A 50,966-nucleotide genomic window follows, 5' to 3' on the forward strand; every position below is an offset into this window, starting at 1 on the left:
TAACATATCAAATCCACTCCACTATTTTAGCCTCCACCCGGGTCGGACCCCACCACCCCCCCCCCGCGTCCCCACCAGTTGGGGGGGGGGGCGGGCCCCCCCGGGGCGCGCCCGCCGACGGTCCCGTTTTGGGCATGACCGCCCGTCCCCAGTTCCACCCCAAGATCCCCCGTGCTACCTAGTCGTCATGCTCTCAACTAACTGAGAGTGTCTGAGGTAGAGAGTCGGAACGCAAGATGTAGCAATCAGTTAGTTTTTAACGTCAATCTCACCGTGAGTGCATGATCACTGCGGGAAGCGCTCACCCAACGTGGCGGCGCGATTGGATCACGCGGAAGCGGCTCGCGACGTACGCGCCGTCGGTGTAGGTCGCGTTGGCGGCCGGGTTCGCGCCGGTGCCGTGGAAGTCGCTGAACGCGGCCGACTGGTTGACGAAGACTGCGCCGGTGAGGTTCTCGGACAGGGCGACGCCCGCGTCGAGGGCCGCGTCCCGAGCCTCGTCGAGGATCTTGGTGTCGGTCGAGTAGATCCCGGCGGTCATCGCGCCGTCCTCGGTGACCGTCTTGCGGAACAGCTCGATCGACTGGGCGGTGTCCGCGGTCTTGACGAGGAAGGAGACCGGACCGAAGCACTCCCGCCCGTACACGTCGGCGTCCTCGGCGTCGATCGCGACCAGCAGCGGCGTCCGTACGACGGCGTCCGGGAAGGCCGGGTGCTCGATCGCGCGGGACTGCAGCACCACGTCGCCGTACTCCGGAGCGAGCTCGAGGCGGCTGATCACCGCCTGGTTCACGATCCCGCCGAGGATCTCGACCGCGCGAGCGTCGTCGCCGAGCAGCTTGCTGATCGCGCCGGCGATGGCCGCGCCGACCTCGTCGAACGACTTGTGGCCCTCGTCGGTCTCGATCCCGCCGGCGGGGATGAACAGGTTCTGGGTGGTGGTGCACATCTGGCCGGAGTAGAGGCTCAGGGTGAAGGCGAGGTTGTTGGAGAGCGCCTTGAAGGAGTCGGTCGAGTCGATGATGACCGCGTTCACGCCGGCCTTCTCGGTGAAGACCGTCGCCTGGGTCGCGTTCTGCTCGAGCCACTCGCCGAACTCGCTGCCGCCGGTGAAGTCGATGAGCTTCACCTCGGGCCGCTGAGCGAGCGGCTTGGCCAGTCCGTCGCCGGCCCGCTCGGTGGCAAGGGTGACCAGGTTCGGGTCGAAGCCGGCCTCGGCGAGCACCTCGCGGCAGACGTCGACGGTGATCGCCAGCGGCAGGACCGCGAGCGGGTGCGGCTTCACGACGACGGCATTGCCGGTGACGAGGGAGGCGAACAGACCGGGCCAGGAGTTCCAGGTCGGGAACGTGTTGCAGCCGATCACCAGCGCGACGCCACGGCCGGTGACGGTGAACGTCTTCTCCATCCGGATCGGGTCGCCCTTGGCGGGCTTCTCCCAGGTCGCGGTGGCCGGGTAGCGGTTCATCTCCTCGTACGCGTAGGCGACTGCCTCGAGCGCCCGGTCCAGCGCGTGCGCGCCGCCGGCCTGGAACGCCATCACGAACGCCTGACCACTGGTGTGCTGGACCGCGTTGGCCAGCTCGAACACCCGCTTGTGCAGCCGGTCGAGGATCTCCAGCACGACGCCGGTCCGCCCGTCGATCCCGGCCCGGCGCCAGTCCGCGAGACCTTGCTGGGCCGCGGTGAGCAGTTCGTCCAGGCCCTCCTCGACGACGCGTGGGTAGGAGACGTCCATCGGGATCCCGAACGGCGATTGCTCGCTGACGACCGTTCCGCGTGCGCCGGGGATGTCGAGGGCGTACGTCGTACCGAGGTGGGCCTCGAACGCTGCCTTGCCGTCGGCCGCCGCGGTCTCGCCGTACACCCGTGGGCTCGGGGACTCGGGGAACGCGGAGTGGTAGCCGCGGCTGTGGATCGCCGCCAGTGCGCCGTCCAGGCGCTCGCGATGGGTGGAGAGCAGGTCGGTCGTCATGAAGGCGATGTTACAGTCTTTGGCGCAAGCGGTACTAGAGTGTCACAAGCCGTCTTCTCGATTGGGCAAGGCTATGGACTTGGCAGCCAAGGTGGCCGCGGCGATGTGGGCGGAGGACACCGCCAGCGCCGGGCTGGGCATGCGGCTGGTCGCGGTCGGCGAGGGTACGGCGCGGCTCGAGATGACCGTGCGCGACGACATGGTCAACGGGCACGGGATCGCGCATGGTGGATTCGTGTTCTGTCTGGCCGACTCCGCGTTCGCGTTCGCGTGCAACTCGCGCAACCAGGTGACGGTCGCGCAGGCCTGCGACGTGGTGTTCGTCGCCCCGGCCCGCACCGGCGACCTGCTGGTCGCCGAGGCCTCCGAGCGGACCACCTTCGGCCGGAACGCGATCTACGACGTGACTGTCACCCGTGGCGACGAGGTGATCGCCGAGTTCCGCGGCCGCAGCCGCCAACTGTCCGGAACCATTGTTGAGGAGCAGTCATGAGTCGCGAAGCGTTCCTGGTCGACGGCGTCCGGACCCCGATCGGGCGGTACGGCGGGGCGCTGGCCGCCGTACGACCCGACGACCTCGCGGCGAACGTGATCTCGTCCCTCCTGAACCGCACCGCGCTCGACCCGGCGCTGATCGACGACGTGATCCTCGGCTGCGCGAACCAGGCCGGCGAGGACAACCGGAACGTGGCGCGGATGGCCGTGCTGCTTTCAGGTCTGCCGGACTCGGTGCCCGGTACGACGATCAACCGGCTGTGCGGATCGGGGCTGGACGCGGTCGCTTATGCGGCGCGGTCGATCATTGCCGGGGACAACGACATTGTCGTCGCCGGCGGGGTCGAGTCGATGTCGCGGGCACCGTTTGTGATGCCCAAGGCAACGACTGCGTTCTCGCGGCAGGCGGAGATCTTCGACACCACGATCGGCTGGCGGTTCGTCAATCCTGCGCTGAAGGAGCAGTACGGGATCGACTCGATGCCGGAGACGGCAGAGAACGTCGCGGCGGAGTTCTCGATCTCGCGGGAGGACCAGGACCTGTTCGCGTTGCGGTCCCAGCAGCGAGCCGCGAAGGCGCAGGCGAACGGGCGGTTGGCCGAGGAGATCGTTGCCGTTGACGTACCGGGCAAGCGCGGGGCGGTGACCGTGGTCGATACCGACGAGCATCCGCGGGAGACATCGCTCGAGGCTCTTGCCGGTCTGAAGACACCTTTCCGGTCGCCGGGGACGGTCACCGCCGGGAACGCGTCGGGGGTGAATGACGGCGCCGCCGCGCTGCTCGTGATGAGCGGGGAGGCGGTGGAACGCTTCGGTATGAACCCGCTGGCACGGGTCGTGGGGACAGCCGCGGCCGGCGTACCGCCTCGGATCATGGGGATCGGGCCGGCGCCCGCTACGCGGAAGCTGCTTGACCGCACTGGCGTCGCGCTGTCCGACATCGACGTGATCGAGTTGAACGAGGCGTTCGCCTCCCAGTCTCTCGCCGTACTGCGGCAACTCGGCCTTCCCGACGACGCCGAGCATGTCAACCCGAACGGCGGCGCCATCGCCCTCGGCCACCCGCTGGGGATGTCCGGCGCCCGCCTCGCTCTCACCGCGGCCCTGGAGCTTCGCCACCGCGACGCCCGGTACGCGCTGGCCACCATGTGTATCGGTGTCGGGCAGGGCATCGCGACCCTGCTCACTCGTCCTTAGGGGTTTCTTTATGCTCGGTGAGGCTTACCCTTCAGAGTTGCGTGACGCGGGCGAACGGCTGTCCGTCGACGAGCTCCGGGCGCGACAGCTGTCGTTGCTACAGGCAACCGTGCGGCGGGCTTATGAGAATGTGCCGCACTATCGGGCGGCGTTGGACGGAGTCGGTTTCAAGCCTGGGGATCTGCAGTCGCTGGAGGATCTGAGCCGGCTGCCGTTCACGGCGAAGAAGGATCTGCGGGACAACTACCCGTTCGGGATGTTCGCCGTACCGCGGACCGAGGTGGCGCGGGTGCATGCGTCGTCCGGTACGACGGGGCGGCCGACCGTGGTCGGTTACACGAAGCGGGATCTGGACAACTGGGCCGATCTGATGGCGCGGTCGATCCGTGCTGCCGGTGGGCGTGCGGGTGATGTGTGCCATGTTGCCTACGGCTACGGTCTGTTCACCGGCGGGCTCGGCGCGCACTACGGGGCCGAGCGGCTCGGGTGCACCGTCGTACCCGTCTCGGGTGGGATGACGGAGCGCCAGGTGGATCTCATCCGCGACTTCGGTGCGCGGATCATCATGGTCACGCCGTCGTACTTCCTGTCGATCGTCGACGAGATGGCTGCGCGTGGGCTGGATCCGCGTGAGACCTCGCTGCGGATCGGCATCTTCGGGGCCGAGCCGTGGACCGAGGCGATGCGCACCGAGGTCGAGGAGCGTACCGGGATCCACGCGGTCGACATCTACGGTCTGTCGGAGGTGATGGGCCCGGGGGTCGCGCAGGAATGCGTCGAAACCAAGGACGGCCTGCACATCTGGGAAGACCACTTCCTCCCCGAAATCATCGACCCGGTCACCGGCGAGGTCCTCCCCGACGGCTCCGAAGGCGAACTCGTCTTCACCACCCTCACCAAGGAAGCCTTCCCGGTCCTCCGCTACCGCACCCGCGACCTGACCCGCCTACTCCCCGGCACCGCCCGCCCGAGCATGCGCCGCATGCAAAAGATCACCGGCCGCACCGACGACATGATGATCGTCCGCGGAGTAAACGTCTTCCCCACCCAGATCGAAGAACAAATCCTCCTGGTCGAAGGCCTGACTCCCCACTACCTCTGCGTCCTGACCCGCCCCGGCCGCCTGGACGAACTAACCGTCCAGGTAGAAGCCGCCCCCGACCTGGCCGACTACACCCCCGCCGCATCCGCCCTGTCCCGCCGCATCAAGGACCGAGTAGGCGTAACCGCCGCGGTAGAGGTAGTCCCTCCCCACGCCCTGGAACGCTCCCTCGGCAAGGCCAAACGCATCAAAGACAACCGCTGAGGGTTGCTAACCCCTCGGCCAGCTACAAGAGGGAGTCGGGTTGGGTTTGGAGGTGGCGGGGTTTGCGGTGGGCGGGGGGTCGGATGTGGGGGCGGACGAGGGCTTCTACCTCGAAGTCCTCCAGGTTGAATTTGGCGGCGATCTCGCGGTACGACGCCCCGGTGCGGACCTCGTCGATCACGTCCTCCACGAACACGTCGTCGACCATCGGGCGGCCGTACGACCGTGACGGGTCCACGATGACGTCGATGTCGTGGTAGATCACCAGTCGCAACGTCCCGGCATACCCGTCGTCCGCCCATCCGATCGCCGCCGACCCGCGCCGCAGTACGCCGGGGAAGCCGCCCTGGCTGTCGCGGATCCGCTCCCAACCCGCCTCGCGTCCCTCGGCAGCGATCTCGACCAGCAGGTCACGTCCGTCATGAGCAAGCCCGGACCAAGCCAACGGATAGTGCCGCCCCGCCCGCGACCGGAGCGCGACCGCGGCCTCGCCGATCGCTTGCAGCGACAACCCGGTACGGCGCAGGTGCCGCAGCATATGCGTCTCAACCAGCCCGGCGAATGTGATCGTCGGCTCGCCCCGGCCACCGCTCCCCGCCTCCAGCGCCCCCGACCGCAACCAGTCCCCGAGCGTCGTCGCCGGCAGCCCGAGCTGGAGGGCTACATCAGCGCGGGTGTAGAGCGGCAGGTCGAACCGTGGATCCACGTGTCACCTCGATGCGCGGTGCGGGCGCTTGTCACAACTAGAGTGCCAGAAATCAGGTTTCCTCCCCGGCGCCCGATCGGATACGGTCCTCCTGCCGGGGGGTTCGACACCTCCGGCGGCGAGAGGAGGTGAGCGCGATGTCGAGTCCGATTGTCGTGCTGCCCGTTCGCCGTACCTGCGGCTGACCGGGTGGCTCCGTTCCACCAAGGAGTTAGTCGCATGACCGAAGTACAACGTCCGTCCCTGACCGCCGGAGAGCGCGCTCAGTTGATCGGATGGCTCGACCTGCAGCGTTCCTTCGTCCGGATGAAGTGCACCGGGCTCAGCGAGGAAGATGCCCACCGCAAGGTTCTGCCGACGTCACCGTTGATGACCGCCGCCGGTCTCGTCGCCCACCTGCGCTGGGTCGAGTACTCGTGGTTCCAGCTGGGCATCGCCGGTGTCCCCGACACCGGTCAGACGCCGTGGATCGAGGGCGCCCATGTCGACGCCGAGATGTTCGTCGACGACGTACCGCTCAAGCAACTCCTCGACGAGTACGACGAGGAGTGCCGCCGGTCGAACGCGACCATCGCCGAGCTCCCGCTCGAGGTCGTCGAGAAGGGCCAGCCGGCGGAGAAGGCGGCCTCGTTGCGGTACGTCCTGTGCCACATGATCGAGGAGACCGCGCGGCACGTCGGCCACCTCGACATCATCCGCGAGCTGCTCGACGGAGTGACGGGGTACACGAAGCCGAACTGACCAGGAGGTAACCCGGTTACACCTGCGCCGAGCGGTGGATAGGATGTCCGGCATCTGGCACGGGGTAGCGACAAGAGGTGTGATGAGGGAACCCTCCGTACGCCGTTATTCCGGGCGGTCAGTCGAGGAGTGGAAGGCCGCGCGCCGGGAACGGTTGCTGGCCGCTGCGCTCGAACTCTTCGGGACCGAAGGATATCCGGCGACATCCGTGGAACGCCTGTGTACACAGGCGAAAGTGTCCACCCGGCACTTCTACCACGAGTTCCAGAACAAGGAAGCCGTGCTGCTCGCAGTCCATGCGCAGGTGATCGAGCTGGCGGTCCGGAGCACCGGAGACGCGCTCCGCCGGACCGCCGACCGACCGGTCCGGGAGCGGATCACCGCGGCCGTCGACTCGTACCTGCGCACGATCATGGCCGACCTCCGCCGGGCGCGGATCTCGTTCGTCGAGGTGGTCGGCACCAGCCCGGCGGTCGAGGAGCAGCGGATCGCGTTCCGGGAGTTGTTGATCGGTAATGTCCGCGATCTCGGCGATACCGCGGTGGAGCGCGGTGAGATCAAGCGCAAGGACTTCCGGTTCCTCGCGCTGGCGTTCTTCGGCGCGGTGAACACCGTCGTCTACGACTGGATGCTGGCCGAGCCGCGGCCGCCGGAGCAGAAGGTGCAGAAGTCACTGCGAGACCTTGCGGTGCAGCTGATCACCGCTTAGTCCGAGCTGAACCGTTTGCGAAGCTCGGCGATCGCTTCGTCGCGCGTGAGGGCGGCGCCGGCCGCGAAGGCGGCGTCGTACCTTTCGTTGCCCAAGGCATCACGTAGCCGATCGACAGACCGTTGTACGTCGCCGTCCGGGACCGACCGCATTCCCCGCAGTACGGTCGCCATCCCGAGCGTCCGCGCCGCCTGCTCGGTCTCGCCGACCGCCACGTCCACATCGACCGAGGTCTCGACGACGGATGCGACGAGCGGCATGTCCTCGGTGGTGATCGCCAACCGCACGGACTCCCGGTTGCGTTGTTGCGCCAGCTCGATATCGCCCGTGGCCGCGTTCGTCCGGCTGAGCTGCGCGAGCATGCTTGCCTGTCCGTGCGGCGCGACCCGCTCGGCCTCGAGGTCGAGCATCCCGTACGCGCGCTCGGCCAGGTCCCGCGACTCGTCCAACGCGCCGGCCCGGTACGCGATCCGCGCGAGACCCATGTACGCCATCGCCTGACCGCCGCGGGATCCCGTCTCTTCGGACAGCCGCAATGCGCGCTCGAGGTCCGCCCGGGCGCCATCGATGTCGCCCAACTCGATCCGGCTCATCGCGGCCCCACCGAGCAACTGCGCGACGCCTTCCGTCGTACCGAGTTCCTCGATCAGCTGCAGCGCCTCGATCAACGACTCCAGCGCCTGGGCATGATCACCGGTGCTGGCCTGGTAGCTCGCGAGGCCGCGCAGCGCCATCGACGTACCGAAGCGATCGCCGAGCTGGCGGAAACCGTCGAGCGCGACCGTGAGGTTGGCCGCCATCTGATCGACTTCGCCCTCGTTCTCGCGGAACATCGCGCCCATCATCACGCCCATGTTCCGGACCCACGGGTCGTGATGCTCGCCCGCGGCCTCGAGCTCGCGGAAGCAGGTGGCCTTGTCCCGCCGGATCGCCGCCCATACCGCGTTGGTGAACAGCCCGATCCCCGCGTCGATGAGAACCTGGTGCCGCCGGGTCATCCAGCGAACCGTCGCCAGTCCGCGGATCATCTGCTGGAACGACTTGGCCGGATCCTCGCCGCTCGACATCTGTCCGAGCGCGAGCAGGTACAGCGCCTCGGCCTTGTCCAGCGGCGCACTCTTCCCCGGTACGGCGAGGGCCGCCCGCATCCAGTTGACCGCCTCGGCCGGACGACCGCTCATCGTCCAGTACTCGCCCAGCACGGCAACCATCTGTACGGCGATCCGCGCCGAGCCGATGTCGATCGCCGTACGGAGCGCGTCGAGCAGGTTCTCGTTGTCGGCGGTCAGCCGGGCGATCCACTGGATCTGCTCACCGGTCCGCAGCTTCGGTCGCGCCCGACGCAACATCCGGCTGAAGTACGCCGTGTGCTTGCGCCGGAAGTGGTCGTACTCGCCGGAGGCGTTCAGCTGCTCGGCGCCGTACGCCCGGACCGTCTCCAGCATCCGGTACCGCACAGACCGCTCGTCGGCCGCGGCCTCCACGAGGGACTTGTCCACAAGCGACGCGAGGACACCGAGCACGGACTCGGGCGGGATGCGGTCGTCGCTGCAGATCTGCTCGGCAGCATCGAGCGTGGCCCCACCGGAGAACAGTGAGAGCCGTCGGGCGACCGCCTGCTCGTCCGGGTCGAGCAGGTCCCAGCTCCACTCCACGACTGCCCGCAGGGTCTGGTGCCGGGGCAGTGCGGTCCTCGAGCCGCTGGTCAGCAGCCGGAACCTGTCCGTGAGCCGGTCCACGATCTGCGGCGGCGTGAGCGCCCGCAACCGGGCCGCCGCCAGCTCGATCGCCAGCGGCATCCCGTCCAGCCGACGGCAGATCTCTGCGACCGCGTCCCGGTTCTTGTCGATCAGCGCGAAGTCCGGGCGTACGGCGCGGGCACGGTCGACGAACAGCTGCATCGCGGGGTAGTCGTCGTCGGTGGGCTCGTCCTCGGGCGGCATGCCCAGCGGGCCGACCGGATGCAGATGCTCACCCGGGATGCTCAGCGGTTCGCGGCTCGTTGTCAGCACTCGCAGCCGTGGGCAGGAGGCGAGCAGCGAGTCGACGAGTCCCGCGACCTCCAGGATCAGGTGCTCGCAGTTGTCGAGGACGAGAAGGATGCGCCGGTCACCGATGACCTCGACGAGCCGGAGCGTCGCGGCGCGGCTGGTCGGGATGTGCTTGGGCGCAAAGCTCGCCGGCTGCAGGTCGACGTACTCGCTGGCGCCGAGGGTGGACAGGACGGCTGGTGCCACGTCGGCGGCGTCACCGAGCGGTGCGAGCTCTACGAACCAGATGCCGTCGCCGCTCTGCTCCACCAGCGTTCTGCCGGCCTCGGTGGCCAGTCTGGTCTTGCCGGCACCGCCAGGGCCGACCATGGTGACCAGTCGGGTCCCGTTGCTCATCAGACGGGTCAGCTCGGCCACGTCCTCGCGGCGGCCGACGAAGCTGGTCATCGGCGCACGCAGGTTGCTGCGCGGCATAGACGGCGCAGGAGTTGGTACGGACGTTTTGGCAGTCGGGTCGACGTTGTCGCCTCGCAGTACCGAGACGTGGAGGTCGCGGAGCCGCATGCCGGGGTCGGCGCCCAGCTCGTCGGCCAGCGTGGTCCGGACCCGTTCGTACGCCGCGAGGGCCTCCGCCTGGCGACCGTCGGCGTACAGGGCTCGGATGAGGAGCTCGTGCACTCGCTCACGGAGCGGGTGGGTGACGGCGAGCTGTTCCAGGTCGGTGATCAGGTCGCGGGCCTGGCCGCAGGTGACGGCGGCTTCGGCCAGGTCCTCCGCGGCGGCGAGGCGCAGCTCGGCCAGGCGGTCCGCCTCGACTGCGGCGAACGGAAGGTCGCGGAGGTCGGTGAGGGCTTCACCGCGCCATAGCTTGTCGGCCTGGGTCAGGAGGGCGTGGGCCTGCTCCGGCTCGGTGGTCAGTAGGGCGCGGCCGCGGCGTACCAGATCTTCGAACTGGAGGGCGTCCACGCAGTCCGGACCGATGGTCAGGGTGTAGCCGGCCGGGCCGGACTGGACCGAGATGCTCGACTCGGTCGCGGGGAGACCGGCCCGGAGGCGGGACACCAGGGACTGCAGAGCGTTCGCACTCGGGGCCTCGCTGCCCCAGAGTCCGTCGACCAGCGTCTCGACGCTGACCGGTCGCCCGGCGGACAGCGCAAGGCGCGCGAGCAGCCCGCGCAGGCGGACGCCGCGGATGTCGAGCGGGGTCCCGTCAGCCGCCCACATCGCGAGAGGCCCAAGCACCGCTATGCGCACCCCTCAAGCCTCGCACATCGCCCCGACCAAACACCCTGCCTTTTGTCACTTCCCTGCCTTAAGGTCGGAACTCGTGACAGATATCGCCGAGCAGACGCAGAACGCACTCACCCGTATCGTCGCCGAGCGGCAGTCGAAGGGCCGGGTTCCGGGAGTTGTGGGCGCCGTCGCCCGCGCCGGGAAGCTGGCCTGGTCGACCGGTGCCGGATCGGCCGACCTGGAGAGTCCGGGCGTACCGCCGACCGCGGACTCGCAGTTCCTGATCGCGTCCCAGAGCAAGACGCTGACCGCGGTCACGATCATGGCGTTGCGCGACGAGGGCAAGCTCAACCTGGACGACACGGTCGACAAGCTGATCCCGGGCAGCAAGCACGAAGGCATCACCGTCCGGCAGATGCTCAGCCATGCCAGCGGCATGCAGCGCGAGCCGGTCGGCGACGTGTGGGACCTGATGAAGTTCCCGTCCCGCGACGAGCTGGTCGACGGGTGGAACGACGCGGAACGGATCGGCAAGCCGCACCACCGGTTCCACTACTCGAACCTGGTGTTCGCGCTGCTCGGTGAGATCGTCGCGCGGATCGACGGCCGGTCCTGGTACGAGTCGGTCAAGGCACGGATCCTCGACCCGCTGGAGATGCGCCGTACGACGGTCGGCATGGACGGCGGACCGGCGCAGACCGGGTACTACGTGCCGCCGTGGACCGACGTACCGGTGCGCGAGCCGCTGCTCGACATCGGTGCGATGGACGCCTGCGGCGGGCTCGCGTCGACGGCCGAGGACCTGGCGAAGTGGGCGATGTTCGTCGCGAACCCGGTCGACGAGGTGCTGTCGAAGGACACCATCGACGAGATGTGCCAGGTGCAGATCATGGCCGATGTGGACCGCTGGCAGCTCGCGTTCGGGCTCGGGTTCATGCTGCTGCGCCGCGGCGACCGGCTGTTCGTCGGGCACGACGGCGGGATGCCGGGTCACATCACGTCGACGTTCGTCCACCGCGACTCCGGTACGGCGGGTATCGCGCTCTTCGGCTCCACGTCCTCGCCCGCGCCGAGCGCGCTCGCGACCGACCTGGTCATCAAGGTCCTCGAGGACGACCCGCTCCCGGCCGACCCGTGGGTCCCCGGCGTCGACGTCCCGGCCGAGCTGGCCGGCGTACTCGGCACCTGGTTCACCGAGGGCAGCCCGTTCGACTTCACGGTCAAGAACGGCGTACTCCAGGCCAAGTCCCCCGCGGCCGCCGAGTGGCAGTCCCCCGCCGTCTTCGAGAAGATCGCCGAAGACACCTACCGAACCGTCTCCGGCCGCGAAACCGGCGAACTCCTCCACATCACCCGCACCCCCTCCGGCACCCCCGAAAAGTTGCACTGGGCAACCTACCTCTGCACCCGCCAACCCCTCGCCTTCAGCGAGATCAACCCCGGATGATCCGTGTTGCCCGGAAGAGGATCGTCAGCTAGCCTCTGACTATTCCCCCAGTTGCCTCGGTGGCTGGGTGCGAGGCCCCACTTCGGTGGGGCTTCTGCTTTTTCACCACTCCCCAGGTTTCCTGATCACAGCGCCGGCATCGTCGATCACCCGCTGAGGGAATTGGCTGGCCCCCAGCACTCCTTCCCGGATCTGCCGGGTGAAGGTCGGCTGGCAGGTCAGCAGCCGTTGACTCGGCACCTTCTGTGGGTTGAGCAAGCCGACCACCTTGCCGAGTTCGTGCCGAACGATCCGGATCGGCTCGGTCAGATCCGAGTCGTTGCTCACCACCGCGAAGGCCTCCGCATCGTCCCGGAAGGCGTCGACGAGCAGGTACGTCGCCAGGTTGACGTCCGAGCCCTTCTCCTCGGTCTTGATCACCTCGACCGTCCGTGGACCCACGACCGGAGGAGTGGCGAGCAGCATCCGGGTCGGCTTTGTGAGGAAGCTGCCGAGGTGTACCTCGACGCTCGGCAATGTGCCGAGGGCCCGTAGGTACGCCTGCTGCCGAACCGGGGCATGCAAATTGTCCGGGCGCTCCTTGACCAAGGCTGTGAAGTACCGGATCCGGTTGACTTCGAACCTGCGGAGCAACAGTTCGCACATCTTCTCCAGATTCAGCCACTTGTACGGTCGGCCCTTCAGGCACCCGTAGTAGAGGTTGAAGCCGTCGACGTACACGTTGATCCGCACCACGTCAGGCTAGTGGGCGACGGAGTGGATTCGGGGCGCCCTGAACAGCCTTGTGGACAACGAGATCAATCTGCCCCGGGATGCCCCTGGATACCCCGTCAGACGACGCAGAAGTCGTTGCCTTCGGGGTCCTGCATCCATAGGTGGTCCAGGGTGGTGGAGTTTTCGGCGGGGACTTCGCGGACGAGGGTGGCGCCGGCGGTGATGAGGGTGGTGGCGGTGGCTCGGATGCGTTGTTCGCGGAGGGGCTGGGGCTCGGCGCGGCCGCCGGCTACCTGGAGGTCCAGGTGGAGGCGGTTCTTGGTGGTGCGTGGCTCGGGGACCTTGAGGAAGGAGATGGCGGGGAGTACGCCGTTCGGGTCGGAGATCGAGGCGCCGTCGTTCCACTCGTTCTCGGGGACGTTCATCGCGGTCAGCCAGTCCTCCCAGGTGTCCCAGCCCGCGGGCGGATCCGACTCGGTGTAGCCAAGCGCCGTACACCAGAAGCGCGCGACCACGGCCGGGTCCACGCAGTCGATGGTGAGCGTCCAGTTCGTGGTCATACGACCACTCTGACGCTCACCACCGACAGATTTCAGGTACGGCGGCGGTAGGCGCGGATCGCCAGCGGGGCGAACACCGCGACCAGACCGACCATCCAGGCCAGCGTGATCAGCAACGGCTTCTGCAGCGGACCGCCGCCCATCAGGGCGCGTTCGGTGTCGACCAGGTACGTGATCGGACTGACCTTGGTGAAGGCCTGCAGGAATCCCGGCAGCGTGCTGGTCGGGACGAAGATGTTGCTACCGAAGGTCAGCGGGAACATCACCAGGAAGGCGACGCCCTGCACGCCTTGGGCGGTCTTCATGACCAGCCCGAGCCAGACCCAGATCCAGCACATCGACAGCGCGAACAGCAACACGATCAGCATGCCCAACAGACCGTTGCCGACGCCGTTCTCGAAGCGGAAGCCGAGCACGAACCCGCTCGTCATCAGGATCACGATCGACAGCGAGTACCGGACCGCGTCCCCGAGGACCGCACCGATCAGCGGCGAGATCCGCGCGATCGGCAGGCTGCGGAACCGGTCGAAGACACCCTTCGCGAAGTCGTCGTTCAGACCGACCCCGGTGCCCATCGTCGCGAACACCACGGTCTGCACCAGCAGCCCGGGCAGCAGCGTCGGCAGGTACCCACGCCAGCCGCCGCCCCCGGCGATCGCGCCGCCGAAGACGAACAGGAACAGCGCCAGGAAGATGATCGGCTGGAACGTCACGTCCGCCAGGGCTTCCGGGTTCTGCCGGATCCGGACGATGTTGCGCCAGGCCAGCGTCAGGCTCTGCGGCACCCAGGCGAACGGCCGCGACCGGTGGCCCAGGTGGGCAGCTGGTTCGAGTGTTGCGGTGGTCATCGGCCTACTCCTTCCAGTACGGCGTCGGACTTCTTCTCTTCGGCGGCGTGACCGGTCAGGGCGAGGAAGACCTCGTCCAGGCTGGGCAGTCGCAGCGACAGCTCGGTGACCGCGATCCCGGCCTCGTCCAGCCGCCGTACGACGACCGGCATCGACGACCCGTCGCTCACCGGGACACTGACGAGGGTGTTGACCACATCGACACTGGGACGCGTCCCGGTCGACTCCGCGACGATCGCGGCAACCCGCTCGAGGTGCGCCGGCTCGGCCGGGCGGACGTCCAGCGACTGCTTGCCCGCCTGCGCCTTCAGCTCGGCCGGCCGCCCGGAAGCGACCACGGAGCCCTTGTCGAACACGACGATCGAGTCGGCCAGCGCATCGGCCTCCTCCAGGTACTGCGTGGTGAGCAGGACCGTGGTGCCGTCGAGGACGAGGTTGCGCACCGTCTCCCAGACGCCGTTGCGGGCGTGCGGGTCCAGACCGGTGGTGGGCTCGTCGAGGTACAGGATGCTCGGGTTGCCGACCAGGCTCGCGGCCAGGTCGAGCCGGCGGCGCATACCGCCGGAGTACGTCTTCGCGATCCGCTCACCCGCGTCGGTCAGCTCGAACCGCTCCAGCAGCTGGTCCGCGCGGGCCCGGGACTGCGCTCGCGAGAACCCGAGCAGCCGGCCGATCATGATCAGGTTGCGGCGACCGGACATGTCCTCGTCGACCGAGGCGTACTGTCCGGTCAGCCCGATGATGCTGCGGACCTTGCCGGCGTCGCGTACGACGTCGTACCCGCCGACTGTGGCGTGGCCGGCGTCGGGCCGGAGCAGGGTGCCGAGAATGCGGACCGCGGTCGTCTTGCCGGCGCCGTTCGGGCCGAGGACCCCGAGAACCGTGCCGGTGGGCACGCTCAGATCGACGCCGGCAAGCGCCGTGGTGTTGCCATATTTTTTGACCAGACCGGTTGCCTCGATGGCGACCTGGTTCGTTGTGGTCATCGGTTCCTCCCAGTGAACTTACTTACTGGGACTACCGTGCCCTGCCTCCCTGGCACCGCTCTGGCTTCACCCTGACACCCCGTGCCAGCGTGCTGTCTCAGCCCTTCAGCGGGACGATCTGGTTGGCCAGCAGCGCTTCGTACGCCTCCGGGTTGTAGCGGGCCAGGTGGCCGCGCGCCTTACGCCGGTACTTGAGGATCTGCCGGGTGCCGATCGCCCACAGCACGTACTGGAACGCCAGCGCGAACTTGAAGTCCTCGATCGTCTGCGGCGCCCCGCCGGACGAGGTGTCGAGCAGGATGCCGACCATGCCGATACACAGCAGCGTCGCGATGAACCCACCGGTGTTGACCATCCCGTTGGCAGCACCGAAGCGGGTCGACGGGTTGAACGTCCGCGCGTAGTCCAGTCCGAGCATCGACCCCGGACCACCAGCAGCCTGTACGACGATCAGTAGCAGAAGCACCGGCATCGGCGCCTGACCGGGCCACAGCAGTACGACGGTCCACATCAGCACCGAGCCCGCGATCACCGCCAGCACGATCCAGGACCGGTAGAACGGGAACCTGGCGGCGTACCGCCCGACCAGCGGGCCGTAACAGAGCCCAGCAAGCACAGGGAGGATCAGCATCGCCGCAGCGGTCGTCGGGGCGAGGCCCTGGCCCTGCACGAGGAACGGGTAGCCCCAGAGCAGTCCGAACGTGCTGCCGGAGAAGCTGGTCGTGAAGTGCGTCCACAGGCCCAGCCGCGTGCCCGGCTCCTTCCAGGCGCGACGCAGGTTCTTCTTGACCTCGTGGAGCGGCTGCTTGGCGCGGCGGAGCGGTTCGTCGTACGGCGTGTCCTTGATGAGGAACAGCACCAGTACGCCGGCCACCAGGCTCAGCACGCTCGCGCCGGCGAACGTCGGCGTCCAGCCGAAGGCATGGAACGCAGCAGCCATCGGAACGGTCGACATGATCGCTCCGAGACCACCGAGCATTCCGGTCGCTTGTGACATCACCGGCTGCCGCAGTGCGGGGAACCAGGACATAACCACGCGCAGCACGCTGATGAAGACCAGTGCGTCGCCAACACCCAGTACTGCGCGTGCAGCGAGCGCGGCGGGGTACGAATCGACCAGGCTGAACGCTGACTGCGCTACGAACAGCAGTCCGGACGCAGCGATCAGCAGCCGCTTGGAGCCGTACCGGTCGAGCAAGATACCGACGGGCACCTGCATGGCGGCGTACACAGTGAGCTGTACGACGGTGAAGCTGGCCAGTGCGGATGCGGAGATGTGGAAGCGCTCAGCGGCTTGCAGGCCGGCCACGCTCATCGAACCGCGGTGCAGCACCGTGACGAGGTAGGTCAGGACAGCAGTGGTCCACACCGCCCAGGCTCGCCGACCGCCCAGGGGGAAGAGGAGTTCGGTCACCGAGTGCCCCGCAGATCATTGGCGGCTTCGGCAATGTGCGCGACGACGAGCTCACGGAACCTCTTGACGCTGTTTCCGCCGAGCGCGTCGATCATCTCCTGGTGTGCGGTGATCGACTTGTCCATCCTGGCCGGCTGCACCTCGATACCGGGTACGCCCATCCGGACCTGGCGATCACGCAGGCTGTTGTAGAGCTTGGCGAGGATTTCGTTGCCAGCGGCACCGACAATGGCCTCGTGGAAGGCCCGGTCGGCCTCGAGGAAGCTCTTCGCGTCACCTGCCTTGCGGTGCGCGCGCATCTCGTCGACACGCTGGCTGAGCCGCTCGATCAGTTGCTTGCGCCGCGGCCACACCTTGGCGGCGGCGTGCGTCTCGAGCAGCTCGCGGGCCTCGAGGACGTCCTCGATCTCCTGCGGCAGCACGGGAAGGACAAGCGCGCCCTTCTTCGGGTACAGCTTGACCAGTCCGGATTCCTCGAGGCGGAGCAGGGCTTCGCGGACCGGCGTACGGGAGACTCCGACGGCCGTGGCGAGCTCGCCCTCGGTCAGGAGCTCGCCGCCTGGGTAGGCGCGATCGAGGATCGCGGCCTTCACGTACGCGTAGACGCGCTCGGCCGCGGGGATCTTCTCCACGCCCGGCGCAGCCTCGACCACCACTCGGGCGATCTCTGCGGTCTCGTCTCCCAGGATCAATGCATCACTCGCCGGCTCCGGCGCCCCGCTCACCACTGAACTCCCCAACCCATACGACTGGTATCTCTGTTGTATCTATCTTACACACACAGCTAATCCACTGGCGGCGCCGGTTATTCCCCAGCTTGTCCACGAGTTATCCACAGGCGAATCCACAGCATGTGGGCAACTGAGCGTGAACTGATGGACGCTAAGTAGTGACGAATGCAGGGTTTCCCCTGCGTTGTGGATGAAGAACTCCGCCGGTCCGGAAACCGCTCTAGAGTCTCGGGATACGGCCCGGGCCCGTCCGCCCAGGCCCAGCCATGAGGAGGCAGCGTGTTCCGAACTTCCCGTCCCCGCCGGCTGTCCGCAAGCCTGGCCGCGGCCACGCTGGCGCTGACGTCCCTCAGCGCCGCGACGGCGTACGCCGCACCGGCCGCCGACCCCACGCCCGGTCCCCTGATGAACTACGTGATCAACACGAAGGCATCGCCGGGGCACGTCCGCAAGGTCGAGGACGCGGTCAAGCGCGCCGGCGGGACAGTGCTCTCGTCGTACCGGGACTTCGGGGTCGTCGTCGCCCAGTCGACGAACGCGAACTTCAAGGTGGACGTGCGCGCCGGACGCAACGGCCGCGAGGTGCAGTCCGTTGGTGCGACTCGTACTGCGGCGGTCTCCGAAGGCGCTCAGACCGGGTTGAACTCGGTGGACGAGACCGCGGCGACGCCGGTGCTCGACCCGCGCGAGAGCGAGCAGTGGGACATGGTCCAGATCAAGGCGGACCAGGCCCACAACGTCACCGACGGCTCGCGGCGCGTGCTGGTCGGCATCAACGACAGCGGTGTCGACGACACGCATCCTGACCTCGCGCCGAACTTCGACGCGCGCGACTCCGTCAGCTGCGTGAAGAACGGCGTACCGGACCAGACGCCGGGCATCTGGCGGCCGACGACCAGCCCGCACGGCACGCACGTCGCAGGCACCGTCGCCGCCGCGCGGAACGGGATCGGCATCGTCGGCGTCGCGCCGGGCGTGCGGATCGCGTCGGTCAAGGTCGTGAACGACGACGGCTTCATCTACCCGGAGTACTCGATCTGCGGGATCGTCTGGGCCGCGGAGCACCACATGGACGTGACGAACCACAGCTACTTCATCGACCCGTTCCAGTTCTGGTGCAAGGACAACGGCGACCAGGGCGCGGTGCAGGAAGCGGTACGACGCGCGTACGCGTGGGCCACTGACCGCGGGACGCTGTCCGTCGCCGCGGCCGGCAACTCGAACTACGACCTGTCAAACAAGACCACGGACACCACCAGCCCCAACGACTCGACCCCGGTCAGCCGGACGATCAACAACAACTGCCTCGACATGCCGACCGAGCTCCCCGGCGTGATCACCGTCGCCAGCACCACGCAGGCCCGGGTCAAGAGCAGCTTCTCGAACTTCGGCCTGAACAAGATCGACGTCGCGGCCCCTGGTAGCTCGATCCTGTCGACGCTGCCCGGCGGCGGCTACGGCCTGATGAGCGGTACGTCGATGGCGTCGCCGCACGTCACCGGCATCGCCGCCCTACTCAAGTCCACCCACCCGTGGTGGGGCCCGCGCGACCTCGAGCGAGCCCTCCAGCGCGAGGCCGACGACACCGCCTGCCCTGCAACTCCCGATGCCCGCTGCACCGGCACCACCGCCAACAACGCCTTCTACGGCGAAGGCATCGCCGACGCCCTCGACGCCGTCCACCGCTAAAGCCGAGTGGGGGTCCACCGCCCGGGACCCCCACTCATTCATCAGTTGGGTAAGCCCATCGCGGTGCTACGCGCGACTCCTTCGTCGCCGTGCTACGCGCCGCCCCACCCACCCCCGGCTCATCGCCGTGCACTCCTTTCCGGCTGCCGCCGGGCCCTTCCGGCTGTCGCCGGGCCCTTCCGGCTGTCGCCGGGCCCTTCCGGCTGTCGCCGGGCCCTTCCGGCTGTCGCCGGGCCCTTCCGGCTGTCGCCGGGTTCTGCTCGCTACCGCTCGCAGGTGACTGCTGGGCCGGTGCCGGCGGTGCGGGTGAACTGTCGCCGGCGTGCATGCGAGCTGGGCTCCTGGCCCACTGCTTGCGCCGGAGCAGCTCCTGCTGGTGCCAGATCCGCGCTGGGCATTCAGCCAGCGAGTCCGGCGAGTCTCCTCACCGCTGCCAGACCATCGGGCGTTCCAGGCCAGTGCTTCTCCAGCGCTTCCGGCCCAGCCCGCCGAGTGACCGACCTCAACGCGAGGGCGACGATCACCGCGTCGTCGGCGTACCCGATCACCGGAATGAAGTCCGGCACGAGATCGATCGGCAGCGCCAGGTACGCAAGCAGCAACCACAGCCTCAACCGAACCCCGCCCGAAAGCGTCTTGTCCCCCGCAAGCCGCCGAAGCATACGAACCAGATCAGGCAGCAGCCGCATCGCATCCCTGACAGTCAGCTCGTCCGGCTTCCCGATCCACAACGCCACAATCAGCGCCATCCAAAGCAGCAACACACCACCCGCGACGCCGATCAGCACGGACCACCATGTGAAGCTCACGTCGCCCAGTCTGCTGCACTCACCACGCGGCCAGACAGCGTGGCTTACCGGACGGAGAACGTCCGCAATCAGGGTTAGATTGCCAGCATGTCCAGCTTCACGATCAAAGCGCTGACGTCAGAGACGTTCGACGACTTCGCGGCTCTCGTCGAGCGGAACAAGGGCATGTTCGCAAGCTGCTGGTGCACGAAGTTCCATCCCGACTGCGCGGAGAAGGGCCAGAGCGCCGAGGGAAACCGGGCACTCAAGCAACGCCTGGTGGCGGATGGGATCGCGCACGCGGCACTGGTCTACGACGGCGACCGTGCCGTCGCGTGGGCGGAGTACGGATCATCCGAGGAGCTGCCCGACATCCAGCACCGGAAGGAGTACCTCGCCACCGTCGAGCGCCTGCCCGACTACCGCGTCACCTGCATCCTGGTCGAACGCGCCTTCCGCGGTCAGGGCCTGGCGGCGATCGCCCTCCGCGGAGCCGTCGAACTGATAGCGCAGGCCGGCGGTGGCGTGGTCGAGGGCTACCCGCACGACACCGGCGGGGTCCGGAAGAGGAACTCGTCGTTCCTCTACAACGGCACCCGCACGATGTACGAGCGCGAGGGCTTCACCTACGACCGCCCCAAAGGCCTGGGCAACTGCGTGATGGTGCGCGAGGTGGCACCGAGTACCCGCTAGGGCACGGGGAACTCGCGTGGCGGACCCTCGCCGGTGGCACCGTCGAACGCTTCGCGCAACAAGTCGGCATGGCCGGTGTGGCGCGCGTACTCCTCGATCATGTCGCTGATGAGCCGCCGCAGACTCATCCCGCCTTCGGGAGCGTAATCAAGACCCGACTCGGACAGGATGCCGGCGACCGTGGCGCGAGAACGATGTACCGCCCGCACCCAAAGATCGCGGAGCGCCTCGGGTTCGTCATCCTTGGCCGAGTCCCAAGCCCAGGTCTCCCACGTGGCCTCGTGATCGACGTCCCGGAACTCAGGTAGGACCGGCGCACCGGCCAGATCGCTCTGAAACTTCAACTCCTCGCAGAGCGCCAGGTGCTTGAGAAGCCCACCAAGAGTCACCGCAGACCGCCCCACCTGCAACTGCAGGCCGTCCGAGTCCACATCCCAACATTTCCAGGCGAACGTACGACGATTGCGCTCGAGCGTAATGAGCGCGGTCTGGATCTCATCGCCATGCATGAAAATCTCGACGTCCCACTCGGGAGGTCGCCCAGCCGTGAACCCGGGCGCACTCGTCAGCGGCAACGCCGGAGCAGAGTTCGTATCCATGCTGGCAGCGTAAAACCACAACCGGACGATCTACTTCCGGAACTACGCTCGTCTGCTCAGCCGCCGGTGATCAGCAGGAGTATTCCGGAGATGACGAGACCGGCCTCGACCAGGATGACGAAGACGGAGACGGGTAGCCGGTCGACAACCTTCTTGCCGGCCCAGGCGCCGCCGGCTGCTGCCGGAGCGAGTCCAAGGCCGATCAATCCGGTACGCCAGGTGAGAACGGCGGCGGCGCCGAACACAATCAGCTTCGTGAAATGCATGACAACAGCCGAGGCTGCTTCGGTGCCGATATACGCGCCGCGTACCAAGCCGCGCGCGAGGAAGAACGGCGCCACCATCGGCCCCACACTGCCAACCAGCGCAGAACCGACCCCGGACGCCGCACCGATGGCAGCGAACCCACGATCGCTCACCCGGGCCGTGTGCGGCCGGACGCGACGCCAGATGACTATGGCGAGCAGGAACGCCCCGACGATCCGCGTCAAAGCCGGCAGTGGCGCACTGGTCAACAGCAACGCCCCAGCCACCGCAGCAGGCACCGCACCGATGGCGAAGATCGCGACGAGTCGCCGATCGACCTCATGGCGGTTGAACCAGACCCGACTGCCGTTGCTCGCCAACTGCGCAACAGTCAGCACAGCCACCGCGTCACGCGCACCGAACACCGCAACAAACACCGGCAACAACAACACCCCACCACCGAAGCCCGCGACTGCAGACAACAGCGCGGTCCCGAACGATGCAACAAGCAGAGCCACACCCAGCCACACGTCGTGCGCCATGACGTGAGCCTTCCAGATATCGCCGATCGGGGGCTGACACCCCTTCCCCTGGCGAGCGTCGAGGCATGTTGCGCCGCAGCACGGCGCGTAGCCCGCGATGAGCCGCCCGCAGCCAGCCCAACCGATACGAACCCGCGGCACCACGCGGCGGTCGCACGCGCCATAGCCCGCAGCCACCTCGACGAGTACGACCCGCACCACCGCGGAGCCTGCCCCAGCCACCTCGACGAGTACGAACCCGCCGCACCACCGCGGAGCCTGCAGCGGCCACCTCGACAGATACGAACCAGCCGCACGCGAGGCCGTCACCGCGCGGCAGCGCGCACGAGTCCAGGCGACAGCCCGCAACTCCGGCGCCAGCCGGAAGACCCCGGCGATAGCCGGAAAGGATGCTCCGGGCGATAAGCCCGGGGGTGGGCGGGTGCGGCGCGTAGCACGGCGACGAAGGAGCCGCGCGTAGCCCCGCGATGGGCTGACCGCCGTACGGACTAGGCGAGGGTGATGAGGACGATGCCTGTGACGACTACGGCGGCGGCTGCGGCTCGTTTGGGGCCGAAGCGTTCGTTGAAGAAGAGGGTGCCGATGAGGGCTCCGAAGATGATGCTGGTTTCGCGGAGGGCGGCGATGGCGGCGAGGGTGCCTCGGGTTTGGGCCCAGAGGACGAGACCGTACGCCGCCATCGAAACGACCCCGCCGAACAGGCCCGAGAAGATCGCAGGCTTCGGCAGGTTGAAGGCCTGGGGACCGCGCCACAGCACAACAGCGAGCGGGACCGCGAAGCCCTGCAGCATGAAGACCCAGCCCATGTAGGTAGCGACCGGCATCTTGTGGACGGCGACCCCGTCGACGACCGTGTACGACGCAATCATCAACCCGGTCCCGAACGCAGCAAGCAGCGCCGGCAACTGACGACGACCGGGTCGGCCGATGAACACCAGTCCGATCAGCCCAGCAGAGATCAGCAGTACTCCGGCCAGCTCGATCACAGCAAGGTGCTGGTGCAGTACGACGATCGACACCACCGCCACCACCCACGGCGACGTACCGCGGGCCAGCGGATACATCTGGCTGAACTGACCCAGCTGGTACGACGCCAGCAACCCACCCAGATAGGCAAGGTGCAGCAGCGCCGACGCGACGATGTACCCCCACGTGCCGGCGGGCGGCAGACCCGTCAGCAGGATGGCGACGAGCCCGATCACCCCGGCCGCGAGCTCGAACAATGCCAGCCCGGCAACACGATCCGGGGCACCGTGGGCCATCGCGTTCCACGTCGCATGCAGAACCGCGGCCCCCAGCACCACAAAGATCACCAGCACTGCCCCACCCTCTCACCGCCGATCCGAGAAGGCAGCCGGATTATGCCAGCCGCAGACCGGTGACTGAGTAGGTTCGGCGCATGCGACTTGTGCGGCAGGAGGAGTTCGGCGGACCTGAGGTACTGCGGGTGATCGAGGTGGAGCGCCCAGTACCCGGCCCGACAGAGGTGCTCGTCGAGGTGCACGCCGCGGGAGTCAATCCGGTGGACTGGTACAGCCGCGCGGAGGAGGCGTACCTCGGCTCACCGCCGTACACAGTCGGTTGGGACGTAGCCGGAGTCGTGGTCGAGGCCGGGCTCGGAGCAAGCGGGGTAGCAGTCGGCGACGAGGTACTAGGTATGCCGTGGTTCCCGCGGGAGGCCGCGGCGTACGCCGAGTATGTGACGGCGCCCTCACGCCAGTTCGTACGCAAGCCGACCAGCATGTCGTACGCCGAAGCAGCCGGACTCCCCCTGGCCGGGCTGACCGCGTGGCAAGCGCTCGTCGACGTCGCCGACGTACAGCCCGGACAGCGGGTGCTCATCGACGCAGCAGCCGGCGGAGTCGGCCACCTGGCGGTTCAGATCGCGAAGGCCCGCGGCGCGTACGTCGTCGGCACGTCGAGCGCCGGCAAACACGACTTCCTGCGATCCCTTGGCGTCGACCAGCCGCTCGACTACCGGGACCCGGCCGCCGACCCAGGCACCCTCGACGCGGTCATCGGCCTGGCAGGCGACGACAGCGACCGCCGCTGGCTGGAGTTCATCAACCCCGGCGGCATCCTGGTCGGCGTACTGAGCGGTGTGCCCGACGACTTGGAGCAGGCGGCCAAAGACCGCGGCGTGCGCTCCGGCCGTCTGCTTGTGGAGCCGGATCGAATCGGCCTCCAAGGGCTAACCGACCTCGTCGAGACCGGCAAGCTGCGGGTGCACGTCGAGCAGACGTTCCCACTCGAGCACGCACCCGAAGCCCATCGCCTCGGCGAAACCGGCCGAGTCACCGGAAAGCTGGTGCTCACAGTCCGCTGACCGTCGATGATGATCCCGTGGACTACTCCGTCGAGCAGCGCTTCTACGACGCCGCAGCGCGCCATACGCCCGGCGCGACCGACTTGATCGACGTGGCCACCCGGTTCCTCGCCGAGGGCCTCGACTCCCCGACCCTGCGTGAGTTGGCCGGCGCGCCTCGATCGACCCGTTCCAAGGACCTGCGCACGCTCATGCGGAGCTCGCTTGAGGAGCTCTCGATCCCCCGTCCCGTCCGCGATTCGCCCGGTCAGAAGGTGACTGAGGACGGCACGACCTACGCCCGGCTCCCCACCGACGAGGTGCGCTTCGAGATCGTCCAGGCGCGCGAACTCGAACGGTCCTTCGAGATTCTCGTGTACGTCAACGGCTTCGAGATCACCGAGGCCGGCGCCGGGATGGGCATGCACCCGTTCGACCTGATCGTCCCGACGAATCAGCTCGTCGCGACGGTGGAGCCACGGCGGGTTTTAGTTGCCCGATGCACCTGTGGCGAGCCGGGCTGCGGGTCGACCGAGGCGCTGGTCACCCGCGACGGCGGTGTGGTTCATTGGGATTGGTACGCCGATGTGCCGTTCGATCACGGGGTTTCGTTCGGAGCTGCGGCGTACGACGTCGCGATCGAGCAGCTCGCGGCGGATCAGAGTTGGCAGCGGCCGGTCGACACGGTGTCGCGGCTGGTACTGGAGGGCGTGGATCGCGATTCGCTCAGCCGTGTCGGGCTCGAGCTGAGCTGGGCCGCGGCGGATCATCGGGATCCGGACAAGTTCCTGGTGGCGTTGTTCGCCCCGGCGGAGAAGTTCCAGGTGTTCCTGCGGTTCCCGCTGCGCGGGCGATCACCGGAAGAAGTGGCCGACGAGGTGATGCGTAGGCTTCGGACACCACCACGGAGTTGGTCCGTAACGTTCCATTCGATGGTCGTCGGTCAGCGGGGCCGGCCCTCGATGGCCGGGTGGCGGTGGCGCTCAGAGGACGCCTGGCACTAAGCCGAGCTCGCGGAGGCTTTCGGCGGTTTCGAGGATGGTCGTTTTGAGGTCGCGAGGTTGCCAGGCGAGTTCGATGCGGGCTCGGTCGTTGTGGATAATCGGGCGAGGTAGGTCGGGGCCGGGGGCTTCTTCGGTGGGCGCAGGTGGGCCCAGGAGTTGAGCTATTTCCAGAAAACTGGTGGTCGGATCGTTGGCGACGGCAAGGAAACGTTTGCCTGCGGCATCGGGTGTGGCCATGGTGCGAATGTGGAGGTCGGCGACATCGCGTACGTCGACCACGCCGAAGCGGGCTCGTGGCGCGACCTTCATCGTGCCGTCGAGCATCGACTTGATCAGCTGGGTCGACGAACGGAGGTTGGTGGTGAGGGTCGGGCCGAAGATGCCGGTCGGGTTCACGACCACGAGTTCGGTGTCGGCGTCGCGCATCAGGTCCCAGGCGGCGCGCTCGGCGATCGCCTTCGAGCGTGGGTACGGCGCGAGGCCGGGCGTATCGGGATCCGTCCAGTCGTCCTCGGTGAACTCGGCGGTGGGCTTCGGCGTGTAGCCGACGGCCGCGAACGACGACGTGAGTACGACGCGCCGCGCGCCGGCGTCACGCGCTGCCCGCAGTACCCGCAGCGTGCCTTCGCGTGCCGGGACGATCAGCTCGTCGGGATCCTCCGGCTGGGTGAACGGGATCGGCGAGGCGACGTGATGAACCTCATCGCAGCCCGCGACCGCGGCGGGCCAGCCTTCATCGGACATGAGGTCCGCAACCACGATCTCCAGGCCCGCATCGTCCGCGCCACCTCGGCGTACGGCGGCACGCAGTTCGGCGTTGCGGCTCGTCGAGCGGACCGTCGTACGGACCTGATGGTCGTTGCGGAGGAGAAGAGCGATCAAGTGGGTGGCGAGGTAGCCGGAGCCGCCGGTGACCAGGATCATCGGAGTACCTCCACGACGCCGATCAGGCGCTGGATCGACTCGGCCTCGGCGGTGTCGTCGCCGCGGTCGCGGGCGTCCCAGAGCGCGGCCTTCTCGCGGAGGTACTCGAGCCGCACGCGCTGCGCGGCGATCTCGGCCTCGATCCGCTCGGCGTGGCGCAGGAGCAGGTCGCGTTGTTCGGCCGCGGCCTGGCGACCGCGGGTCCGGTTGGCGAGGTACGTGCGCATATCGCTGATGCCGACGCCGACCGCGCGGAGGCAGGCCAGCGCTTCGAGGGTGTCGACGTCCGCGTCGCGGTAGCGGCGGTGACCGCTCTGCGCGTCGCGGTCGATCGGGCCGATGAGGCCGGCGTCCTCGTAGTACCGCAGCGTCGGCTCGCTCAGGCCGCTCCGTCGGGAGACTTCCTGAATGGTGAAAACCGTCATGCCGCCACGGTCACACACCTCAAGCGCTTGAGGTCAAACAGAAGGGCCCGGGGGTTACCCGGGCCCTTCTTTCGGACTATCAGAACATCAGCGCGCGGGCCGGGTCCTCGAGGATGCCGGCGACGTCGGAGAGGAAGATCGAGCCCTTCTCGCCGTCGATCAGGCGGTGGTCGAAGGACAGCGCGAGCGTGGTGATCCAGCGCGGGACGATCTCGTCGTCCACCACCCACGGCTGCTTGCGGACCGCGCCGAACGCGAGGATGGCGGCCTCGCCCGGGTTGATGATCGGCGTACCGGCATCGACGCCGAACACGCCGACGTTGGTGATCGTGAACGAGCCGCCGGCCTGGTCGGCCGGTTGGGTCTTGCCCTCGCGGGCGGTGGCGACCAGGTCGTTCAGCGCCTTGCACAGGTCGGGCAGGGTGAGCGAGTCGGCGCCCTTGATGTTCGGGACGATCAACCCGCGCGGGGTGGCCGCGGCGATGCCGAGGTTGACCGCACCCTTGTACACGATCTCCTGCGCCTGCTCGTCCCAGGCCGCGTTGATGATCGGCGTACGACGGGCTGCCAGCGTGACTGCCTTCGCGACGATGAGGAGCGGGGAGACGCGGAGGTCGCGGAACGCCTTGTCGGCCTTCAACCGCTCGACGAGCTCCATCGTGGCGCTGACGTCGACGGTGATCCACTCGGTCACATGCGGCGCGGTGAACGCACTGGCAACCATCGCCTGCGCCATCACCTTCTGCACACCCTTCACCGGCACGCGGGTGTCACCCTGCGCACTCACAACCGGCGCGGGCTCGTACTCAACCGCAGCCGGAGCGGCGACGTGCCCTTCGACGTCCGCGCGCGTGATCACACCACCCGGCCCGGTAGCAGTCACCGAAGCCAGATCAATCCCCAGATCCTTCGCCAACTTCCGCACGGGCGGCTTAGCCAGCACATGCACCGCAGCACCGTTGCCCTCAGCAACAACTGGTTCAGGTGTGGGTGCTGGGGTTGCAATCGGCGGTGCAGCAACAGGTGCAGCAACAGGTGCAGCAACAGGTGCAGGACCAGCCGACTTGCGGGCTCGGCGTTTGGCTTCGGTGGTTTTGGGGCCGTAGCCGACCAGGACTGCGGTGCGGCCGCCGGACTCTTCTGGCTCGGGGATCGTTGGTACGAGGTCCTCGGGAGAGCCGTCGGCGGAGTCGGTCTGGACCGAGATGATCGGCGTACCGACGGGAACTGTCTCGCCTTCGGGCACCAACAACTCGCTGATGACCCCGGCGAACGGGACCGGTAGCTCGACCAGCGACTTCGCGGTTTCGATCTCGACGATGGTGTCGTTGAGCTTGACCGTGTCGCCGGGCTTGACCTTCCAGCTGACGATCTCGGCCTCGACCAGCCCCTCACCGACGTCGGGGAGGCGGAACTGCTGGATGCCCATCAGTACTCCATCACCCGGTCGACGCCGTCCAGCACCCGGTCCAGGTCAGGCAGGTAGTCGTCCTCCATCCGCGACGGCGGATAAGGCGTGTCGTACCCGGTCACCCGCAGTACGGGAGCCTCGAGATGATAGAAGCACTCCTCGGTCACCCGCGCCGCGATCTCAGATCCCGTCCCGAGCGACAGCGGCGCCTCGTGCACCACCAGCGCCCGCCGCGTCTTCTTCACCGACGCGAAGATCGTCGCGAGGTCCAGCGGCGCGATCGTCCGCAGGTCCACGACCTCGAGGTTGCGCCCGTCCTCGACCGCGGCCTCGGCCGCCTGCAGGCAGGTCTTCACCATCGGGCCGTAGCAGAAAAGCGTCGCGTCGGTGCCCTCGCGGACCACCTTCGCCTGGTGCAGAGGCTGCACGGGCGGCACGGACTCGTCCAGCTCCGCCTTCTCGTGGTACCGGCGCTTCGGCTCGAAGAACACGACCGGGTCGTCCGACGAGATCGCCTGCTGGATCATCCAGTACGCGTCCACCGGATCGCCACACGAGACCACCTTCAGCCCCGGGACATGCGCGAACAGCGTCTCCGGCGACTCCGAGTGGTGCTCGACGGCGCCGATGCCACCGCCGTACGGGATCCGGATGACAACCGGCATCTTGATCCGGCCCGCGGAGCGGTAGTGCATCTTCGCGACCTGGTTGATGATCTGGTCGTACGCCGGGAACACGAACCCGTCGAACTGGATCTCGCAGACCGGCCGGTACCCGCGCAGCGCCAGGCCGACCGCGGTGCCGATGATGCCGGACTCGGCCAGCGGGGTGTCGATGACGCGGTCCTCGCCGAAGTCCTTCTGCAGGCCCTCGGTGACGCGGAAGACTCCGCCGAGCTTGCCGATGTCCTCGCCCATGACGACGACCTTCGGGTCCTTCTCCATCGCGGCCCGCAGGCCCGCGTTGATGGCCTTGCCGAGAGTGATCTTGGTCATCGCTCAGCCCTCGCCTTCGAACGACGCAGCGTACGCGGCGTACTGGTCACGCTGCTCGGCCAGCTGCGGCGTCTCCTCGACGTACACGTGCTGGAAGAAGTCGGTGAGCACCGGCTCCGGCAGCGCGAGGCAGCCGGCCCGCAGCTCGGCGGCGATCTTGTCCGCCTCGGCCTCGACCTCGTCGAAGAAGTCGTGGTCGATCCCGGCGTGCCGGGCCAGGTACGCGTGCACGCGCTCGATCGGGTCCTTGAGCTTCCAGTGCTCGAGGTCCTCGTTCAGCCGGTACTTCGTCGGGTCGTCGGACGTGGTGTGCGCACCCATCCGGTACGTGTACGCCTCGATCAGCGTCGGCCCGCTGCCTTCGCGGGCCCGCTTCAGTGCCTGCTGCGTGACGGCGTACGTCGCGAGCACGTCGTTGCCGTCGACGCGGACGCCGGGGAAGCCGAAGCCGGCGGCGCGCTGGTACAGCGGGATCCGGGTCTGCCGGTCGATCGGCTCCGAGATCGCCCACTGGTTGTTCTGGCAGAAGAACACCACCGGCGCGTTGAACACCGAGGCCCAGATGAACGCCTCGTTCACGTCGCCCTGGCTGCTGGCGCCGTCACCGAAGTACGCGATCGTCGCCTCGCCGCTCTCGGCGTCGCCGATCGCGTGGTCGCGCTGCTGACCCATCGCGTACCCGGTCGCGTGCAGCGTCTGCGCGCCGATCACGATCGTGTACAGGTGGAAGTTGTTGTCCTTGGGGTCCCAGCCGCCCTGGTCGACGCCGCGGAACAGGCCGAGCAGCCGCAGCGGGTCGACGCCCTGGCACCACGCGACACCGTGCTCGCGGTACGTCGGGAAGACCATGTCCCTGTCGTTCAACGCCCGGCCGGAGCCGATCTGCGCGGCCTCCTGACCGAGCAGGGACGCCCACAGCCCGAGCTCACCCTGGCGCTGCAGGGCGGTCGCCTCGGCGTCGATCCGGCGGACCAGGACCATGTCCCGGTAGAAGCCCTTGATCGCCTCGTCGTCGAGATCGAACGAGTAGTCCGGGTTCTCGACGCGCTCACCTTCGGGCGTCAGCAGCTGGACGAACTCGACCTCTTCGGAGGCCTGGGGCGGACTGACCGGCGCCTCCACGGGCGCGAACACTTCCGGGGGAGTCCCCGGCACCGACTCACTCACATGCACTCCTCGGGTTCGAGCGCGGGATCGCCGCGACCGCAACGTTGCACGGGGCCGGCCCGTTTCGCCGGATGAGGCTTTCGCAGGCTGGTCCGCGTGATTCCAGGGGTTGATGCACTGCTGGTAGTGGACCACCTCACCGGTCTCACTCCCATCTTGCCGGACACCGTACCGACCGGGTGCCTGATCCGCTAACTGTCTGGACGCTCGCGGGTACGGCGGTACCGAAAACGGTCTCAGGATGAGACACCAGTCCATCCACTGGTCCCATCCCAGCGCTCATATTACAGAAATCCGGCACATCAACGACATGTGTCACAAGTTCGTCTCGATCAGGGCAGTTTCTCCAGCCGGACCAGCTTGAAGTTGGTGCCTTCGCGGTCGCCGTCACCCGGGGTGTTATCTCCGTCATGTACGGCGAACAACCCGTGCGGGAACCGCGCTCCGAGCGGCTCGGTGGTCACCGCGGCACCGTCGCTGTGCTGTACGCCGTCCGCCGCCGGGCCGTCGACGACCTCGAATCCGGACCGGTAGACCAACCGGCGCCCGTCCATCCGGTAGCTCGCGAACGTCGAGTCGCCCTGGCTGGACGCGTACAGCGTGCGCCGACCGTGCTCGTACGCGATCGTCAGACCCTCGGCGTCGGCACTGAGGTGCTTGCCGGCATCCGGGCTGACCGGTCCGGCCGCCTCACACTCCTCGGTCTGCTCGTTGTAGACAGCCTTCTGGCCGAACTCGCGGACCTTCTCCAGCAGCTCCGGCATGCCGTGCTGCGGGATCCGCCAGATGCCGACGTCCTCCTGGGCGGCGTACAGGTCGTTGGTGGTGCGGTCGAACACCATGCCCTCGAGCTGCGGCCGATCGCCCGGCTCCTCGCACGGCGACCAGGTGGTGCCGTTCGACAGTTTGAAGCTCGCCGGCAGATCGACATACCAAACCGTTTGGTATGTCGTCTTGCCGCGGCCGTCCGGGACGAGCCGGAGGAACGCGACGCGCGTCTCGCTCCGCCGGGTCACCGCGACGACGGGCTGGCCCTTGATCGAGGTCGCCGCGAGACCGTACGCCGTGTGCTGGTCCTGCACCTCTTCTCTGTTCTTACTGAACACGAGCGGCGCCCGGTCGCTGGTGACGTCGGTGAGCCGGCCGTTCTTGATCGCGTACGTGCGGAGCTGGTCGCGGCCGCGGTCGGTGACGACGGCGAGGTTCCCGACGATGTCGACGTTGTTGAACCGGCCTGGCTCCTGCCCCTCCTCCGGCGCGGGCGGCGTGGCGAACCGCTGCACCTGTTTGCCGGTCAGGTCGAAGACCGTGAGCCCGCCGTTCTTCAGCGTGCCCAGGACAACGCTGCGCCCGGGGTTCTTCTGGTCGACCCAGATCGCCGGGTCGTCCGCGTTAGCATCGCCGCCGGCCTCGTCGTCCCAGTTCGGCGCGGTCTCGGCGGCGGCGGTCACCTCCGTCAGCCCACTCGCGTACGCCGGGTGCACCCCGAGCGTCACGGTCAGCGCAGCAACGACTACACCGGCGATCCGCATCTTCGTTCTCCTCACGACGACGGCAGTAGCCGCACCCTGCCCGGTGCCGATGGCCTGGCGGGAAACAGCGGATTGCTGGCCGGAAACCGCCTTGTGCGGCAGTTCGCCGAGCCATAGCGTAAGGGTCATTAGCGCATGACGCCCCTGACATCGTGAGGAGACTTCGATGGCCGCCTCCGCTCCGGCCGCAGCGGTCGAGACCGGTTCCCGCCCGGCCTCCGGCGCGATGATCTGGACCGCGCTCACGGTCGTGTACGTCGTCTGGGGTTCGACGTACCTCGCAATCCGGGTGGTCGTTGACGCGGACATCCCGCCGATGCTCGGGATGGCGACGCGCTTCCTCACAGCCGCAGTACTAATGGCGGCCGGCCTGGCTTTGAAGTCCGGCTGGAAGCGGCTGCGGATCACGCGGCAGGAGGCGATCGGCGCGGCGACTGTCGGCGTACTGCTGCTTGCCTTTGGCAACGGTGCGGTGGCGATCGCGGAGCAGACGGTCCCGTCCGGGTTGGCGGCACTGCTCGTCGCGGCGATTCCGTTGTGGCTGATGTTGCTGCGGGTCGGCGGCGGTGAGCGGCCGCGCGCGATGACGTGGGTCGGCGTACTGATCGGGTTCGGCGGGGCGGCGTTGCTCGCGTTGTCGGGTGGCAACACGAGCGCCAAGCCGTTGTCGGTCGCGATCCTTGTCGTCGGCACGATCTGCTGGGCGATCGGTTCGCGGTTCGCTCCTCGGCTCGGACTGCCGCGGGACCCGCTGGTGACGGCGCTCTACGAGATGGTCTTCGGCGGTACGGCGATGGTGTTGCTCGGCGTACTGCGTGGCGAGCCGGCGCGACTGCAGCTGGGTCGGATCGACGGCTCGGGCTGGATCGGGCTGGCGTACCTGGTCGTGTTCGGATCGCTGCTCGCGTACACGGCGTACTCGTATCTGCTCGCGAACGCGCCGATCTCGCTGGTCGGGACGTACGCGTACGTGAACCCGGCGGTGGCTGTGTTCCTGGGGTGGCTGATCCTGAGCGAGAGCCTGACCTGGCAGATCCTGCTTGGCGGCGCGGTGATCATCGTGGGCGTTGCGCTCGTGGTCACGTCGGAGCGGCGGCGCAAGTAGTACAGCCGGCGGGCGCCGTCGCACGGCGCAGTACGGCGTAGACAAGGAAAGACCCGGGCCCACGAGGGACCCGGGTCTCCCACCGCTGCCGATGCGCGCGGCAGCGGGCCTGACGCCGGTCGCGCCCTGCCCCGAAAAAACACGGCGCGAAACTCCGGCAATGGTTCCAACGATATTCCGGCGGATCGTGCTATTGCCAATTCGGCGACCACCGAGCCCACCGAAACAATCTTCCGATTCACCGGGCATCCGTCACCCGCGCTGACTCAACGACGTAACCCGACCTCGGTTACGGGTGCTTCTGTCTCAACTTCCGCTCGCTCTTCCGACCGTGCCGTTGCTGATAAGTTGCCTGGTCAGCACGGGATTGATTGCTTCGTCAGGAAACTCATCACCGGACAACTATGTATGCGCGCGGGGCGAAAAAAGTTGACGAAAAAGTTTGTAACCGGTGCTGCCAGGTGTCGTTAGCACTAAGACGAATCCGTCAAACCCGAAAGGAAACCTGGCATAATGCAGGTAACTCGCAAGATCGTCGCGGCTGCGGCAGTGGCGACCGTCGCCACCCTGGGCCTGGCCACCATGGTGAGCGCCAACGTTCTGGACGACGCGCAGAAGAAGGCTCAGGACACCGGCCTGGCCGACGCGGCGTCGGCGGCCAGCAAGGGCTACGACAACGGCCACGCTCGCTGGTGGGGCATGCACAAGGACGGCTCGCTGGTCGCCCTTGACCGCAACGACCTCGGTGCGGTCCAGGCCTGCCACAACTTCGGTGCCGGTACCGGCATCGGCGGCACCGTGCCGGCTGAGGACATCACCGGCATCGTTGGCTGGGGCAACGACGGCAACAGCGTGACCGCCGTCAAGACCTGCGAGCAGAGCAACGAGCAGAACCGCAAGTGGTACAAGGCTGACGGCAACGGCGTTGTCTCGATCTCCGACAACAAGGTCGGCCCGTGGCAGGTCTGCCACAACGAGGTCGACGCCACGGGCATCGGCGGCACCGTGCCGCTGACGAACCCGACCGGCATCCTCGGCCTGGACAACGACGGCAACTCCGTCGACTCGCTCAAGACCTGCGAGCAGAGCAACGAGCAGAACAACTGACCCTCCCTGGTCAGTGATGCAGGACCCGAACCAGCCACCTCGGTGGGTTGACTGATTCGGAGCAACACCGCAACAACCGCGGCGCCGGGAGCAAGCCTCACTCCTCCCGGCGCCGCTCTTTATGTACGGCGAGTGAGTAGCCCCCGCGTGCTCCGCAGGCGCTTCCCTCGTCGCTCCGCTCCTCAGCGCGCCCGCTCCACACGCACCCACCCACCCCCGGCTACCGCCGGTGCATCCCCTTCCGGCTTATCGCCGGGCTCTTCCGGCTATCGCCGGGCTCTTCCGGCTGCCGCCGGACCTGCCGGCTTATCGCCGGGAGTTGCGGGCTGCCGCCCGCGGGTGAGTACAGCGTGTGCCGCGATCACCGGCGGAACTCCCAGTCCGGGGAACCGGCGATGGTCGCACAGCCTCGCGTGGCCGACGTGGGACCGCAGCCCGCTTGATCGCTCGGGAGGGCATGCCGGTCGCCGGCCACAGTCGCCCGCCACAGCCGCGCGGCAGCACGAGGCCGTTACGGGCGGATCGGCCGGCACCCCCAGCGATGTCTGACAGATCCGGCGGTGGCCGACAGCTCCGGCGGTGGCCGACAGCTCCGGCGGTAGCCAGCAGGTCGAGCGCTCACCCGCAGGAGGTAGGCCGGCTCGGTCGCGCAAGATCACGAGGCGGGCGCAGGTGGGCGGCGAGCTCCCAGGTCGGCCAGTCCGGCGGTGTCCCGGGAGGTGCGGCTGGCTTGATCACCACGGCCACGCCGGACCACGGGGCGGTCGCAGGCGGGCGGCAGCCCGCAACTCCGGCGATAAGCCGGCAGTCCGGCGATAAGCCGGAAGGTCCCGGCGACAGCCGGAAGATGCGGCGATAAGCCGGCAGGTTCGGCAATAGCCGGAAAGGATGCTCCGGGCGATAAGCCCGGGGTGGGCGGGTGCGGCGCGGAGCACGGCGACGGAGGAGGCGCGCGTAGCACCGCGATGGGCTTCCCACACGCTCGTCCGCAGTACCGCGACGGCTGGCCGCAGTGCCTAGAGGTGGCGGAGGTCTACGCAGGAGCCGTTGGGGAGGTTTCGGGTTAGGAGGGACCAGATGCCGGTGGCGGCTGCTTCGGGGGTGGTTAGGGAGCCGGAGTGCTTCAGGTCGTGGAAGCGGGACACCGACGGGAAGTCGGATTCGGGTGTGGCGCGGATTTCGGACTGCATGGCGGTGTCGACCACGCCGGGGGCCACCGCAATGACGTGGGAGTTGGCTGGTTGTTCCTGGCCGACAGTGCGGACCCAGTGCTCTAAGGCTGCCTTGCCGGCGTTGTACGACGACCAGCCGGCGTACGCCGTCTTCGCGGCTCCTGACGAGAGCAGGATCAGGTGGCGTTCGCACGAGAGGTGGGCGGAGGCGCGCAGGAACGCAGCGCCCAACACCTGCGGAGCGGCGGAGTTGAGCAGGACCGCCCGCGTGTAGGCGTCCGGGTCGGCGCCGGCCGCGGGACCGATCGGCGTGATCGTGCCGGCGTTGTGGATGAAGATCGCGTGGTCGCCGTCGTACTGCGCTAGTTCCTTCGTGAGGTGCTCTTCGACGACAGCCCAGTCGGCGGGGTTCGAGAGGTCAGCCCGCAGGTGGTTCGGCGTACCGCCGCGGCGGGAGATGTCAATGACGCGGGCGTCCGGGAACGGCACCGCCGCAGCGAGGGCCGCGCCGATCCCGGCCGATGCGCCGGAGATCCAGACGAGCGCGGTCACTGGCGCCAAGCGCGGGCGACGCCGAGGAAGAGGTCGTTGGCTTCGGTCTCACCGATGGTGACGCGTACGCCGTCACCGGGGAACGGGCGGACCGAGACACCCTCGGCCTGCACGGCTTCGGCGAATCTCACGGTGTCGTCGCCGAGGTCGAGCCACACGAAGTTCGTCTCCGTCTCCGGCACGTCCCAGCCGGCCGACCGCAGCTCGTCGACGACGCGGGTCCGCTCGACAACCAGCGCGTCGACCCGCTCGAGGAGCTCCTCCTCGACGGCCAGGGACGCGATCGCCGCCGACTGCGCGACGTAGCTGACGCCGAACGGCAACGCACATTTGCGGATCGCGGCGACCACCGGCGGATGACCGATCGCGTACCCGACCCGGAAGCCCGCCAGCCCATAAGCCTTCGAGAACGTCCGCATCACGACCACATTCGGCCGGTCGCGGTACACCTCGACCCCGTCAACGACATCGGCATCCCGGACGAACTCGCGGTACGCCTCGTCCAGCACGACCAGCACGTTGGACGGTACGACGTCCAGGAAGGCGAGCAGCTCGTCCCGGCGTACGACGGGGCCGGTCGGGTTGTTCGGCGTACAGACCAGCACGACCTTGGTGCGGTCGGTGATCGCCGCCTCCATCGCCTTGAAGTCGTGGCGGGCGTCGGCGGTCAGCGGCACCTGGACCGATGTGGCGCCGGTCAGCTGGACCGCGATCGGGTACGCCTCGAACGAACGCCAGGCGTAGACGACCTCGTCACCCTCCGAGACCGTCGCCTGCAGCAGGTGGTAGAGCAGTGCGACCGATCCGGTCCCGACCGCGAGGTCGCTGACCGGTACGCCGAACCGCGCGGACAGCGCGTCGAGCAGCTCGACGCAGCCCATGTCCGGGTAGCGGTTCATCTGGGCCGCGGCCTCGGTCGCGGCGGCGAGCACACCCGGCAGCGGCGGGTACGGGTTCTCGTTGCTGGACAACTTGTACGTCGGCCGGCCGTCGGTGCGCGCCGGCGGACGGCCCGGCTTGTAAGCCGCGACGTCGTCCAGGCAGGCGCGAAATCGAACCTCGTTGTCAGGGGTCATGCCCGCAGGTTAGTCCTTACCTCACGCCGGAACCAGCCTCCTTCGAGCGACCTCGCGCACACCGTTTGACTCCGGGTACGTCGAACCTCAAACTGACTGATTGTCGGACAATCAGGAGATCTGACACTGGATCTCATCGGTCATGGGAGGGTGTTCATGGGACAGCCGCTGGAGTGGGGTCGTCGCTATCTGATGGTCCGGCCGGACCACTTCCGGATCGACTACGTGATCAATCCGTACATGTCGACGCAGGACCAGCCGGACCCCGCGCTGACACTCAAGCAGTGGGACTCACTGCAGCAGGCGATCGTGGACGCGGGCGGCGAGGTCGAGGTGCTGGAGCAGCGCCAGGACTCCCCCGACATGGTGTACGCGATGAACCTCGGGCTGGCGGCCGCGGACGGTCGCGCGATGCTCTCCCACATGCGCTTCGAGCCGCGCCGCAAGGAGTCGCTCAGCGCGGCCGAGTGGTTCACCGGCCACGGGTTCCGGCTCGACCGGACCGGCGGCGAGGGGGTCGGGCCGCACTTCGAGTCCGGGGATGCCTTCGTGTACGGCGACAGCCTGGTCGTCGGGTACGGGCCGCGGACCGAGGCCGACGCGCTCAAGCACCTCGCGACCGGGTGGAACATCCGCGTCCGGGGTCTGCGGATCGCGCATGAGGGCATGTACCACCTGGACCTGCCGTTCTGCCCGGTGGACAGTACCCACGCGATGGTCTACCCGCCGGCGTTCGACGCCGCCAGCCAGGCCGAACTCTTCGGCATCGTCCCCGACCCGATCGTCCTCACCGACGAGGAAGCCTTCGCCTTCTCGGCGAACTCGATCGTGGTCAACGAGACGATCATCATGCCGGCCTGTTCCCCCCGCCTCCGCGCGATCTTCACCGACCTGGGCCTGCGGGTGGTCGTGCTGGACCTCTCCGAGTTCCACAAAGGCGGCGGCTCGGCCCGCTGCCTGACCAACCCTCTCGACTTCCCGCTGGACGGCATCACCACCCCCGGCGGAGAGCTCGTCCTACCCGCCTGACCGCGCGTCAGCGGCCGCGAGACCGGCACGCATCGACTCCCGCACCGCCGGCTCCCACGACCCGGTGTTGGCGAGCGGGAGCTCGGTCATGAATCGTCGCTCGGCCTCGGGGATCCGGGCGACGACGAGATCCGGGTCCGAGACGACGGTCGCGTAGAGCTTCGGGCCGTCGGCGGAGAACAGGTCTGCGATGACCAGTCTTCCGTCGGCGGTCCGCATGACGTTGTCGGGGTTGTCGTCCAAGGGTCCGCACCACGGCAGTTCGCTCTGAGCCCGCCCGTGGACGCGACGCACCACGTCCACGAGGTCAGCAACCTCCGGCGCCCGTGCAGCAATCGCGTCGTGGAATGCGGCGGCCTCACCCTCGTCAACCGGCTCGAGTCGCTCCATCAGCTGGAAGTCGCCGCCACCGGTCAACCGTTGGTGGGCGAACAGTTGCGGCACCTGGCGAGTGTGCGACGCCTCGCGGTACACCGCGGCGACGTACGGCCCGGCTGGATCGAACGGGCTGATGCGCGCGACCGCCGTACCGTCCGGGGACAGGAGTGCGATCGCCCAGTCGCCGACGCCGCAGCGGGTCCACCCCGCTGCGAGCAGCTCTTGCTCTACTTGCCTGTGGTCCAGATCAGGTCGAGGGTAGCCGGGTCCCAGCCGTAGCCTTGGATCCATTGGTCGGCCTTCACTTTGCCTTGGGGCCCGAAGACCTCGATGACCACCGAGATCGCCTCGGGGTTGGTGGGGTCGGTCTTCGACTTCGTGTACGTCGCCTCGAAGCCGTCGCCGACGTACGGGAGTTGGCTGAGGATCGGGTACTTCTGCTTGAGCCTGGCCTGCGTCTGGTCGTACCGCTGGCCGGCTTCGGCCTCGAGCTTCAGCTCCTCGCCGGGGTTGTTCTTGGCCCACTCGCGGCCCTCGGCGCTGTTGGCGTAGAGGTACATCTTGACCGCCTGCCGATCGCCCTCGGCGGTGAACGTCATCGAGTAGCTCTGGAAGCCCCGGCGCTCACCGTCGAGCGTGTGCGTGCCGGCCTTGATCTTGACCTCGCCGTTCGCGGGGATCTCGTGGCCGTCGAGCTTCAGGGTCAGGTCGTTCGGGATGGACTCCACGGTGAGGCTGGTCTGGGAGCCGCCCCGGAACAGCAGGATGCCACCGACCAGCACGACGACGACCGCCAGCGCGACCACGCCGATAAACAACGGCCGCCGGTTCTCCTCCAGCATCAGCTGCTCCCGTTCCTTTCCTCAGTCCTTCGGCACCGGTGCGCTCTTCAGCCGGTAGACAGTGAACTGCCCGCCGACGCCGTACAGGTGACCGGCCTCCGGCACGTGGTCGCCGAGCGACCCGGACGCCGAGTTGTACCCGCCGCCGTCCTTGCCCCACGGACCGACGTACAGGTACGTATGGCCGGGGCCGTTCAGGATGTCGCCCGGCTTCATCCCGCCCGGTGGTTCGCCGTGCCACCAGTCGTACTTCCCGGAGGACTCGAGGTACGTGCGCTGCACGTCGGTGCCGACGTTCGGGTACTTCGGGTCGGCGCCGCTCATGTGCATCACCGTCGCGACGAACCGCCCGCAGTCACTGTACGGAGTCTGGCCGCTGGCGCCGTCGTTGTACTTCGCCATCGCCTGAACGAACTCGGGCTTGGCAAGGCTCGCGTCGGTGCCGTCGTGACCGCTCTCGGGCCAGGCCAGGTTCTTCGCGACCTCGGCGATGTTGCCGCTGCCGGCGCCGCACCCGCTGGTGTCGCCGCCCTTGCCGGCGGCCGGAGCCGAACCGCCGAACGTGTTGAGCACGTGTTCGGCGTTCGCCTTGCGCTCGGCGTACCGCGGGTTGTTCGGGTCCTCGTACCCCTGGAACCGCTCGAACTGGCCGCCGAACGCGACCGCTGCCGCGTCGACGCTGGTAGCTGCCTTGACCGCGTCACCGGCGCCCTTCTCCGACAGCGGCGGCTTGCCGAGGAGTTGCTTGTGCAGGAAGTCCAGCTGGTAGGCCAATGAGCCGATGACGTCGTCGCCGACCCCGGCATCGCGGGACGGGTTGATCATCTTGGACGCCGGCGTCCACTGGACGATGCCCCAACCGCCCGAATACCCGAGGACGTCCGCAGGCTTGGTCACCGTCCCCGGCGCCGTGCCCTGCTTGCGGCCCGGCTCGACGCTGGACTCGCTGATCATGTTGCCGACGATGCCGGCGGCCTGCTCCTTGGTGTATCCGTTCTGGACGAAGTAGTTGAAGGCCTTCTGCTGGTTGTTCGCGCCGCTCAGGTCACCGTCCATGCAGGTGCAGCCGCCACCGGAGTCGGAGGTGTCGAGCTCGAACGGGTTCTTGTCCGGCTTCTGGGTCTCCCAGTCGGCGGGATCGTCCTTCTTCTCGGCCTTGTTGACCCACATCTCCCAGTGGATGTGCGGGCCGGTCAGACCCGGAGCAACCTCGTTGCCGGTGCCGGAGGTGCCGATCACGTCGCCGCGCTTCACATCGGCGTTGAGGGCGACACTGATGGTCTTGAGGTACGTCGTCCGCGTCTCGACGTCCTCGCGCCGGATCCGGACCTCGCCGTCGGAGGCCTTGACGACCTTGCCGTCCTGCGAGGCGTAGACCTTGCTGCCCTCGTCGACCTTGAAGTCGTAGCCCTGGTGCGGGGCGACGGCCAGCGGCTCGGTCCACTCGACGTCGATCTTCTGCGAATCGGTCGGGTAGGCGAACAGGCTCTGCTCGGTGGCCTGCTGGGCGCACTGTGCCTCGGCCGAGCTCGAGCCGGCCAGCACGCTGAGCAGCATCACCAGGACGAGCAGCAGCGGGAACAACACGAACAGCCCGATCGCGCCGAGGATCGGCAGCACTCTGCTGTCTCCCACGTTGTGCTCCTCGCTCACTCGAGTGGACTCCCGCGCCGGTCCGCGAAGAGGGGCGGCCACTGAGGGAAATGCTGCCCGAAAACCGGGTCATCATGTCGGAAGTTATCCACAGGCGGGCGGCCGGGGTGGTCCACGAGCCGGGTCGCGCGCGACAACGGGCCGGGTCTGGACGAGAATCACACCATGTACGAACGGCTGCGGGTGGACCGCTCGACCACGGTGGACCGGGTGGTCGACGCGCTGCGTGCCGCGCTGTTCGCCGGCGACCTCGAGCCCGGTACGCCGCTGCGCGAGCAACCGCTCGCCGAGGCGCTGGGGGTCGCCCGGAGCACGATCCGCGAAGCGATGACGATGCTGGTCACCGAGGGCCTCGCGGTCCGCGAGCCGAACAAGGGCGTCAGCGTCGCGATCCTGCACCCCGACGCGGTGGCGGACATCTGCCGGGCCCGGTTCGTGCTGGAATCAGCCGGGATCCGGGCCTGGTTCGACGCCGACGAGGCGGCCCGGGAGCGGGTCCGGGAGGCGATGCGGGTGTTCGCCGCGACCGCCAAGGACGGCGCCGACCCCGAGGCGCTCACCGAGACGCACCTCGCTATCCACCGCAGTCTGGTCGCGCTGACCGGCAGCGAGCGGCTGATAGCCACCGCAGACTCCATCACCGGCGAGGCGCGACTGGCACTCGCCCGCGTGGACGCGTTGCGGCAGGACGCGCGCCAACAGGTCGCATCCCACCGCAAGCTCATCCGGCTGCTCGAGCGCGGCGAGCTCGACGAATGCGTCGACGAGCTCCGCCGTCACCTCGAAGGCGCCCAGGAGTCGCTCCTGGAAGCCATAGCGATGCCACCCAGCTGACTCAGACCAGTCCGTCGGCCGTTACGTCGTACGTCGTCGAACCGACTCGGAGACCGGTCAGCCGGGCGTCGGGGTCCAGGGCACTGACCTGTGGGTTGGCGGTGACTGTTCCGTCCAGGGCGACCTCGATCCCGAAGATGCCCTCCAGGACCAGGCTGACCCAGGCGCCGGACGACGAGCAGGACCAGTCGATCAGGTACGGGAACTGCGGCGGGGACTTGCGTGCTCCGCCGGCCATCGCCGGCTGCGCCTCCTCGACGAAATGCGCCTGCCCACACGGGCCCTGGTTGGCCGTCTTCGCAAGACCTGGTAGCCAGTCGAGCAGTACGTCGCCGCGGCCGAGGGCGAAGAGCGCGCGACCCGCATCCGCCGGCCACGCTGGGTACGCACCGTTCCATTGGTGGTCCGGGCGGACGCTGAACGCAGCGTCGGCGTCGTACGGCGACAGCGCGCGCATCCACGTTGGCGTCTGCAGCTCCTGCTGGAAGAACGACACCATCTCCGCGCACTGCGACTCGGACAGGTCGTCCGGCATCGTCGTACCGATCAGGTTGAAGTCGTAGCAGTGCCGTACCGGTACCAGCGAGCCATCCGGTTGCCGTGCGTGCCAGAAGCCCTTGCCCTCGACGTACAGCTCGTTGACGTGGCCGGCCTGCGCCGAGGCCTCCTTGCGCAGCAACGCGGCACGGTCGGAGTCACCGGAGCGGTCCGCGATCTCAGCGGCGACCCGCATGCACCACACGTTCGCAGCGTTGAAGCTGGCGACCTCGTGCACGTAGCTGCTCACGCACTCAAGCAGGTTGTCGATGCCGCCGTAGTCCGCCAGCGCATGCTCACCACGCAGACCGCGCCAGGCGGTCGCCCAGTCGTGCACGTGCTCGCCCACTGCCTTGGGGCCGACCGTGGCGTCCAGGAACGCCTCGTTACCGGTGAAGCGCACGTAGTCGCGCACCAGGCGGGTCATCGCGAAGTCGTTCACCGAGTACCACTGCCCGACCGGTCCACCGGTCAGCCACTCGGTACCGAAGTGCTCGTGGATGTCGAGGTCGATCCAGTGCTCGATGTGCTTCCGCATCGGCTCCGGGTCCAGCAGCGCATGCGTCAACGACGACAAGCTGTAGTCCCAGATGAACGTCGTCGTCTGCCAGTACCGCGGCATCAACGTGTCGTACGTCCGCCCGAGCACACTCGCCGGGTTGTCCCGCCGGAACCAGATGACCCCGAGCACGCCCCACCAGTACAGCTTCTGCAGCGCCTCGTTGGACGTCTCCAGAACGGGCAGGGACCCACTGAAGCCTTCACTGGAAGGGTCGAACGCGTCAGCCAGCGCCACGTCCCACATGCTCTCGGCGACAGCGAGCACCGCAGGTACGTCGGCCACGCAGACGTCGAAGTGCTCCGTTGCCTCCTCCAACGACCCCGCCAGCACATGCACGTACGACAGCCGCGCCTCACCGGAGGCATCCAGCTCAACAGTCGTCTCGAGCATGGCCCTGTCCACCGTGCTGGGCACATCGAGCCCCTGCACGCTGGCCGCCGAGCCAGAAGCACCTGTGCCTGCGACGCGGCTGTCCACCACAGACAGCGTGTTGGGCTCCGACGGCGGCTCGGGGCGCAGCCAGCCATCCGGCGAGCGCGTCGCAGTGCTCTCCAACGCGAAGCCCAGCCGCACGGACCGCCCCGCAGCGCCAGACACCTCCAGCCGTACGACGACAGCCGGGCGACCCGGAGCGCAGGCAGTGGTGGTGCGGATGTGGAGACCGTCAACGGTGGTGGAGCGTACGACGCAGTCCGGCCGCCACACCACCTCCACCGTCCCGCCGTACGAGCGCGCCAGCCGCCCGTCGACGTACAGCTGCGCGGTGATCGTGTCGCCGTGCGAGTACGGCGGGAAGTTCACGCTGCGGATCGCGACGACGTCGTGGTCGACCTGCGCCGTACCGAGGAAGTTCGTCAGCCCGGGCGGGTTGAACATGTCGTCGTACGTGTGGGTGAGGACGTCGCTGGCCAGGTCGGCGGAGCGAGGGATGGTCATGAAGGGTCGGCCCAATCGGTGTTCGGCAGCAGGGGGTACCAGTCCGGGCGCGCCGGATCGCGGTCGTAGGGATAGGGGCCGAGTTCGCGGAACAGCTCGGCGTACTCGGCCAGCTTGTCGCGGTCCAGCTCGACGCCGAGCCCGGGCGCATCCGGTACGGCGATCGCGCCGTCGACGTACGGAAGCTTGCCGCCGGCAATGATGTCGTCACGCAGGTGGTGATAGTGCGCGTCCGCGGCGAACGACAGGTTCGGTACGACGGCGCCGAGCTGCAGCATCGTTGCCAGCTGGATGCCCAGCTCGCCGGACGAGTGCACGGCCACGCCGAGCTGGAAGGTCTCGCAGACGCCGGCCGCCTTGATGCACGGCCGGATCCCGCCCCAGAACGTGGTGTCGAGCAGGATCACGTCAACCGCCGGATCACGCACATTGGCGGCGAGCTGTTCGAAGTTCACCACGACGGTGTTGGTGGCGAGCGGGATCGGGGTGTTCTCGCGAACGCGCCGCATCCCGTTCATGCCCCAGGTCGGGTCCTCGAGGTAGTCGTTGTCGAGGTCCTCGATCCCGCGTGCGAACCGGATCGCCTCCTCGACGCCGAACGCGCCGTTCGGGTCGAACCGCACGCGATGCCCCGGGAACGCCTCGGCCAGCGCACGAAAGCACTCACGCTCGTAGTCCGGCGGAAACACGCCGCCCTTGAGCTTGTGCACGCTGAACCCGTGCTCGTCGACGAGCTCCCGCGCATGCGCGACCAACTGCTCCGCGGTCCGGATCTCGGCGGTGCCGTCGTCGTTCGGGTGCCGGAAGAACAGGTAGCTCGCGAACGGCACCGTGTCCCGCACCTTACCGCCGAGCAGCTCGTGTACGGGCACGCCGAGCTCGCGACCCTGTAGATCGAGGCAGGCGAATTCGATTGCCGCGAGCAACTGAGTGCGGTTGTTGTACAGGCTCGCGGTCGGGTTGGCCAGCATCCAGCGCAACGCCTCAGTCCGAGCCGGGTCGTGCCCGAGCAAGTACGGCTTCAAACCGGCGACCGCGGCCTCCGCACTCTGCCCGCCGCCGCCCATCTCGCCCAGGCCGATCAGCCCGTTGTCGGCCTCGACCTCCACCACGGTCCGTACGAAGCGTCCCCAGTGCGCCCCGTTGCTGTGCCGTAGGGGTGCCTCGAGCGGCATCGTGACCGTGGTCGCGCGTACGTCGACGATCTTCACTTGGCGTCCTCCGGCAGTACGACGGGCAGCCCGGCGGTCAACCCGCCGTCCACCTTGACGTCCGCACCGGTCATGAACGACGCGGCCGGCGACGACAAGAAATAGATGACCTCGGCAACTTCTTCCGGGGTCGCAACCCGGCCGAGCGGATGCGACCGCCCCCATTCGGCGACCACGTCGTCCGTCGACCGCCCGCCGCCGAACTGCGCCGCGGAGGTCCGCAGCATCGGCGTGTCCACCGACCCGGGACACACCGCGTTCACCCGGATCCCGTCATCGGCGTGGTCCACAGCCATCGCCCGCACCAGGCTGAGCAAAGCGCCCTTCCCCATCGAGTACGCCGCGACGCTCTTCTGCGCCGCATACGCCTGTACGGAGGCCACCACCACAACGCTCCCGCCCCGCGGCAACTTCGGCACGAACGCCTGGCAGGCGAAGAACACACCCCCGACGTTCACGGCCATCACCTCGTCGTAGACGGCGTACGGCGTGTCCACAACGGTCCCGTATCGCTGGACTCCCGCGGCGCAGACCAGCGCATCGACGGGTCCGACCTCGGTGGCGATCGCGGCGAGGGCCGCCCGGTCGGCGACGTCGATGGCACGCCCGGTCACGAGCTCACCGAGCTCCGCCTCGAGGCTGCCCAGCGCAGCGGCATCCCGATCGAGCGCGACCACCCGATCCCCCGCGGCGACGAACCGCTCGACTGCACCCCGTCCGATCCCGGCGGCACCACCGGTGACCACGACTGTGCGGCTACTCATACACGTCCTTTCAGAACTGACCGAGGGCGAGGCCCCGGGAGAAGAAGCGTTGCGCGGCAAGGAACAAGATCACAGTGGGCAGCGAAACCAGCAGACCGCCGGCCAGCACAGTCGGCAACGCGGCACCGCCGTACGTGCTCTGCAGACCGGTCAACGCAGGCATGATCGGCCGGACCGAATCCGACTGGCTCAGCGTCAGGCCGAGCAGCAGGTCGTTCCACACGAAGGTGGCCTGCAGGATGAAGATTGCGGCCAGCGCGGACCCCGCCATCGGCAGGTAGATGCTGCGGAAGATCCGGAACAGCCCGCCACCGTCGACCACCGCGGCCTCGAACACACTCCGCGCGATCCCGGTGAAGAAGTTGCGCATCACGAACGCCGAGAACGGCACGCTGATCGCGGTGTAGACGATGATCATCCCGACGCGCGTGTCGTACAGCCCGGAGTTCGCGTAGCCGGAGAACAGCGGCATCAGGATCATCTGCAGTGGAAAGATCGTCCCGCCGAAGATGAACACGAACCACAGGAACCCACGCTTCAACCGCAGTACGACGATCGCGTACCCGGCGGCCGCGCCGATCAGCACCGCGAGCACCGGCGCGATCACGCTGTACATCGTCGTCGCGACCAGCGTGTCGCCGAGCGCGGCCTTGCTCCACGCGTCCCCGAAGTTCGAGAACAGCGAGAAACCGGCTGGCTTCCAGACCGTCTTCGCGTCGTACCCGTCGACCGACTTCGATGCATTGACGATCAGCAGGTAGACCGGCGCCAGCCAGATCAGGCCCAGCACCATGAGGAACGGCGTCTTAACCCTGCTCACGGGCATCCCCCAACTGGTAGCGCAGGTACAGGATCGATGCCGCGAACGTGACCAGGCTCAGGAACAGCGCGATCGCCGCACCCTGGCCGTAGTCGTTCAGCACGAAGGTCTCCTTGTACATCGACAGCGCGAGCGTCTCGGACGACGTACCCGGACCGCCCTGCGTCATCACCCAGACCACGTCGAACGTCTTCAGGCTGCCGACGATCGACAACCCGATGACCACGGTGGTGATCGGCCGGAGCTGCGGCCAGAGGTGGTGGCGGAAGAGACTGAACGCCTCCGCACCATCCAGCCGCGCAGCCTCGAGCGGCTCGCCCGGGATCGACTGCAGCCCGACCACGAACAGCAACGCGTTCACACCGGCCGCCTGCCAGGTGACCGCCACGATCATCATCAGCGTGTTGCCAGGACCTGCTTGCAGCCATCCGGTGTGAGCACCCGGGAGCCCGAAGAAGCCGAGTGCCTGACCCAGTGCGCCGTCCGGCTGCAGTACGAAGCCCCAGATGACGCCGACAGCCACACCGGAGATCGCATACGGCAGCAGGAACGGCAGCCGCAGCCACGTGCCCCACTTGTGCCCGTAGGTCAGTACTGCGATCAGCAGTCCGAGTACCACCGGCAGAGTCACCATCCCGACGACCCACAGCAGCGTGTTGACGAGCGCCCCGGTCAGATCGGGGTCGCTGAACATCGCCTTGTAGTTCGCGAGCCCGGACCAGACCGGGGACGCCAGTCCGTCGTACTGCGTGAAGCTGACGTACGTCGTCCACAGGAACGGCAGGTACAGGAGCAGTGCGACCACGCCGGCGGCAGGCAGTCCGAACAGGGGCGCCATGCGGGCCCCGGTCCGGTCCGGGCGCTGCGTGCTCGCCCGGACCTTCGCCGGTGGCCGTTCGATCGTGGAAGTCACTTCTGCTTGGCCCAGTACGCGTCCGCCTCGGCCTGGATCTTCTGCAGGCCCGGCATCGGGTCGCCCGGCTTGGTCACGAACGCGCCGAACACCTCGAGCGCCTTGTTCGCGACAGGTACGGGCGTCGCCTCGAACCACCGGTTGATCAGCCGGTACCCGTCACCACCGACGTCCTTGTTCAGCTTCGCCAGACCCGGGTCCTTGACCTCGGCCTTCGGGTTGAACGACAGGTCGCCACGGGAGTTCGCCCACGCGGTCTGCGCCTGCGGCGTGACCCACCAGTCGGTCCACTTCTTCACCGTCGAGGCGTGGTCGCTGGCCGCGGCCGAGCAGACCGGTCCGGTCTCGAAGATCATCGAGGTCTTCGGCAGCGACGGATTCACGTTCGGGATCACGAAGAAGTCGTAGTCGGTGCCGGCCTTCATCTTCAGCGTGTTCAGGTTGCCGCTGAACCAGGTGCCGAAGTTGATCATCGCGACGTCGCCGTTCTTCAGCTGCGCCTGCGGCTCGGTCTTCGATCCCGGGTCGCTGAAGTACCCGGCGTCGATCATCTTCTTCCACTCGTTCATCACATCGACCACACCAGGGTCGGTGTACTTCGCCTTACCTGCGGCGAGCTGGTCGTACAGGTCGGGGTCCTTGCCCGCGAGCAGCGTCTCGAACCAGACGAACGAGAACAGGATGTTGGTCTGGTAGAACGGCTTCACGCCGATCGCCTTGACCTTGTCCGCGACCTGGGTCAGCTCGGCCCACGTCGTCGGCGTCTTGGTGATACCGGCCTTCTTGAAGACGGCCTTGTTGTAGTACATCACCCAGTAGCCGGCGTTCAGCGGCACGCAGTACTGCTTGTCGCCGTAGGTGAAGTACTGCTTGAGCTGCTCGGGGATGTTGCCGTCGGCAACCGCCTTGGTCCACTGGTCGGTGGTGTCGGCGACGAGCTTCTGGTCCACCAGATCCTGAAGCTCCTTGCCGGTGTGCCAGGTGAACAGGTCCGCCTTCTCCTTGGTCCGGAACGACGACCGGATGAACGCGGTGTACGTGTTCGAGTCGGAGTACCCGACCGGCTCCATGCCGACCCCGACGTCCTTCTTGCTGGCCGCGCCGACCTGGGTGAAGGCGTCCTTCCAGCCACCCTTGTCGTTGTAGAACTTCAGCGAGTCGACCGGCTTGTCCTCAACTTTCTTCGGGGCAGCCGCCCCGCCGCCTCCACAGGCGGACAGCGCGAGCGCGCCGGCGATCACCAGGGCAGCCAGCGCCTTCCGGTTGGTCTTGCGTTGCATTGGTACGTCCTTCCAGCTCAGGGATGCTGAAGTCTTTGATTGATGACGGCGAGTACGCCGTCCAGGTGTTCGCGGGTGAGGAGTTCGGCGAGGTCCGAGTCGCCGGAGCGGACTGCGTCGTAGATCGCGCGGTGCTCGTCCAGGTCGGCCTGGCGGTCGCCGTGGATGTGCAGGATCTCCAGCTGCTCCCGTGCGTTCACGACGGTCACCGACTCGACCACCTCGGCCAGGGTCGCGTTGCCGGACGCCTGTGCCAGTGAGCGGTGGAAGTCCATGTTCACCTCGGCCAGCCGGGCATGGTCGCCGGATGCGATCAGCTCGGCCGCAGTACTGAGGTCCTGTTCCATCTGCTCGAGTGCCGCGGCGCCACGCGTCGCTGCGGCCAGTGCGGCAACAGGTGGCTCGATCAGGGCACGAGCCTGCAGGAGCTCGACCAACCGGTCCGCACTCGGTGCCAGCGCCAGCGGGTTCGCCAGTACGAGACGGCCGACGTTCGGACCGACGTACACACCGGAGCCGTGGCGAAGCTCCACTGCGCCGGTCGCCTCCAGCCGGCGCAGCGCCTCCCGGACAGTCGGTACGGCGACCTTGAAGCGCTCCGCCAAGGACCGCACCGATTCGAACTGATCGCCGACCGACAGCTTGCGGTCCGCGATCAGTGAGAGCATCGACGTCGCCAGATCGTCCAGCAGACTGCGGCGTACGACGCCACCCGGAGTACTCACTTGGCGGCCACCAGAGTCACGGCCAGGAACCGCGGCCGGTAGATGCTCACGTCGCCGTACAGGTCGTCGCTGACGAGGCTGTTGACGTTGTAGCTGACCAGGAGCTCGTTCCCTCGCCGCAGCTCCGGGTGCTCGTGCGAGTTGTACGTGATGATGTTCCCGCTCGTCTCCGGGGTCTGGTACAGCTCGACCGGATTCACCCACGGACCGGTCGGCGAGCAGGAGAAGTACCCGACGACCCGCTTGCTGAACAGCTCCTTGGTGTCATGCGTGACCAGCAGGTAGCCGTCCTTGAACTGGGTGACGCTGTGCTCGTTGGCCACACCCTCGAGCACGCGGACGGATGCGCTCTCGTCCGAGGACCAGCCGGAGCCGGTCCAGTACTCCCACGGCTTCGCTGTCAGGTCGTCTCCGCGGACGCGGGCAACATGCTGGTACTTCGAGGAGCCCAGGTCCTCCACGCCATAGATGTACGTGTAGCCGCGATCGCGAAGCAGCCAGCCGGACCACTGCACGTTCGCAGCCGACGGCAGCGGGGTGAGCGACTTGAGCTTGAACGTCTTGGTGTCGAACCGGGCCAGGTAGTTGCTGGCCCAGTGCCAGTCCCACTGACCCGTGCCGGTCCTCACGAAGCGCAGCGCGGTCACGTCCAGGTCGCGGCCGGCGTGGCTGGTCTGAGCGGCGCCGACCCAGTACCAGCCGTCTGACGGCGGCGGGATGAGCGCGGTCGGCTTGGTCGCCGTACCGCCGGTGACGGTCTTCAGGCTCTTGCCCTGCTGGATCACGAACGAGTTGTTGATGAACGGCGCGGTCGTCGGGCGGCTGCCGTCCGGGTTGACCGGGCCGAGGAACGTGTCGGAGAAGATCCACGCCGTACGACCGCCGGGGAGCGCGACGGAGTACGTGCTGTCCGCTCCGGTCCACCCCTTCCCGGAGTTGCTGTAGGCGTGCAGCAGGCTCTCCGGCGCAGCGTGCGGCGTCGTCCGGGCGGTCCAGTTCGTGCTCACCGCGCTGCAGCTCGACGGGGTGGCGGAGGCGGCAGGCATACCGAGGCCCGCCGCCGTGAGTGACAGCGCGACAACTGCTACCAGTGGGCGTGACATGAAAATGATCAGATCACTTGGTCATTTTCCGTGTCAAGACCTAGGGTTCGATCAGGGTGTGTACCGGGCTTCGTGCTACCGCGTGGGTGGGAAGATCGGGGCATGAAGAACTTGATCATCAGGCTGCTCGCCAACGCGGTCGCGCTGGCGGTGGCGAGCTGGCTCGTCGCCGGTATCACCCTGCAGGGCGCGACCACCGGCAAGCGCGTGCTCACGCTGCTGATCGTCGCCGCGATCTTCGGCGTCGTGAACGCGATCGTGAAGCCCGTGGTGAAGGTGCTGTCCTTCCCACTGCTGATCCTGACCCTCGGTCTGCTGACCTTCGTGATCAACGCGCTGATGCTGTGGCTGACGTCCTGGATCACCGGCAAGCTCGACGTCCAGTTCCACGTCGACGGCTTCTGGGCCGCGCTCTTCGGCGCGCTGATCATCACCGTCGTCGGCATGATCATCAACCTCGTCCTGCCGGACAAGGCCGAAGTTCACTAGTGCACGTCGAGATCGTCTGCACCGGGAACATCTGCCGGTCGCCGATGGCCGAGGTGGTGCTGCGGGCCAAGCTCGCCGACGCCGGGATCGACGACGTCGAGGTGACCAGCTCAGGCACCGGCGGCTGGCACGTCGGCGACCGGATGGACCCCCGCGCCGCGGCCGCACTACGCCGGCGCGGGTACGACGGCAGCGCACACCGGGCTCGCCAGTTCGAGCGCGCCGCGGACCTCACCCTCGCCATGGACTCGGGACACGTCGCCGAGCTGAGTCGCCGGGGTACGACAGCACAGCTGTTCGCGGCGGACGACGTACCCGATCCGTACTACGGCGAGGACGAGGGCTTCGACGAGGTCCTCGCACAGATCGAGAAGGGGGGGGGCCCCGGGGGGGGGCGCCGGCCCTGCACCCGCGTGTGGGGGCGGGGCCCCCGAAGGCGGGGGGACCACGCCCAGCTCGGGGGGGGGGGCATAAACCCGCCGCGCCCCGGGCGCGCCCACGCGCG

Annotated in this window: 48 protein-coding genes; 16 read left to right on the plus strand and 32 right to left on the minus strand. The window is 67.9% G+C overall.

Annotated elements, in window-relative coordinates:
• Positions 1-301 precede the first annotated feature (301 nt).
• Positions 302-1,975, minus strand: a complete 1,674-nt coding sequence (gene paaN, locus ACFWUU_RS26590) for a phenylacetic acid degradation protein PaaN (RefSeq protein WP_380179214.1) — start codon at positions 1,973-1,975, stop codon at positions 302-304.
• A 73-nt stretch (positions 1,976-2,048) separates the two neighbouring features.
• Between paaN and paaI the strand changes: the two genes are divergently transcribed.
• From paaI to paaK, 3 genes are read left to right on the plus strand one after another with little or no spacing between them, the layout of a single operon-like run.
• A complete protein-coding gene (paaI, locus tag ACFWUU_RS26595; RefSeq protein ID WP_380179217.1) occupies positions 2,049-2,468 on the plus strand; it encodes a hydroxyphenylacetyl-CoA thioesterase PaaI in 420 nt (139 codons plus the stop codon).
• Positions 2,465-3,667: a 3-oxoadipyl-CoA thiolase gene (gene pcaF, locus ACFWUU_RS26600; protein WP_380179219.1), complete on the plus strand. Its 1,203-nt coding sequence runs from the start codon at positions 2,465-2,467 to the stop codon at positions 3,665-3,667. Before paaI ends, pcaF begins: the two co-directional genes overlap by 4 nt.
• Before the next feature lie 37 nt (positions 3,668-3,704).
• A complete protein-coding gene (paaK, locus tag ACFWUU_RS26605) occupies positions 3,705-4,973 on the plus strand; it encodes a phenylacetate--CoA ligase PaaK (protein WP_233714872.1) in 1,269 nt (422 codons plus the stop codon).
• 22 nt (positions 4,974-4,995) lie between these two features.
• Here paaK and ACFWUU_RS26610 read toward each other — a convergent pair whose 3' ends face one another.
• Positions 4,996-5,679 (minus strand): hypothetical protein, encoded by a 684-nt coding sequence (locus ACFWUU_RS26610; protein ID WP_380179221.1) that lies wholly within the window; start codon positions 5,677-5,679, stop codon positions 4,996-4,998.
• Positions 5,680-5,898: 219 nt separating this feature from the next.
• On the opposite strand from ACFWUU_RS26610, the gene ACFWUU_RS26615 reads away from it, so the two are divergent.
• The gene (locus ACFWUU_RS26615; RefSeq protein WP_380179223.1) at positions 5,899-6,420 is read left to right on the plus strand and encodes a DinB family protein; all 522 of its coding nucleotides are present in this window, start codon (positions 5,899-5,901) and stop codon (positions 6,418-6,420) included.
• 82 nt (positions 6,421-6,502) lie between these two features.
• Positions 6,503-7,129 (plus strand): TetR/AcrR family transcriptional regulator, encoded by a 627-nt coding sequence (locus tag ACFWUU_RS26620; RefSeq protein WP_130442845.1) that lies wholly within the window; start codon positions 6,503-6,505, stop codon positions 7,127-7,129.
• Here the strand turns inward: ACFWUU_RS26620 and ACFWUU_RS26625 are convergent.
• Positions 7,126-10,362, minus strand: a complete 3,237-nt coding sequence (locus ACFWUU_RS26625) for a BTAD domain-containing putative transcriptional regulator (protein WP_380179225.1) — start codon at positions 10,360-10,362, stop codon at positions 7,126-7,128. The genes ACFWUU_RS26620 and ACFWUU_RS26625 overlap by 4 nt on opposite strands.
• 85 nt (positions 10,363-10,447) lie before the next feature.
• On the opposite strand from ACFWUU_RS26625, the gene ACFWUU_RS26630 reads away from it, so the two are divergent.
• Positions 10,448-11,800 (plus strand): serine hydrolase domain-containing protein, encoded by a 1,353-nt coding sequence (locus tag ACFWUU_RS26630; protein WP_380179227.1) that lies wholly within the window; start codon positions 10,448-10,450, stop codon positions 11,798-11,800.
• A gap of 102 nt (positions 11,801-11,902) precedes the next feature.
• Here the strand turns inward: ACFWUU_RS26630 and ACFWUU_RS26635 are convergent, their stop codons facing one another.
• From ACFWUU_RS26635 to ACFWUU_RS26660, 6 genes are all read right to left on the minus strand, one after another.
• Complete coding sequence (locus tag ACFWUU_RS26635; RefSeq protein WP_137256133.1) at positions 11,903-12,532, minus strand: NYN domain-containing protein; 630 nt, start codon at positions 12,530-12,532, stop codon at positions 11,903-11,905.
• A gap of 98 nt (positions 12,533-12,630) precedes the next feature.
• A complete protein-coding gene (locus tag ACFWUU_RS26640; protein WP_380179229.1) occupies positions 12,631-13,074 on the minus strand; it encodes a VOC family protein in 444 nt (147 codons plus the stop codon).
• A 32-nt stretch (positions 13,075-13,106) separates the two neighbouring features.
• Positions 13,107-13,922: an ABC transporter permease gene (locus tag ACFWUU_RS26645; RefSeq protein ID WP_380179231.1), complete on the minus strand. Its 816-nt coding sequence runs from the start codon at positions 13,920-13,922 to the stop codon at positions 13,107-13,109.
• Positions 13,919-14,908, minus strand: coding sequence for an ATP-binding cassette domain-containing protein (locus tag ACFWUU_RS26650; RefSeq protein ID WP_380179233.1), 990 nt, complete (start codon positions 14,906-14,908; stop codon positions 13,919-13,921). The genes ACFWUU_RS26645 and ACFWUU_RS26650 overlap by 4 nt, the downstream gene beginning before the upstream one ends.
• A 97-nt stretch (positions 14,909-15,005) precedes the next feature.
• The gene (locus ACFWUU_RS26655; RefSeq protein ID WP_137256129.1) at positions 15,006-16,322 is read right to left on the minus strand and encodes a nitrate/nitrite transporter; all 1,317 of its coding nucleotides are present in this window, start codon (positions 16,320-16,322) and stop codon (positions 15,006-15,008) included.
• Positions 16,319-17,047 (minus strand): GntR family transcriptional regulator, encoded by a 729-nt coding sequence (locus ACFWUU_RS26660; RefSeq protein WP_233714871.1) that lies wholly within the window; start codon positions 17,045-17,047, stop codon positions 16,319-16,321. The genes ACFWUU_RS26655 and ACFWUU_RS26660 overlap by 4 nt, the downstream gene beginning before the upstream one ends.
• Positions 17,048-17,332: 285 nt before the next feature.
• Between ACFWUU_RS26660 and ACFWUU_RS26665 the strand changes: the two genes are divergently transcribed.
• Positions 17,333-18,742, plus strand: coding sequence for a S8 family serine peptidase (locus tag ACFWUU_RS26665; protein ID WP_380179235.1), 1,410 nt, complete (start codon positions 17,333-17,335; stop codon positions 18,740-18,742).
• A 398-nt stretch (positions 18,743-19,140) separates the two neighbouring features.
• Here the strand turns inward: ACFWUU_RS26665 and ACFWUU_RS26670 are convergent, their stop codons facing one another.
• Complete coding sequence (locus ACFWUU_RS26670; RefSeq protein ID WP_380179237.1) at positions 19,141-19,551, minus strand: YkvA family protein; 411 nt, start codon at positions 19,549-19,551, stop codon at positions 19,141-19,143.
• A gap of 87 nt (positions 19,552-19,638) precedes the next feature.
• Here ACFWUU_RS26670 and ACFWUU_RS26675 point away from each other — a divergent pair, with 87 nt between their 5' ends.
• Positions 19,639-20,223 carry a GNAT family N-acetyltransferase gene (locus ACFWUU_RS26675; protein WP_380179239.1) on the plus strand — a complete coding sequence of 195 codons (585 nt, stop codon included), beginning with the start codon at positions 19,639-19,641 and terminating at the stop codon, positions 20,221-20,223.
• Here the strand turns inward: ACFWUU_RS26675 and ACFWUU_RS26680 are convergent.
• The 3 genes from ACFWUU_RS26680 to ACFWUU_RS26690 form a co-directional block, all read right to left on the minus strand.
• Positions 20,220-20,822, minus strand: a complete 603-nt coding sequence (locus tag ACFWUU_RS26680) for a DUF664 domain-containing protein (RefSeq protein WP_380179241.1) — start codon at positions 20,820-20,822, stop codon at positions 20,220-20,222. The genes ACFWUU_RS26675 and ACFWUU_RS26680 overlap by 4 nt on opposite strands.
• A gap of 56 nt (positions 20,823-20,878) precedes the next feature.
• A complete protein-coding gene (locus ACFWUU_RS26685) occupies positions 20,879-21,610 on the minus strand; it encodes a TSUP family transporter (RefSeq protein ID WP_380179243.1) in 732 nt (243 codons plus the stop codon).
• 488 nt (positions 21,611-22,098) lie between these two features.
• The gene (locus ACFWUU_RS26690; RefSeq protein WP_380179245.1) at positions 22,099-22,929 is read right to left on the minus strand and encodes an EamA family transporter; all 831 of its coding nucleotides are present in this window, start codon (positions 22,927-22,929) and stop codon (positions 22,099-22,101) included.
• An 80-nt stretch (positions 22,930-23,009) separates the two neighbouring features.
• On the opposite strand from ACFWUU_RS26690, the gene ACFWUU_RS26695 reads away from it, so the two are divergent.
• Positions 23,010-23,936: an NADP-dependent oxidoreductase gene (locus ACFWUU_RS26695; protein WP_380179247.1), complete on the plus strand. Its 927-nt coding sequence runs from the start codon at positions 23,010-23,012 to the stop codon at positions 23,934-23,936.
• Between the two features lie 17 nt (positions 23,937-23,953).
• The gene (locus ACFWUU_RS26700) at positions 23,954-24,919 is read left to right on the plus strand and encodes a hypothetical protein (protein WP_380179249.1); all 966 of its coding nucleotides are present in this window, start codon (positions 23,954-23,956) and stop codon (positions 24,917-24,919) included.
• On the opposite strand, the gene ACFWUU_RS26705 is transcribed toward ACFWUU_RS26700, so the two are convergent.
• The 6 genes from ACFWUU_RS26705 to ACFWUU_RS26730 form a co-directional block, all read right to left on the minus strand.
• On the minus strand, positions 24,899-25,843 hold the full coding sequence (locus ACFWUU_RS26705; RefSeq protein WP_380179251.1) for an NAD-dependent epimerase/dehydratase family protein: 945 nt from the start codon (positions 25,841-25,843) through the stop codon (positions 24,899-24,901). The genes ACFWUU_RS26700 and ACFWUU_RS26705 overlap by 21 nt on opposite strands.
• Complete coding sequence (locus ACFWUU_RS26710; RefSeq protein ID WP_380179253.1) at positions 25,840-26,268, minus strand: MerR family transcriptional regulator; 429 nt, start codon at positions 26,266-26,268, stop codon at positions 25,840-25,842. Before ACFWUU_RS26710 ends, ACFWUU_RS26705 begins: the two co-directional genes overlap by 4 nt.
• A 79-nt stretch (positions 26,269-26,347) precedes the next feature.
• On the minus strand, positions 26,348-27,697 hold the full coding sequence (locus tag ACFWUU_RS26715; protein ID WP_380179255.1) for a dihydrolipoamide acetyltransferase family protein: 1,350 nt from the start codon (positions 27,695-27,697) through the stop codon (positions 26,348-26,350).
• Complete coding sequence (locus ACFWUU_RS26720; protein WP_137256122.1) at positions 27,697-28,674, minus strand: alpha-ketoacid dehydrogenase subunit beta; 978 nt, start codon at positions 28,672-28,674, stop codon at positions 27,697-27,699. The genes ACFWUU_RS26715 and ACFWUU_RS26720 overlap by 1 nt, the downstream gene beginning before the upstream one ends.
• Positions 28,675-28,677: 3 nt before the next feature.
• Positions 28,678-29,841, minus strand: a complete 1,164-nt coding sequence (pdhA, locus tag ACFWUU_RS26725; RefSeq protein WP_380179257.1) for a pyruvate dehydrogenase (acetyl-transferring) E1 component subunit alpha — start codon at positions 29,839-29,841, stop codon at positions 28,678-28,680.
• A 332-nt stretch (positions 29,842-30,173) separates the two neighbouring features.
• Positions 30,174-31,502 (minus strand): phytase, encoded by a 1,329-nt coding sequence (locus ACFWUU_RS26730; RefSeq protein WP_380179259.1) that lies wholly within the window; start codon positions 31,500-31,502, stop codon positions 30,174-30,176.
• 37 nt (positions 31,503-31,539) lie between these two features.
• Here ACFWUU_RS26730 and ACFWUU_RS26735 point away from each other — a divergent pair, with 37 nt between their 5' ends.
• A complete protein-coding gene (locus ACFWUU_RS26735) occupies positions 31,540-32,478 on the plus strand; it encodes an EamA family transporter (protein WP_380179261.1) in 939 nt (312 codons plus the stop codon).
• Positions 32,479-32,991: 513 nt separating this feature from the next.
• Entirely contained in the window at positions 32,992-33,585 is a 594-nt protein-coding gene (locus ACFWUU_RS26740) for a hypothetical protein (RefSeq protein WP_137256118.1), read from the plus strand.
• A 1,016-nt stretch (positions 33,586-34,601) separates the two neighbouring features.
• On the opposite strand, the gene ACFWUU_RS26745 is transcribed toward ACFWUU_RS26740, so the two are convergent.
• Together ACFWUU_RS26745 and hisC are read right to left on the minus strand one after the other, a co-directional pair.
• Positions 34,602-35,309, minus strand: coding sequence for an SDR family NAD(P)-dependent oxidoreductase (locus ACFWUU_RS26745; RefSeq protein WP_380179263.1), 708 nt, complete (start codon positions 35,307-35,309; stop codon positions 34,602-34,604).
• The gene (gene hisC, locus ACFWUU_RS26750) at positions 35,306-36,385 is read right to left on the minus strand and encodes a histidinol-phosphate transaminase (RefSeq protein ID WP_380179265.1); all 1,080 of its coding nucleotides are present in this window, start codon (positions 36,383-36,385) and stop codon (positions 35,306-35,308) included. The genes ACFWUU_RS26745 and hisC overlap by 4 nt, the downstream gene beginning before the upstream one ends.
• Positions 36,386-36,541: 156 nt before the next feature.
• Here hisC and ACFWUU_RS26755 point away from each other — a divergent pair, with 156 nt between their 5' ends.
• A complete protein-coding gene (locus ACFWUU_RS26755; protein WP_380179267.1) occupies positions 36,542-37,414 on the plus strand; it encodes a dimethylarginine dimethylaminohydrolase family protein in 873 nt (290 codons plus the stop codon).
• On the opposite strand, the gene ACFWUU_RS26760 is transcribed toward ACFWUU_RS26755, so the two are convergent.
• From ACFWUU_RS26760 to ACFWUU_RS26770, 3 genes are read right to left on the minus strand one after another with little or no spacing between them, the layout of a single operon-like run.
• A complete protein-coding gene (locus ACFWUU_RS26760; RefSeq protein ID WP_380179269.1) occupies positions 37,403-38,083 on the minus strand; it encodes a hypothetical protein in 681 nt (226 codons plus the stop codon). The two genes, ACFWUU_RS26755 and ACFWUU_RS26760, sit on opposite strands and share 12 nt — an antisense overlap.
• The gene (locus ACFWUU_RS26765; RefSeq protein WP_137256113.1) at positions 38,020-38,634 is read right to left on the minus strand and encodes an S-layer protein; all 615 of its coding nucleotides are present in this window, start codon (positions 38,632-38,634) and stop codon (positions 38,020-38,022) included. Before ACFWUU_RS26765 ends, ACFWUU_RS26760 begins: the two co-directional genes overlap by 64 nt.
• A 21-nt stretch (positions 38,635-38,655) precedes the next feature.
• Positions 38,656-40,269, minus strand: coding sequence for a phage tail tip lysozyme (locus ACFWUU_RS26770; RefSeq protein WP_380179271.1), 1,614 nt, complete (start codon positions 40,267-40,269; stop codon positions 38,656-38,658).
• 183 nt (positions 40,270-40,452) lie between these two features.
• Between ACFWUU_RS26770 and ACFWUU_RS26775 the strand changes: the two genes are divergently transcribed.
• Positions 40,453-41,121, plus strand: a complete 669-nt coding sequence (locus ACFWUU_RS26775) for a GntR family transcriptional regulator (protein WP_137256112.1) — start codon at positions 40,453-40,455, stop codon at positions 41,119-41,121.
• A gap of 1 nt (position 41,122) precedes the next feature.
• Here ACFWUU_RS26775 and ACFWUU_RS26780 read toward each other — a convergent pair whose 3' ends face one another.
• The 8 genes from ACFWUU_RS26780 to ACFWUU_RS26815 are packed head-to-tail and all read right to left on the minus strand — an operon-like array spanning position 41,123 to position 49,972.
• Positions 41,123-43,156 (minus strand): hypothetical protein, encoded by a 2,034-nt coding sequence (locus ACFWUU_RS26780; protein ID WP_380179273.1) that lies wholly within the window; start codon positions 43,154-43,156, stop codon positions 41,123-41,125.
• On the minus strand, positions 43,153-44,367 hold the full coding sequence (locus ACFWUU_RS26785; protein WP_380179275.1) for an enolase C-terminal domain-like protein: 1,215 nt from the start codon (positions 44,365-44,367) through the stop codon (positions 43,153-43,155). The genes ACFWUU_RS26780 and ACFWUU_RS26785 overlap by 4 nt, the downstream gene beginning before the upstream one ends.
• Positions 44,364-45,131, minus strand: a complete 768-nt coding sequence (locus ACFWUU_RS26790; RefSeq protein ID WP_380179277.1) for an SDR family NAD(P)-dependent oxidoreductase — start codon at positions 45,129-45,131, stop codon at positions 44,364-44,366. The genes ACFWUU_RS26785 and ACFWUU_RS26790 overlap by 4 nt, the downstream gene beginning before the upstream one ends.
• Before the next feature lie 10 nt (positions 45,132-45,141).
• Positions 45,142-45,951, minus strand: a complete 810-nt coding sequence (locus ACFWUU_RS26795) for a carbohydrate ABC transporter permease (RefSeq protein ID WP_137256108.1) — start codon at positions 45,949-45,951, stop codon at positions 45,142-45,144.
• Positions 45,938-46,864 (minus strand): carbohydrate ABC transporter permease, encoded by a 927-nt coding sequence (locus ACFWUU_RS26800; RefSeq protein ID WP_380179279.1) that lies wholly within the window; start codon positions 46,862-46,864, stop codon positions 45,938-45,940. Before ACFWUU_RS26800 ends, ACFWUU_RS26795 begins: the two co-directional genes overlap by 14 nt.
• Entirely contained in the window at positions 46,861-48,144 is a 1,284-nt protein-coding gene (locus ACFWUU_RS26805; RefSeq protein ID WP_380179281.1) for an ABC transporter substrate-binding protein, read from the minus strand. Before ACFWUU_RS26805 ends, ACFWUU_RS26800 begins: the two co-directional genes overlap by 4 nt.
• Before the next feature lie 17 nt (positions 48,145-48,161).
• Positions 48,162-48,869, minus strand: a complete 708-nt coding sequence (locus ACFWUU_RS26810; protein WP_202877786.1) for a FadR/GntR family transcriptional regulator — start codon at positions 48,867-48,869, stop codon at positions 48,162-48,164.
• Positions 48,866-49,972, minus strand: coding sequence for a DUF4185 domain-containing protein (locus ACFWUU_RS26815; RefSeq protein WP_380179283.1), 1,107 nt, complete (start codon positions 49,970-49,972; stop codon positions 48,866-48,868). The genes ACFWUU_RS26810 and ACFWUU_RS26815 overlap by 4 nt, the downstream gene beginning before the upstream one ends.
• 102 nt (positions 49,973-50,074) lie before the next feature.
• On the opposite strand from ACFWUU_RS26815, the gene ACFWUU_RS26820 reads away from it, so the two are divergent.
• Together ACFWUU_RS26820 and ACFWUU_RS26825 are read left to right on the plus strand one after the other, a co-directional pair.
• The gene (locus ACFWUU_RS26820) at positions 50,075-50,461 is read left to right on the plus strand and encodes a phage holin family protein (RefSeq protein WP_137256105.1); all 387 of its coding nucleotides are present in this window, start codon (positions 50,075-50,077) and stop codon (positions 50,459-50,461) included.
• Positions 50,461-50,966, plus strand: a 506-nt coding sequence (locus ACFWUU_RS26825) for a low molecular weight protein-tyrosine-phosphatase (protein ID WP_380179285.1), incomplete at its 3' end; no start/stop codon positions are given. The genes ACFWUU_RS26820 and ACFWUU_RS26825, both read left to right, overlap by 1 nt.

The organism is Kribbella sp. NPDC058693 (genome assembly GCF_042715335.1).
Taxonomy (GTDB): domain Bacteria; phylum Actinomycetota; class Actinomycetes; order Propionibacteriales; family Kribbellaceae; genus Kribbella; species Kribbella jiaozuonensis.

Coding starts and splice junctions, on each gene's coding strand:
- paaN (WP_380179214.1), bottom strand. CDS start 1,975: ATGACGACCGACCTGCTCTCCACCCATCGCGAGCGCCTGGACGGCGCA.
- paaI (WP_380179217.1), top strand. CDS start 2,049: ATGGACTTGGCAGCCAAGGTGGCCGCGGCGATGTGGGCGGAGGACACC.
- pcaF (WP_380179219.1), top strand. CDS start 2,465: ATGAGTCGCGAAGCGTTCCTGGTCGACGGCGTCCGGACCCCGATCGGG.
- ACFWUU_RS26615 (WP_380179223.1), top strand. CDS start 5,899: ATGACCGAAGTACAACGTCCGTCCCTGACCGCCGGAGAGCGCGCTCAG.
- ACFWUU_RS26620 (WP_130442845.1), top strand. CDS start 6,503: ATGAGGGAACCCTCCGTACGCCGTTATTCCGGGCGGTCAGTCGAGGAG.
- ACFWUU_RS26640 (WP_380179229.1), bottom strand. CDS start 13,074: ATGACCACGAACTGGACGCTCACCATCGACTGCGTGGACCCGGCCGTG.
- ACFWUU_RS26645 (WP_380179231.1), bottom strand. CDS start 13,922: ATGACCACCGCAACACTCGAACCAGCTGCCCACCTGGGCCACCGGTCG.
- ACFWUU_RS26650 (WP_380179233.1), bottom strand. CDS start 14,908: ATGACCACAACGAACCAGGTCGCCATCGAGGCAACCGGTCTGGTCAAA.
- ACFWUU_RS26675 (WP_380179239.1), top strand. CDS start 19,639: ATGTCCAGCTTCACGATCAAAGCGCTGACGTCAGAGACGTTCGACGAC.
- ACFWUU_RS26680 (WP_380179241.1), bottom strand. CDS start 20,822: ATGGATACGAACTCTGCTCCGGCGTTGCCGCTGACGAGTGCGCCCGGG.
- ACFWUU_RS26685 (WP_380179243.1), bottom strand. CDS start 21,610: ATGGCGCACGACGTGTGGCTGGGTGTGGCTCTGCTTGTTGCATCGTTC.
- ACFWUU_RS26695 (WP_380179247.1), top strand. CDS start 23,010: ATGCGACTTGTGCGGCAGGAGGAGTTCGGCGGACCTGAGGTACTGCGG.
- ACFWUU_RS26705 (WP_380179251.1), bottom strand. CDS start 25,843: ATGATCCTGGTCACCGGCGGCTCCGGCTACCTCGCCACCCACTTGATC.
- ACFWUU_RS26710 (WP_380179253.1), bottom strand. CDS start 26,268: ATGACGGTTTTCACCATTCAGGAAGTCTCCCGACGGAGCGGCCTGAGC.
- ACFWUU_RS26715 (WP_380179255.1), bottom strand. CDS start 27,697: ATGGGCATCCAGCAGTTCCGCCTCCCCGACGTCGGTGAGGGGCTGGTC.
- ACFWUU_RS26720 (WP_137256122.1), bottom strand. CDS start 28,674: ATGACCAAGATCACTCTCGGCAAGGCCATCAACGCGGGCCTGCGGGCC.
- ACFWUU_RS26730 (WP_380179259.1), bottom strand. CDS start 31,502: ATGACCCTTACGCTATGGCTCGGCGAACTGCCGCACAAGGCGGTTTCC.
- ACFWUU_RS26735 (WP_380179261.1), top strand. CDS start 31,540: ATGGCCGCCTCCGCTCCGGCCGCAGCGGTCGAGACCGGTTCCCGCCCG.
- ACFWUU_RS26740 (WP_137256118.1), top strand. CDS start 32,992: ATGCAGGTAACTCGCAAGATCGTCGCGGCTGCGGCAGTGGCGACCGTC.
- hisC (WP_380179265.1), bottom strand. CDS start 36,385: ATGACCCCTGACAACGAGGTTCGATTTCGCGCCTGCCTGGACGACGTC.
- ACFWUU_RS26755 (WP_380179267.1), top strand. CDS start 36,542: ATGGGACAGCCGCTGGAGTGGGGTCGTCGCTATCTGATGGTCCGGCCG.
- ACFWUU_RS26760 (WP_380179269.1), bottom strand. CDS start 38,083: ATGGATCCAAGGCTACGGCTGGGACCCGGCTACCCTCGACCTGATCTG.
- ACFWUU_RS26765 (WP_137256113.1), bottom strand. CDS start 38,634: ATGCTGGAGGAGAACCGGCGGCCGTTGTTTATCGGCGTGGTCGCGCTG.
- ACFWUU_RS26775 (WP_137256112.1), top strand. CDS start 40,453: ATGTACGAACGGCTGCGGGTGGACCGCTCGACCACGGTGGACCGGGTG.
- ACFWUU_RS26780 (WP_380179273.1), bottom strand. CDS start 43,156: ATGACCATCCCTCGCTCCGCCGACCTGGCCAGCGACGTCCTCACCCAC.
- ACFWUU_RS26790 (WP_380179277.1), bottom strand. CDS start 45,131: ATGAGTAGCCGCACAGTCGTGGTCACCGGTGGTGCCGCCGGGATCGGA.
- ACFWUU_RS26805 (WP_380179281.1), bottom strand. CDS start 48,144: ATGCAACGCAAGACCAACCGGAAGGCGCTGGCTGCCCTGGTGATCGCC.
- ACFWUU_RS26815 (WP_380179283.1), bottom strand. CDS start 49,972: ATGTCACGCCCACTGGTAGCAGTTGTCGCGCTGTCACTCACGGCGGCG.
- ACFWUU_RS26820 (WP_137256105.1), top strand. CDS start 50,075: ATGAAGAACTTGATCATCAGGCTGCTCGCCAACGCGGTCGCGCTGGCG.